This is a genomic window from Sphingomonas trueperi, from assembly GCF_040545665.1.
Classification (GTDB): domain Bacteria; phylum Pseudomonadota; class Alphaproteobacteria; order Sphingomonadales; family Sphingomonadaceae; genus Sphingomonas; species Sphingomonas trueperi_B.
In genome coordinates, this window is sequence record NZ_JBEPMH010000008.1 from 1 (window position 1) to 57,263 (window position 57,263).

The window sequence follows — 57,263 nt, forward strand, 5'->3', positions numbered from 1 at the left end:
CATCTAAACCAACAATGTCAAAGAGCGACAAAAATCGACGCTGCGCCTTTCCCCTTTTTCTCGGGGCGGCCGCTGCGCCTGAATTTCGGTGACCGAAGCGCCGTTCCGTTGAAGAGCACCGCGTCGGTGGAGTGGCTTCTATGCGGGAGGTTCCCACCCGTCAACACCGTTTTGCACTTTTGTGGCGGTTGACCTGTTTGAACTGCGAAAACCCTCGGAAAACCGCCACTTTCGGGCGTCGGAAAATCCGGCGGGCATGACCATTTGATGACCTTTGCGCGCCGAATCACCCCGAATCGCGGCCGAATCACGCCCCCCGATGCGAGAATCGGGGCTCAGGAGAGCCGGTCGATCGCCTTTTGCGGCTCGGTGAACCAGCGCGGCCCCGACTCCGCCATGTAGAAATGGTCCTCGAGGCGGATGCCGAAGCGATCGGGCATGACGATCATCGGTTCGTTCGAGAAGCACATGCCCGTGTCGAGCGGCGTCCTGTCCCCGCGCACCAGATAGGCGGGCTCGTGGATCGACAGACCGATGCCGTGGCCGGTGCGATGCGGCAGTCCCGGCAGGCGATAGTCCGGCCCCAGCCCTGCTTTCTCCAGTACCACCCGCGCGGCTGCGTCTACCTGCTCGCACGGTACCCCTGGTTGCGCGGCGGCGAAGGCGGCGGCCTGGGCTTCCTTCTCCAGCGACCAGATCGCCTGCTCCTCGTCCGACACCCGGCCGAAGGCATAGGTGCGGGTGATGTCGGAATGATAGCCTTCGACGGTGCAGCCGGTGTCGATCAGCACGAGCTGGCCCTCCTCCAGTGCCTGTTCGCCGGGCAGGCCGTGCGGGAAGGCGGTCGCGTGGCCGAACTGGACGATGCAGAAGCTCGAGCCCGCTGCACCGAGCGCACGATGCGCCTGGTCGATGAAGCGCTTGACCGCGCCGGTGGTGATGCCGGGCGCCAGGATGCGCGCAGCGGCGTGGTGGACCGCCAGCGTCATATTCTTCGCCTGCTGCATCAGCGCGATCTCGGCGGGCGACTTGCGCATGCGGCAGCCGTCGATCGCGGGCGCGCCGTCGACCAGGGTCACGCTCGGCGCGGCACGGCGGAGGCGTTCGGCCATCTGGAAGGGGAGCGCAGGATCGATCGCAAGCGTGGTGACGCCGCCCAGCGCATCCGCGACCAGCGCGAAGGGATCCTCGTCCTCCTCCCACAGCCGCATGTCCGCATCATATGCCATGTCGGCGGTGAGCGAGCCGAGTTCGAAGCGCGGGCAGATCATGATCGGCTCGCCGTGGAGCGGCAGCAGCATTGCGACGAGCCGCTCGGTGGCGCCCCAGGGGACGCCGGCGAAATAGCGCAGCGACATGCCGGCATTCACCAGCAGCGCCTGCGCGCCCATCGCTTCCATACGGTCGCGCACGCGCGCGAGGCGGTCGCGGCGCTCGGCAAGGGTGATGGCCGGCGCGCGATCGGCCCAGGGCGCGAGCGCGGCGAGTTCGTTTTCCGCGGTGGATCCGCCGATGGTCATGGAGAGACGTCCTTATACGTGGAAGCGGTGAAGATCGAAGGGGGCGAGGCCGGCCGCCCTGCCCTCTGCCAGCGCGGCGACGCGTTCGCCGGTGATCGCCGCCAGGGTGAGGCCGAGATGCTGATGGCCGAAGGCATAGAGCAGATTGCCCGCCTTGCGGCTGCGGCCGATCGCCGGGAGATAGTCGGGCAGGGTCGGACGCGCGCCGGTCCAGCGGGTGAAGGGCGGGCGCAGCGGCAGGCCGAGCGCGGCGATATGCGCCTCGAGCCGCGACCATTTCGCGGGGTCGGGGGGCGTGTCGATGCCGGCGAACTCGACGAAGCTCGCCGCCTGTACGCAACCGGCATAGCGGGTGACGATCATCGAGTGATCCTCGAACACGAGGGGCGGCAGATCGGCGGGCCAGTCATGGTCGGTCGCGCGGAGATGATAGCCGCGCTCGGCGATGATCGGCACGCGGTGGCCGAGCGGCGCCAGCACCCGGCCCGAGGCGACGCCGGCGGCGACCAGCAGCTGGTCCGCATCGGGTACGGGGGCACCGTCGATCGCCAGCCGCGCCTCGCCGCCCGCAAGGCTCAGCGTCGCCCTCCCCTGCAAGATCGTGCCGCCCGCGGCGGCCAGCGCCGCCCGCAACGCTCGGTCGAGCGCGTCGAGATCATTGATCTGCGCGGTGTTGGTGAAGCGAATCGCGCCCGCCATCGCCCTGCCCGGCAGCTGGAGCAGCTCGGCGGGGGTCGCGTCGCGAAAGGCAGCGGTGCCGATGTCCGCCGATGCCCAGGCGCGCCGCCCCGCCTCGACCGACGCGGGGCTGCTCCAGGCGACGATATGCCCCTGCTCGCGCAGCAGATCGGGGGTGTCGAGGCTCGCGCTCAGCCGCTGCCAGGCGGGCATCGCCTCGGCGAGCAACCCGCCCAGCGCCGCTTGCCCGCGCGCGAAGACGCTCGGCCGCGCCGCGCCGAGCAGCCGCAGCCCGAAGGGCAGCCAGTGTCGCCAGGCCGAGGGTGGCAAGGACACCGCCCCCCCTGCCCCGAAGCGCCGGCGCGGCAGGCTGCGCACCGTCGCCCAGGAGGCGAGCGGCGCGACCTGCTCGATCGCGATGTGGCCGGCATTGCCCCAGGAGGCCGCGCGGCGATCGGGATCGGCGTCGACCAGCCGCACCGACCAGCCCGCGTGCGCTAGAGCGATCGCGCTCGACAGCCCGACGACACCCCCACCGATCACTACGATATTGCGCTGCATCAACTTCGCCTTGCCGATTTTAGGGTAGAGGTATACCGTATTTGTGCGTTTCGCCTGCCACAAGCCGCGCCCTCAGGACGGGGAAATCCTGGTGTCGGCGGCAGGTATTCCAGGGAAAGACCGAAGACATGAGTATCGTCGTCCGCACGCTGTCGGAACAGATCTTCACGATCGTCCGTGAGCAGATCGTCTCCGGCAAGCTGCCGGTAGAGCAGGCGATCCGCCAGGATGCGCTGGCCAACCAGCTGGGCGTGAGCAAGATCCCTTTGCGCGAGGCGCTGGCCCGGCTGGAGCAGGAAGGACTGCTCGTCGGCCAGGCGAACCGCGGCTATTTCGTCCGCGCGATGTCGTCTGGCGAGGCGGAGGAGATCTTCGCGCTCCGCTTGGCGATCGAGCCCGATGCGGTCGCCGCCGGCGCGCTTTCCGCCACCGATGCCGATCGCGCCGCGGCGCGCGAGGCGCTGGCGGCGCTCGACGTGGCAGCGGCCGAGCATCTCGACGAGGTCGCCGCGCACAACCGTGAGTTCCACATCGCGATGGTCCGCCCCGGCGGGCGGCTGCTCACCACGCAGCTGGTCGAACGGCTCCAGATCCTCGCCGAGCGCTATGTCCACAAGCATCTCGAACCCGCCGGGCGCGAGGATCGCGCGCATCTCGAACATGCCGAGCTGATGACGGCGTGGGAGAGCGGCGATGCCGATCGCACCCGCGCGCTGGCCCGCGCGCATATCGAGGGCACGCTTACCGATCTCCGCCGCCAGCTGAACGGCTGAGCCTCAGCCGCGCGCCAGCACGCTGCGCGCGCGGCCGTAGAGGAAATAGACGGCGAGCCCGGCGACGTTCCAGATCAGGAAGCGCACCAGCGTCTTCTCGGGCAGCGAGAAGAGCAGGTAGAGGCAGCCCAGTACCGCCAGCGTGCCGACCAAATAGGGTTGCGGGCAACGGAAGATGCGCGGCGCATCGGGCGCGCGGCGGCGGAGCAGCATCATGCAGACGCCCACCGCGATGAACGCGATCAGCGTGCCGGCATTGGCCAGCTCGGCAATCTCGTCGAGCCGCAGGAAGCCCGCGACGGCCGCGACGAACAGCCCGGTGATGCCGGTCACCAGCACCGGCGCGCCGGTGCGCGGCGAAACCTTGGCGAGGCCGCGTGGCAGCAGCCCGTCGCGCGCCATCACGAAGAAGATGCGGCTCTGCCCGTACATCATCACCAGGATCACCGACGGGAGCGCGATCAGCGCCGCGGCGGCGATCGCCCAGGCGGCGAAGGGATGGCCGAGCGTGCGCAGCACCAGCGCCAGCGGCTCGGGTGAATTGCCGAGCGTGGTGTAGGACATCGCGCCGACCGCCGCGACCGCGACGAGGATGTAGATGGTGGTGCACAAGGCCATCGACCCGACGATGCCGATGGTCAGATCGCGACCCGGGTTCTTGGCTTCCTCGGCCGAGGTGGCGACGGCGTCGAAGCCGTAAAAGGCGAAGAACACGATCGCGGCGGCCGCCATCACGCCGCGGGTGCTGCTGCCGTCTGCGTGGCTTGCGAAGCCATAGGGCATGAAGGGATGGAAGTTGGCCGCATCGAAGCCGGGCAGCGCCAAGGCCACGAACACCGCGAGCGCCACCAGCTTGATCACCACCAGCACGATGTTGAGCGTCGCGCTCTCGCGGGTGCCGAGCATCAGCATGCCGGCGATCGCGAAGGACACGAGCACCGCCGGCAGGTTGACGATGCCTCCAGCATGCGGTCCCTGGAGCAGCACTGCGGGCAGATGGATGCCCGCCGATTGCAGCCAGCCGACCAGATAGCCCGACCAGCCCACCGCCACCGCCGAGCAGGCAAGCGAATATTCGAGGATCAGGCTCCAGCCGACCACCCAGGCGATCGTCTCGCCCAGCACCGAATAGCTGTAGGTATAGGCGCTGCCCGCCGCCGGGATCATCGTCGCGAGTTCGGCATAGGCGAGCGCGGCGCAGGCGCACACCGCGCCGGCGATGACGAAGGCGAGGATCACCGCGGGCCCTGCCCGCTCGGCGCCGACGCCGGTCAACGTATAGATGCCGGTGCCGACGATCGCGCCGACCCCGAGTGCGATCAGGTGCGGCCAGGAAAGCGTGGGGCGCAGCCGATGCGCGCTAGGAGCCGTGCTGCGTTCGATCGGCTTGATCGGTCCCCAAAATCCCATGCAACCCCCGATGCTTTCGTATTGTGTTCAGACGACCGAGAAGCCGGCCCAGAACGGGTCCTCGCGGTCGATCCAGATGGTGTTGAAGCCGGTGGCGATCGCCGAGCCTTCGATCGAGGGGATGATGCCGGGGCGATCGCCCACCATCACCGCTTCCTCGACCCGACCGATGAACCGGCTGCCGATATAGCTTTCATGGACGAAGCGGTCGCCGACGCTCAAGCGGCCCTGCTGCTCCAGATGCGCGAGCCGCGCCGAGGTGCCGGTGCCGCACGGGCTGCGATCGATCGCGCGCTCGCCGTAGAACACGGCGTTGCGGCCGTCGGCCCCCTCCCCCTTGGGCTTGTCCGCCCAAAGGACGTGGCTGACGCCGCGGATGCGATCGTCGAGCGGGTGGACCGGCTCTACTTGCGCGCGCACCAGCTCGCGGATCGTGCGGCTCAGTTCGACGATGCGCGAGGCGCCGAGATCGTCGAGGCCGGTGTACGGCCCCTGCGGTTCGATGATCGCATAGTAATTGCCGCCATAGGAGACATCGATGCGGAGCGGGCCGAAGCCCGGCACCTCGATCTCGATGCCGCGCGCGGCGACATAGGCGGGCACGTTGCGGATGCGCACCCAGCGCACCCGGTCGCCCGTCATCTCATAGGTGATGTCGATCACCCCCGCCGGCACTTCGATGCGCAGCTGCCCCGGCATGCGCGGGGTGATCAGGCCATGTTCGAGCCCGAAGGTCACCATGCCGATCGTGCCGTGCCCGCACATCGGCAGGCAGCCCGAGGTCTCGATGAACAGGATGCCGCAATCACTATCGTCGCGGGTGGGCGGGTAGAGGAACCCGCCCGACATCATGTCGTGCCCGCGCGGCTCGAAGCAGAGGCCGGTGCGGATCCAGTCGAACCGCTCGAGAAAGTCCGCGCGCCGCGCCAGCATGTCGCCGCCGCGGAGCAGCGGTGCGCCGCCCGCGACCAGCCGCACCGGGTTTCCCGCGGTGTGGCCGTCGATGCAGAAGAAGGTGTGGCGCATGGGTTTTCCTCAGGCTGCCTTGACGGCGCGCTGGCTCGGGCGGGTCGCGGCGGCTTCCTCGACCCAGGCGATCACCTGGGCGCGGCGGGCACCCGAGAGCGGCAGGCGCGGCATGCGGACGCGCTCGCTGCCGCGGCCCATGATCTGCTCGGCGAGCTTGATCGACTGGACCAGGTCATGCTCGGCATCGAGATGGAGCAGCGGCATGAACCAGCGATAGATCTCGCGGGCCTCGTCGTAGCGACCTTCGTTGAACGCCGCGATCAGCCGCACCGACTCCTCCGGGAAGGCGCTGGTCAGGCCCGAGACCCAGCCCGAGGCGCCGAGGAACATGCCTTCCAGCGCGACATCGTCCAGGCCCGCCATCAGTGTGTAGCGATCGCCATAGCGGTTGAAGAGATCGGTGAAGCGGCGCGGATCGGGCGCGCTTTCCTTGACCGCCACGATGTTCTTCACATCCGTGAGGCGATCCAGCGTCGCGGTGTCGATCGACACGCGATAGGCTGGCGGGTTGTTGTAGAGCATGATCGGCAGCGAGGTCGCCTCGGCCACCGCGCGAAAATGGGCCTCGAGCTCCTCGGCGGTCGGCACATAGACCATCGCCGGCAGCAGCATCAGCGCGTCGACGCCGACCTTCTCGGCATCACGGGCGTACTGGATCGCGCGCGCGGTGGTGAATTCGGACACGCCGGCGACCAGCGGCACGCGGCCGCCCACCGCCTCGACGCCGGCCTGGAGCACGACGCGCTTCTCGTCCGCCTCGAGCGAATTGTTCTCGCCGCAGGTGCCGAGCAGGATAAGGCCGTCGACGCCGTCATCGACCAGCGCGGTCTGGGTGCGCTGGGTGGCGTCGAGATCGATCGAGAGATCCTCGGCGAACTGGGTCGTCGCCGCGGGATAGACGCCGGTCCAGAGCGTCTTGGCTGCAGTCATAAGAACACGATCCTCCACTGGGTTGGTCGATTTCGTATACCGTATGCGGCGGATGCGCAAGGCTGCCATGCACCAACGCATAATTTCGCGATTCCCGAAAGGGGTAACCGCGCGCCGAAACGAAGCGTTACGATATCGTATAATTTATTTGACTGAATCATGCTTCTCATGTTGCATATGTGCGACTCAAAAAACGGGGTGCGCGGCGCATGCGTAATTTTCTTACAATTCGGACGGGGGCGGCGCTTGGTGCGCTTGCCATGGCATTGGTTTCCAGCGCGGCATATGCGCAGGAGACGGAAGGCGGTACGGCGGGGGGCGACAGCGATCGTACGGAAATCACCGTCACCGGCACGCGCATCCGGCGCCCCGACCTGGAGAGCAACAGCCCGCTGACCAGCGTCGATGCGCAGGAAGTGCGCTACCAAGGCGCGGTCAATGCCGAGACGATGCTCGCGCGGCTGCCGCAATTCACCGCCGACGGCAACGAGAATGTCTCCAACGGATCGGACGGATCGGCGCAGATCAACCTGCGCAACCTCGGCTCGAACCGGGTGCTGACGCTGATCAACGGCCAGCGCATCCTCTCCTCGCAGGCGACCGACATCAACTTCGTGCCGACCGCGCTGATCGAGCGCGTCGACGTCGTCACCGGCGGCGCCTCTGCGGTCTATGGCTCGGATGCAATGTCGGGCGTGGTCAACTTCATCCTGCGCGACCATCTCGACGGGCTGCGGCTCGATGCGCAGACCAGCGTCGCGCAGCACACCAACGACAATGCCTATGTCCGCGGCCTCGTCTCGGACAAGGGCTACCAGCTCGCCCCGCGCAACGTGTTCGACGGCGCCAAGCAGGACATCAACGGCGCGTTCGGCAAGAATTTCGCGGACGGCCGCGGCAACGTCACCGTCTATGGCGGCTATCGCCACACCGACCCGGTGCTGCAGGCGACGCGCGACTATTCGTCCTGCGCGCTCAATGCCAACGGTGCCAGCGCGCTGGTATGCGGCGGATCGTCCAACACCACCTATGGCACCTTCGCGCCGCTGGACGGCCCGAGCAAGGACCTGGGCTACCTCACCAACGCGCGCGACGGCTCCAAGAGCTGGGTGCCCTACGACGCCAGCTACGCGTACAACTATTCGCCGACCAACTACATCCAGCGCTCTGACGAGCGCTATACCGGCGGCGGCACCGCCTCGTTCGAGATCGCGCCGGCGGCGAAGCTCTATGGCAGCTTCATGTGGATGAAGGACCACACCTTCTCGCAGGTCGCGCCCTCCGCGCTGTTCCTCGGCACCACCTTCACCCTGCCCTGCAACAACCCGCTGATGAGCGCGGGCCAGCAGGCGGCGCTCTGCGGCCCGGCCGCCGGCACGTCCGCGACGATCGATTCGCTGATCGGCTACCGCCTCAACGGCGCCTATTCGCGCCGCGACGATCTGCGCCATCAGGATTATCGCTATAACGGCGGCGTGAAGGGCGATCTCGGCCACGGCTTCAGCTACGACGTGGGCTATCTCTATTCGCTGTCGCGCTACAACGAGACCTATCTCAACAACGTCGACAATGTGAAGGCGCAGCGCGCGCTCGACGTCGTGTCGGTGAACGGCACGCCGACCTGCCGCTCGAAGATCGATGGCAACGATCCGGCCTGCGTGCCGATCGACATCTTCCGCGCCGACGGCATCACCACCGATCAGGCGCGCTACCTGTTCAGCCCGTCGAGCACCGCCTCGCGCAACACGCTCGAGGTGTTTTCGGGCTCGGTCAACGGCGACCTCGGCACCTTCGGCATCCAGAGCCCCTGGGCGACGCGCGGTGCGGGCCTAGCCGTCGGCGTCGAACGCCGCCGCGAGACGCTCAACTTCACCGCCGACGACGTCGCCAAGCAGGGCGGCAGCGCCGATGCCGACGGCTCGATCACCGTCAACGAAGCGTACGGCGAGCTGGAACTGCCGCTGGTCGAGAACGTGCCCTTCATCCACGACCTGACGGTGAACGGCGGCCTGCGCTATTCGGACTATACCAACCGCCAGGGATCGACGGCGACCGAATCGCACTACAAGGCCTGGACCTACAAGGCGGAGCTGACCTGGTCGCCGATCGACGGCGCCCGCTTCCGCGCCAGCTACAACCGCGCGATCCGCGCCCCCAACATCAGCGAGCTGTTCGGCGCGCGCGGCATCGGCAACGTCTCGCTGACCGACCCTTGCGCCGGCGCCACGCCCGACGCTTCTCTCGCTGCCTGCAAGCTGACCGGCGTCAGCGACGCGCAATACGGCCACATCATCCAGTGCCCGGCGGATACCTGCTCGCAATCCTATGGCGGCAATCCGGCGGTGAAGCCCGAGGTGGGCGATACCTACACCTTCGGCGTGGTGCTGACGCCCAAGCAGCTGCGCGGCTTCTCGCTCTCTGTCGATTACTACCACATCAAGGTGAAGGGCTATATCAGCTCGATCGACCCGTCGCTCGTGGTCAGCCAGTGCACCAGCACCGGCGATCCCTATTATTGCGGGTTGTTCCACCGCGATCCGCGCTCGGGCGCGCTGTTCGGCACCAACGGCTATGTCGTCGGCAGTACGCTCAACACCGGCTATCTGCTCACCGCAGGTATCGACGTCGCCGCGGCGTATGCGACGCGGATCGGCCAGCTGGGCAAGCTCGACGCCAACATCGTCGGGACCTGGCTCGAAAAGCAGGTCAAGGAGCCGTTGCCCGGCCTGGGCAGCTACGATTGCAAGGGCTATTACGGCTATAGCTGCGGCCAGCCCAACCCGACCTGGCGCCATGTCGCGCGCCTGACCTGGACCGTCCCCAGCGAGAAGGCGACACTGTCGCTCGCCTGGCGCCACTTCGCCAAGACCGCGCTGTCGACCTCGTCGTCGAACGCCTTCCTGTCGCAGGCAGGCCCGATCAGCATCATCAACGCGACGATCCCGGCCTATGAGTATTTCGACCTTGCCGCGACCGTGGTGCCCGCCAAGCAGCTGCAGTTCCGCATGGGCATCAACAACCTGACCGACAAGTCGCCGCCGGCGATCGCCTCGGGCGTGCTGGCGAGCTTCGGCAACGGCAATACCTATCCGGGCGTGTACGATCCGATGGGCCGCACCCTGTTCATGGGCGCGACGCTGACCTTCTGAGCTCTCCCCGGGGCCGGCGTTCCTCCACCGGCCCCACCCCTGCCTTCTGGAACGGCGGCGTTGCCTGCTCGTTAGCGGTAGCTCGCTCGTTCCAAAGGCTTTTCCCGCATGGCTTCTTCCCGCGATCCCGTTGCCCGCGCGATCGCGCCCAGCAAGGCCGCCCCTGCCCTCGCGACCGGCGAGACCGCCGCGCTGCTGGCGGAGGCCCTCGCCTCGGCCGACCTGTTCTTCGCCGCCGCCGACGAACCCCGCGCCATCGCGGTCGCACATGCGCTGGCCGCGCTGGCGCCCGAGGCGTGCGTGGTCTTCTGCCCCGGCAGCGACGCGCTGCCCGGTGATGCCGCCCCCGCCTCCCCCGCCAATGTCGGCGAGCGCGTCGCTGCGCTCCGCCGCCTGCGCCTCGCCCAGGCCGAGCCCGAGCGACCGCGGATCGCCTGCATCACCACCGGCGAGGCGCTGGCCCGCCTCTACCCCCCGCCGCAGGCCTTCGAAGCCGCCCCGCCGCGAATCGCGACCGGCGCGCCAATCGATCTGGCCGCGTTGTTCGAAACGCTGGTCGAGGCAGGCTATGTCGAGGATGAGCGCGTCGACGAGCCGGGCGAAGTCGCGCTGCGCGGCCAGGTACTCGACGTCTATCCCGCCGATGCAGAGGAACCGCGCCGGATCGAAGTCGCCGACGGCGTGGTCCTGTCGCTGCGCAGCTATGATCCCGGCACCCAGCGCACCACCGGCGACTGCGCGGCGCAGGAACTGGGCCGCGTTTCCGAGCCGCCGCTCGGCAAGGATGCCGTGCCGCTCACCGCGCATCTTCCGCACGCGCTGCTGGCGATCGAGCCCGCGGCGGAGGACCGGCGCAAGCGCTTCCTCGCGCTCGCCGCGGACTCGCAGCGCCGCCGGCCGAGCCGCGCGCTGCGCGACGTGCTGGACGACAAGCCGTGGCGTGCCGCGGCGAAGGAGCATCCGCCGCTGGCGCTCGCCGCCGTCGGCGATCCCCCGCCCCGCTTCATCGAGGGCCGCGCGCCGCTCCGCGCCTTCGCCCGTGCCGCGCGCGATTGCATTGCGGCGGAGGACCGGCTGGTCGTGCTCGGCAGCGCCCGCGATCTGCGCTTCCTGCGCAGCCGCATCGCGGGCGTGCTGAAGACCGCGTTGCAGGACGTCCCGAGCTGGGCAGCGCTGCAAGGTGCGCCAGCGGGCACCATCGCGCTGCTGGAAGCGCCCGTCGACCGCGGGTTCCGGCGCGAGGGCATCCTCGCCGTCGCCGCCGCCGACCTGCTCGGCAGCCGTGCCGAGCGCGAAACCGCGCAGACCGGCGCGACCGATCCCACGCTGTTCGGCCAGACCGAGATCCGGCTCGGCGACCTCGTCGTCCACGAGGATCATGGCATCGCCGAAGTCACCGGCCTCGCGCCGATGCCGGGAGAAGCCGAGGCGGGCGGCGATGCGATCGCGCTCACCTATGCCAATGGCGGCGTGCGGCTGGTGCCCGTTGCCGAGGCCGATCGGCTGTGGCGCTATGGCGGCGATGCCGATGCGGTGGCGCTCGACAAGCTCGACGGCTCCAGCTGGCAGAAGCGGCGCGGCGCGATCGACCTCGCCATCGCAGAGACCGCGCGGGGGATGATCGCCCTCGCCGAAGAACGGATGGCGCGAACCGCTCCGGTTCTTTCTCCCGATATATCGACATATGAGCGGTTCGTCGCAGGATTTGCCTATACCGAAACGCGCGATCAGGCGCGTGCGATCGAGGCGGTACGCAGCGACCTTGCGGCCGGCGCGCCGATGGATCGGCTCGTGATCGGCGATGTCGGCTTCGGGAAGACCGAAGTCGCGCTGCGGGCCGCCGCCCTGGCGGCGCTCGCCGGCCATCAGGTCGCGGTCGCCGCCCCCACGACCGTCCTCGCCCGCCAGCATCTCGAGACCTTCACCGAACGCTTCGAGGGCACCGGCATCGCAGTCGCCGGACTTTCGCGGCTGTCGAGCGCGGCCGAGAAGAAGCGGGTCAAGGCGGGCCTCGCCGACGGATCGATCCAGGTGGTGATCGGCACTGGCGCGGTGGCCGGCAAGGGCGTGGCGTACGACAAGCTCGCGCTCGTCATCATCGACGAGGAGCAGCGCTTCGGCGCCGCGGACAAGGCGAAGCTGCGTGCGCTCGGCGCGGGGCATGTGCTGACCCTGAGCGCGACGCCGATCCCCCGCACGCTGCAGGCCGCGCTGGTCGGCATCCAGCACCTCTCGGTGATCGCGACGCCCCCTGCCCGCCGCCAGCCGATCCGCACCGCCGTCGGCATGTTCGACGAGGCCATGGTGCGCGCGGCGCTGCTCCGCGAGCGCAGCCGGGGCGGCCAGAGCTTCGTCGTCGTGCCGCGGATCGAGGACATGGGCCCGCTCGCTGCCAGGATCGCGCGGCTGGTGCCCGAGCTGGAGCTGCTCCAGGCGCATGGCAAGATGCCCGCCGCCGAGATCGACGAGGCGATGGTGCGCTTCGGCCGCGGCGACGGCGACGTGCTGCTCGCGACCAACATCATCGAGGCCGGGCTCGACGTGCCGCGCGCCAACACCATGATACTCTACCGCGCCGACCGTTTCGGCCTCAGCCAGCTCCACCAGCTGCGCGGCCGGGTGGGGCGCGGCAGCCGGCGCGGGCAGGTGCTGCTGCTCACCGAATCCGACAAGCCGATCGGCGCGCGTACCCTGAAGAGGCTCCGCACGCTGGAGGCGTTCGACCGGCTCGGCGCGGGCTTCGCGATCAGCGCGCAGGATCTCGACATGCGGGGTGCCGGCGACCTGCTCGGCGAGGCGCAGGCGGGGCATATGAAGCTGATCGGCGTCGATCTCTACCAGCATCTGCTCGAGGGCGCGCTGCGCACTGCACGCGGCGAAATGGTCGAACGCTGGACGCCCGAGCTGCATCTGGGGCTGCAGGGCTGTCTCCCCGAGGCGTGGATTCCCGACGAGGAACTGCGGGTCGGCTTCTACGTCCGTCTCGCCCGTGCCGAGGATGGCGGCATCGTCGACGCACTGGAGGCCGAGCTGGAAGATCGGTTCGGCGCCCTGCCCGACGCTGCCACCACCTTGCTCGCGGTCGCCCGCGTGCGCGCCCAGGCATTGGCGCTGGGCATTGCCCGGATCGACGCCGGTCCTGCCGCGATCGCGTTCACCCCGCGCCCCGATTTCACCGGGGATGCGGACGTGGCGGGCCTCACCGCGAAGGGCGACCGGCTGCTGCTCGCCGAACGGATCGACGATCCCGCCGCGCGGCTGGCCCGGATCGAAACGCTGCTGGAGACGATGGCGGGCGATTGACGCATTGTGCTGTCCCCTCCCCCGGCCTAGGCTCGCCGAAGAAAACAAAACCCGGAGAGGAATGGCGCCATGATTCTGCCCATCCTGCTGATGATGCTCCAGACCAGCCCGGCGTTCAACGCCGAGGAGGAGATCATCGTCGTCTCGCGCCAACTGCGCATGATCAAGGTCGACCTGAAGACCGACAAGCGCGAGGGTGGCCTGCATCTGCGCAGTTGCCGTATTCTCCGCGGCTCGGGGCATAGCGATCTCGATGCGATCCCCTGCGGCGTCGCCGAGCAGTGCGTCGCGGACGGGGTGCCCTCGCGGCGCGTGCTGAAGGACTGCGTCGAGGATCGCTCGACGAGTCGGATCAACCTGGTGCTGGCGTCGCGGCGGATGGCTCGGGCCGATTGACCCGGCTCAGCGCTGCTCGCCGAGCCCCGTCGCCGCCCAATATATGCCGCCCAGCAGATGCTGGAGATAGCGGTCGTCGCGGTACATCTCCGCCTCGTGGCCGAGCAGGGTGACGAACACCCGCCCTTTCTCGTAGCGGTGGAACCAGGCCTCGGGATGGTCCTTGCCCATCCGGTGCCCAACCTGCCCCGGCCAGATGCGGGTGGGATCGTAGCTCGCCTCGTCGACGCCGAGCACGCGGTGGATCGCGATGTCGAATGGGTTGCTGGTGACGTAGAACTCGTCGCTCCACAGCCAATGGTCCGGCAGCCCGAACGCCGCCGGAAAGCCCTTGTCGAGCACGTTCACGACGGCGGTCTGGATCATCGGGTGGTTGATGAAGGTCCGTCCGACCAGCTTCTCATACCAAGGCCAAACCCCCGTCGGTAGGATCGCCGCGCGATGCACCACCACCGCATTGCCGCCGCCCTGCAGATAGTGCTCCAGCCCGACGCGCTGGGTGGGGGAGAAGTCGTCGGCAGGCGTGTTGAGCAGCAGGATCGCCGCATAGCGCGCGAGGTCGCCGTCGAGCGGCGCGCCGTCCTTGTGCCAGTCGACGGCAAAGGCGTGGAGACGGCCGAGCTTTTCGAGGCTCTCGCGCGCGACGGGGATATACTCGTAATGATATTTGCTGGGCGCTGCGATCACCAGCAGCGTAAACTGCGGATCGGCCCGGCCCACCGCCGGCAGCAGCAGCGCAGCAAGCGCCAGCAGGGCCCGCAGCAGGCGGTTCATCGTGCGGATCGCTCCGCGCTCAGCCGCGACATCAGGAGCGCCGCGCGCTTGGCCTGGCGGCGGATGCTGGCGAGGTCCACCGTCTCGCCGGGTGCATGGTCGCCGGTGCTGTAGGCGCCCAGCCCCGCCAGGCTGTCGACATCGGCCGCGACGAAGGAGATGTCCCCTGCCCCGCGCTTAAGCGGATCGAGCGCCGGCATCTCCGGCAGCCCAAGGTCGCGATTGACGGAGTTGAGCGCGGCGAGCAGCGCGCGGTTGCCCTCGGTCGGCGCCATCGCCGGATAGCCCTCGCCGAAGCTGATCGTGGCATCGGTGCCCGGCGCATGCGTGGCGACGATCGCTTCCATCTTGGCCTTCACCCGCGCGGTCTGCTCGGGGCTTAGCGTGCGGAAGTCGCCGGTGGCGATCGCGGTGGCGGGGATGATGTTGGTCTTGCCCGCCGCGGTCGCATTGCCGCTTTCGTCGATCGTGGCGCGGGCGCCGCCGGCGATCACCCCCGTGTTGAAGGTGAGATTGGGTTCGGGCAGTTCCTTGCGGAACGCAGCGAGGATGCGCGACAGTTCGTTGATCGCCCCGTCGCCGAAGTCAGCGCCGAAGATCAGCGAGCTGTGCCCGGTCTTGCCGGTGGCGGTGATCCGCCAGTCGATTGCCGAGCGCCGCGCGATCGAGCCCATGTCGCGCCCGCCGTCGATCACTAGCCCCTCGAAATCGAGCGCGACATCGGCGCGCTTGCCGGCGGCAATCAGGTCGGCGCGGGCGATGCTGTGCGGGCTGCCCGACTTTTCCTCGTCGCCGGTCAGGACGATCTCGATATTGGCGGCCCGGAGCGTGCCCGCTGCCTGCATCGCCCGCAGCGCCGCCAGCATCACCACCATGCCGCCCTTGTCGTCCCCTGCCCCGGGCCCTTCCGCCCGATCGCCCTTGCGAACGAATTTCTGGAAGAGCGAGTCGGGCTCGAAGACCGTATCGAGATGCCCGATCAGCAGCAGGCGCTTGGTCCCCGGCTTGCCACGATGGACCGCGATGAGGTGACCGGCACGCTCGACCGCGTTCATCGGCTTCCAACTGACCGCGAAGCCCAGCGGCGCCAGCTCGGCCCGCATCATCTCCCCAACCTTGGCGACGCCGGCGAGGTTGAGGGTGCCGCTGTTCTGGTTGACCAGGGTTTCCAGCAGCGCGACCGAGCGATCATATTCGGCATCGACGGTGCGCGTCATTGCCGTTTCCGCAGTCGAGAGACGCTGGGCGGCGGCGGGCAGGATTGCGGCCGTGGTCAGCAGAAGCGCAGCGGCAACACGCGAGAAGCAAGACAGATCGGTCACGGGAACCCCTTTCCTGAGGGGTTCTTCAACCACGCCCGCATGGGTCGGGCAAGGCGATCCGTTCGATTTAGGAAAGCTGCCGGGCCAGATCCGCCAGCAGGATGCGTGCGACGGGCTGGTCGCCGTCGTCCTCGATGTCGAGGCTACCGCGAACCGGGGTGGGGCCCTTGCGGTGCCGAAGCAAGGCGCGGGCGAGGCTGTGACCGGCGATCAATGCCTGGCGCAGATCGGGCAGTTCGCGACGTTCAGGGACGTGGGGGTGGTGATCCGGCGTGCACAGGCGGAAGCGATAGGCGGGCATGCGGGGATAATGCGTGTGCCTTCAACAAGTTGCTGACGGTTGATGTATATTATTGTTGCGTGCGGGCCGCGGTGGCTTCGAGCGCGATGTCGCTCCTAGCTGCAGGACGGGTATCGCCAGTCCCTTTTCTCTCTAGCTCTTTCAAAAGAAGAGAACTCACCTGGGGTTAGAGGGTTTCTTGAATTGTTACGGAGTTAAGCGTCCCGCTCGCTGGCGCGAATCGCGGAGGTTCCACGATTCGCGTCGGCGCCCGTGTTCCCATTGTGTCGAGGATCGGTTCCCGAAAGATCGATAAGGCCGTTCCCGAAAGGTCGACAGATGGTTCCGGAAGGGTCGAAGGGCGTTCCTGAAGGGTCGAGGCCTTGCGCGAAATGCGGGAATTTCGGCGCATTTGTGGAAGCCGGGCCGCGAAGTTGAATCAGTTGTGGGAACTCGGGGTGTAAAGAGGTTCAAACCGGCATGCCGAACGGGACCATTGTTGTTGAACCGCCCTATGCGCCCGACACTTCGGGAACGGCCCGCAACCTCCCGCCCGTCACCGTAGCTGATGCTTGTTGCGCGCATGCCATTGGCGCGCAAAGCCGAGAAACGCGTTCTGATAGTTGGCGGGCGTCCGCGCCGGATCGGCTTCCACCCATTCGCGGAACTGGCGGTGCAGGTCCTGATAGTCCCAGCCGGGGCATTCGCGCCGTACCTGCTCCAGCGTCGCATCGGTGAGCATGCCGCTGGTGCCGCGCGTGGCCAGGCTGGTCACCGTCCGCCGCAGCAGCGCGCGTGCCTCGGCGCCGAGCGGCGGCGTCTCCTCGGCGACCGGCTGCTTCGCCGGGCGGGGGGCCGGGCGCGGGTCCGGCGCGGAGGGATCGGCAGGGGCGAGCGGTGGCGCGGATCGCATCTCGCCCTCGCCACGCCGCCGCATCCGCAGGCTCGGCTCGCGCTTGCCTGCCGGCGTCTCGAGCGAGAGCGTGTATCCCGGCAGCTCGTCGCGCTCGACGATCTTGGCGATCTCGAACTTGAAGCGGCGATACTGGCCCTCGGCGCCCGATTTCTCGAACAGCGTCGGCATCGAGATCGCGAAACCCGCCTCCCCTGCCCCGCCGGCATGCTTGCGCGCGACCTTGTAGAGCCAGCGCTCGCGGCCGCCGGTCAGATCGAAATAGGCGCGGTCGATCGACAGCACGCCGCCGGTCATCAGCACGCCTTCGTAGAACCAGCTCGACAGTTCGATCGTCATGCCGCGCGAGCGTTCGGTGCGTTCGTCGACCAGCTGGGTCCAGCCGTCGAGCCAGCTGAACGTTGCCTCGCGGCGGTTCTCGGCGCGGATGTTGGTCTTGATCGTGGTCGCCACCAGCCGGTCGAGCGACTGGCCGAGCAGCTCATAGGCGCGCCCCGTGGTCGGGCGGCCGATCGCGCGGAGCAGGTCATAGGGCATCAGATGGAGCTTGCGTGGGATGTCGTTGCGACCGCGCCGCGCCATGTCGGCAAGCACGCTGGCGCAGTAGATCAGGATGTCGGCATCCCAGATCGTCGCCATGCCGTAGTCGGGGTTGGCCGAGACATGGACCCACAGCTTGCCGTCCGGACTCTTGTAGTCGATCGGCTTCATCCGCTTGGTCTTGGCCAGGCTGAAGAAGGGTCGCTCCATCATCTCGCGCTGATCGCGCAGCGGCATGTCCGCGAGATAGGGGAGGAACAAGTCGAACTGTTCGGGGATCGACTGGCGATCGGCCTGGGTCATGAAGCCTCTGGGAGCAGGGTAGGGGAGGGGCGTTTCCCCGGGGAAACGGAAGGCGATTCCGGAATCGCGAACGGGCGCGGACGCCAGGCGGCGTGAAGCGGGGAGGGTGTTTCCCCGGGGAAACGGCCGCCGGGTCCGGCGCCGTCGTTTCCCCGGGGAAACGCGCTCATGGCTGCAACCCGCGGCCTTCGCGCTCGAGCTGGTCGAGCGCGTCGCGGAAGGCGTTGACGAGATGGTCGCGGCTGGCGCCCGACCCGGCATGGAGGCGCACAGTCACGCCTTGGCGGTTCACCGACAGCACGCTTAGCGCGGTGCGTCCGCTGGGCATCGCCCAAGCGTAGAGTTCGTCGGGCGCCTGCGGACCAGACGGTGCCGAGAGCAACCGGCGCAGCACATCGGCGGCGGCGATCGGCGCATGTCCGCTCGCGCGGCGGTCGCCCTGCTCGCGGGAAAGCGCCTTTGCCTCCGCAAGGATCGCCTTGGCCGCGGCCTTGTCATCCAGCGCCTGGGCGAGCGGATAGGCGGGTTTGAGCAGCACGTCGGCCGGGGAGGCGAAGGCGGCGATCACGGCGTCGGGGATGCCCGCCACCTTGACCATCTTCGACAGCCAGCCCTTGGAGAGCTTGAGCCGCTCGGCCATGCGGGTGAGGTGGTTGCCGTAATGCGCCTTGAGCGCCTCGGCATAGTTGCGCGCGCGCTCGAGGTCGGACACGTCCTTGCGCGCGCGGTTCTCGAGATCGGCAAGGCGGAAGGCGGCCTCGTCGTCCAGCTGGGCGACCTGGGCCACGAACTGCATGTCCGGATAGCTGTGCGCGCGCAGCCACGAGATCGCGAAGTGCCGCCGCGTGCCGGCGATCACCTCATAGTCATGCTCGGGATCGCCCTCGATCCGCCGCACCACGGCAGGGACCTTCTGGCCGTTCTCGGCGACGATCGAATCGATCAGCTCGCGGACATTCTCCTCGTTGAGATCGGCATAGACGCGCGCATTGCCCGGCCAGATCCGCACGCGCGCGGGATCGAGCAGCAACTGGGTGACCTGGCGCACCTCGCCCGACGCGACCCGCGCCAGCGCGGACTCGCGCCCGAGCAGCGTGGTGCCGCGCGTGCGGGCGAGCCGGGGCGGCAGCTCGGGCTCGGCTGCCGGGGAGGGGAGGGGGGCAGGGGCCGAGGGCGCGGGGGGCGCCGTTTCCGCGGCGGCTTCCTCGGCGAGCAGATCGGCGAGATAGTCTTTCTGGGTACGTGCCACGGTTCAGCCCTTCTGCCCGGTTGCAGCGGTGCGCTCAGGCCGCTTCATTGACGACATCCTCTTCGCTGGCGGGGGTGACCCGGCCCCAGTTGCGGCGGACCAGCGCCTCGACCTGGCCGAGCGCCTCGTCGAGATTGGCCTTGCAGCGCTTGTGGGTGCGCGCGGTGCCGATCGGGCGATCCAGCTCGTAGATCGTCATCATCCGCATCGCCGCATGGCTGATCTCGGCGGATTCGAGGATCGGCACCGGCAGCAGCGCCGGCCCGAAGGCCTGTTCCATGATCTGGCGGACCATTGCATGGCTGGGATCGTTGCCGTCGAACTTCGAGCAGATCAGCCGGACAAAATCATAACGGACGTCGATGCCCGCCTCGGTCAGCTGGTGGAGCACCTGGTCCATCATCGAGAGGAACTGGACGGTGGAGCAGAAGTCCGGGGTGGTCGCCGCCAGCGGCACCAGCAGCGCGTTCGCCGCCTGCATCACCGCCAGGCTGATCGTGCCGAGCGCCGGCGGGGGATCGAGGATCACCACGTCATAGTCGCGGGCGAGATCGTTCAAGCCCGCCTTGAGCTTGCGGAAGCGCGTCGCGAGGATCGAGCCGCCATCGGCACCAGCCGCGGCGAGCTCATACTCGACGTCGAACAGCTCGAGATTGGACGGGATCAGGTCGACGTTTGGCCACGGCGTTTTCTTGACTGCGTAGAGCAGGTCGGCTTGGGTCGGGTCGATCGAGAGATAGGGGTAGAGCGTCTCTTCGCGGGTGATGTTGAAATGCGGGTTGAAGCCGAACAGCGTGGTGGTGGTCGCTTGGCTGTCGCAATCGACCACGAGCACGCGGTAGCCTTCCACCGCGAAATAATGGGCGAGATGGGTGGTGACCGTCGACTTGCCGACGCCGCCCTTGAAGTTCTGCACCGCGATGATCGCCGGCACGTCGAGCGGCGCGCGGGCAGGGGAGGCGCCGAGCACCTGCCGCATGTTGAGCAGCTCCTCGACGGTATAGCCCGGCCGGCGTCCGTTCTCGCTCGGCGGGGGCGGGGGGAGGCGGCCATCGTCCTCCGCCATCCGAATGCGGTTGGTGGAGCAGCCCAGCAGCTGTGCTGCCTCGGCAATGCCGAAACGGACATGGAGTCCCTTGCGGCTTTCCGGTAGAAAGGCCTTGCGGCGCAATCGTTCGATCATGCGTTCGCCGGCATCGGCAAGCTCGCTGATCCGCTCAATGTCTGAATGCATTCCTGCCTCGCCCCGCGCGGTTGAATGAGAGTTATAAGAGATATCTCATATTTCGTTCAAACCGACAAGCTTGGCACCAGAACGGCGCAACTATAGGGTCACGCGATTGTTATCGCCTGGTATGAAGACTATATTCGGACCGATAATGGTCTGAAATCATACGAATAAGGGTCGGAGACCGAGATGCGCTACACCGAACAGGTCAAGCCTGTCAGCTACTTGAAAGCCAATGCTGCCGACGTGTTGCGCGGGCTGGCGGAAGGCGGGGCGCCGTTGGTGATCACCCAGAATGGCGAGGCGCGCGCCGTGCTGCAGGACGTGGCAAGCTATCAGGCGACGCAGGAAACGCTGGCGATGCTCAAGCTGATGGCGCTGGGCACCCGGGATGTGGAAGCAGGCCGCTTCACGCCTGCGCGCGATGCCATCGCCCGCCTGCGCAAGGGCAAGGCCGACAGCGCCGCATGAGCGGACGCTATACGGTCTACCTCACCGATGGCGCGGAAACCGATCTGGCGGAGATCCATGGCTGGATCGCCGCCAACCGTTCGCCCGAACAGGCTGAGGCGTTTCTCGATGCGATGTTGGCGAAGGTGGACAGCCTCGAAGCCTTCCCCGATCGCGGCAGCGTGCCGGTCGAACTCGATGCGCTGGGCATCCGCGAGTTCCGGCAGCTCGTGGCGCCGCCCTATCGACTGATCTACCGCGTGATCGTCGACCACGTGTTCGTGTTCCTGATCGCCGACGGGCGCCGTGACTTCCAGGCGCTGCTGGAGCGCCGCCTGCTCTCGGCCTGAGCCGCGCTCAGCCGTGCGACCAGCCGAACTGGCCCGCGGCGATCGCGGCCTGGGTGCGGTTGCGGACGTTGAGCTTGCGCATCACTGCGGTCATGTGGACCTTCACCGTCGCCTCGGCCATGCCGAGTTCATAGGCAATCTGCTTGTTGAGCAGCCCCGAATGGACGCAGCGCAGCACCTGCATCTGCGTGGGCGTGAGGCGCGGGGGTGCCAAAGGCTCGGCGCCGATGCGTTCAACCTGCTGTGCTTGAGTCGCGGCTTGCATGCCCATCCTCCCAACCGATCCGTTTTACGAGGCCAGGCCTCCAGATTCGTTAACGTTAACGTAGGCGAACTTGTAGGACAGGTTCAAGTGGAAATTTGCGCGAGAGCACGCAATCGATCGTTTCGGCTGGCAATTTCGCCCGGCTATGCGTAGAACCTGTCCGATAAGTTACCGCTGACATCCAGCGGCCCATGGGGAGGGGCATGGCAGCAGCAGCAGCCCGGCGCGCGGAGCGGTGAACCAGCCGCGACTATCCGATCACGCCTATGCGGCGATCGTCGAACTCATCAAGGCGGAGGATCTCGAGGTCGGCGCACGGCTGCCCTCTGAGGCGCGGCTGGCCGAGATGTGCGGCGTCTCGCGCGCGATCGTCCGCGAGGCGCTGGTGCGGCTCGGCTCGGACGGGATCACCGAGGTGCGGCGCGGCGCCGGCTCGTTCGTGAAGGGGCGGCCGTCGGAGCGGCTGGCGGCGTTCATGCCGCTGGCCGAATTGCCCGCCACGCTGGGCAGCTACGAGGTCCGCTTCGTGCTGGAGACCGAAGCCGCGCGGCTCGCGGCCGTCCGGCGCACCGCCGATCAGATGGCGGTGCTGGACGCTGCGCTCGACGCGCTGCGCACCGCGCTCCTGTCCAGCGCGCCCGCCCATGTCGAGGACCGCGAACTCCACCGCGCGATCGCGGATGCGACCGGCAATCTCGCCTTCCAGCAGGCGTTCGACGCGCTCTGGCCGGACGTGGAGAAGGTGATGCAGGCGGGCGTCGACATCTCGCGGTCGCGCTCGGCCGACGTGATCGCGGTGATGCTCCACGAACATGAGGTGATCGTCGATTCGATCCGCGCCCAGGATCCCGAGCGCGCCGCGCTGGCGATGCGCTGGCACCTGGGGGAGGGGCGCAGGCGGCTCATGCCCTGAGCGCGGGCTGCTCCAGATAGGCGAGGACGCGGTCGCGCAGCACCGCAGGCGGCAGATTCGCGGGCAGGATCAGCACGCCTTCGTCGGGCTGGGGGCGCTCCAGCGTCGCCAGCTGGCTGTCGAGCAGGCTCGTCGGCATGAAATGCCCCGGCCGCGACGACATGCGGGTGAGGAGCTGCGCGCGGTCCGCTTCCAGCAGCACGAACTGCACCGCACCGGGGATCTCGGCGCGCAGCCGGTCGCGATAGGCCCGCCGCAGCGCCGAGCAGGCGGCGACCGCAACCCCGCAGGTGTCGATCGATGCCGCCGCCGCCGCGGCGATCCGATCGAGCCAGGGCCAGCGATCGGCATCGGTCAGCGGGGTGCCGTCGCGCATCTTCACCACCGCTTCGGCCGAGTGAAAGGCGTCGCCCTCCAGGAACACGCAGCCCCGCGCCTCGGCGAGCAGTGCACCGAGCGTCGACTTGCCGGAGCCGCTGACCCCCATCACGATCACGGCCGCAGCGGCAGGCGATCGGGCAGGCAGGTCGGACATGGGCAGGCTCCGGAAAGAAGGCAGCCTCGCTTGTGAAAGGCTGCAGCGATGCTGAAAACTACGACCTTGGTCGCAGATGCCGCTCGCCCTTCAACGGGTTAGCCCATGCAATCAAGAACTAAGCTGAGAATGGGGATGGATATGCGCTGCTTTCTGGCCGGTCTGCTCGTCGCGACCTCGCTCACCGCGCCGGCGGTGGCGCAACATACCTCGGTGTTCCCCACCGCCCCGGACGAACCGCGCGCGGTGACGGTGAAGGCGCGCGGCAACGGCAAGGCCGATGATACGGCGGCGATCCAGAAGGCGCTCGACGAGGCGCGCGACGCCAGCCGCCACGGCATCGTCTTCCTGCCCTCGGGCCGCTACCGGATCAGCCGCACGCTGGTCGTGCCCGCCGGGGTGCGCGTCTACGGCGTGGGACGCACGCGGCCGACCATCCTGCTCGGCGCGAGCACGCCGGGGTTCCAGCAGGGCGTCTCGACGATGATCGTGTTCGGTGGCGACGACCAATATGCGGTCGGCAAGGTGCCGGTGCCGGTCCCCAACGTCGTGCCGCGCGACAAGATCGTCCGCGATGCCAATTCGGGGACCTTCTATTCGTCGATGAGCAATGTCGACATCGAGATCGCGGAAGGGAATCCCGGCGCGGCGGGCGTGCGCTTCCGCATGGCGCAGCACGCGTTCCTCAGCCACATGGAGTTTCGCCTCGGCAGCGCCTTTGCCGGGGTCTACCAGGCCGGCAACGTGATTGAGAAGGTGGCGTTCAAGGGCGGGCGCTACGGCATCGTCACCGAAAAGACCTCGCCCGCCTGGCAGTTCACGCTGATCGATTCGCAGTTCGACGGCCAGCGCGAGGCGGCGATCCGCGAGCATGAGGTGGACCTGACGCTGGTCAACGTCGCGATCCGCGACACGCCGGTGGGGATCGAGATCGATCGCGGCTATTCGGATTCGCTCTACGGCAAGGACGTGCGGTTCGAGCGCGTCTCCAGGGCGGGCGTGGTGATCTCCAACGAGGACAGCGCCTTCACCCAGATCGGCTTCGACAATGCGGTGGCGATCGACAGCCCGGTCTTCGCCCGCTTCCGCGACAGCGGCAAGACGGTGGCGGGGAAGGGCAGGGCGTACCGCGTCGGCGCCTTCTCCTATGGCCTCAAGGTGCCCAAGCTCGGCGAGATGGGGAAGACCGACCTGCAGGCGGAAATCCAGCCGCTGGCGAGCGTGCCGGCGCGCCGGGAACTTGCGGTCCGCGCGCTGCCGCCGATGTCTGAATGGGTCAATGTCCGCAAGCTGGGGGTGAAGGGCGACGGCACCACCGACGACACCACCGCGCTGCAAAAGGCGATCGACGGCAACCGCGTGCTGTATCTGCCGATCGGCTTCTACAAGGTGACCGACCGGCTGAAGCTGCGCCCCGACAGCGTGCTGATCGGGCTGCATCCGGCCACCACGCAGCTCTACATCCCCGACGACAATCCCGCGCATCGCGGGCTCGGCACCGTCATCCCGATCCTGGAAACGCCGCAGGGCGGCGACAACATCCTCTCGGGCCTGGGCCTGTTCACCGGGCGGGTCAATCCGCGCGCCTCGGCGGTGCTGTGGCGCTCGGGGGCGAACAGCCTGATGCAGGACGTCAAGATCATGGGCGGGGGCGGCACCCCCACCGCCGACGGCAAGCCGCTCGGCAGCCTGCAGGGCCGCACCGGCGATCCCGTCGCCGAAGGCCGATGGGACGCGCAATATCCGAGCATCTGGGTGACCGACAATGGCGGCGGCACCTTCACCGATGTTTGGAGCCCCAACACCTTCGCCCAGGCCGGCTTCTACGTCACCAACACCAGCACGCCGGGCCATGTCTACGAGATGTCGGTCGAGCATCATGTCCGCAACGAGTTCGTGCTCGATAACGTGGCCAACTGGGAATTTCTCGCGCCGCAGACCGAGCAGGAGGTGGGCGACGGGCCCGATGCGGTCTCCCTGGAGATCCGCAACTCGCGCAACCTGCTGTTCGCCAACTATCACGGCTATCGCGTCACCCGCAGCTACCATCCGGCGAAGAGCGCGGTGAAGCTGTTCAATTCCTCGGATATCCGCTTCCGCAACGTCCATGTGAACGCCGAGAGCGGCTTCGCGGCGTGCGACGACGAGGGCTGCGGCACCTTCCTGCGCGTCAGCAAATATCCGTTCGACAATGCGATCGAGGACGTGACTGGAAAGAAACTGGTCCGCGAGCGCGAGTTCGCCCGGCTCGATGTGGGCGCGACCGAGCGACAGGTGGCGGAGAAGCCGCTGACGGGCAAGGTCGAGAAGCTGGAGGACGGCTTCTACTCGATCTCGGGCGCGACCGTAGATGGGCAAGGCCGGCTCTACTTCATCGATCGCCGCTTCCAGCGAATCCAGCGCTGGACCGAGGCCAAGGGGCTGGAGATCCTCCGCGACCATGCGCTCGATCCGGTAAACCTCGCGGTGGATGCCTCGGGGCATCTGCTGGTGCTGTCGTCGCTGGGGCCTAAGGGTGCGGTCTATTCGATCGATCCGGACGGCCCGCGCGACCAGCTCACCCGCATCGAGCCGACGCCGATCGCCGCGGGGCCGAGCGCGAAGACGCTGCTGCCGGTCAACTGGTGGGCGAACGGCGAATTCCGCGACCAGCTGAACCAGCAGACCTACCAGTTCACCACCATGGCCGAGCTGTTCGCCAAGGAGGCGATGGAGCCCAAGACCCAGGCCTATGTCTCGCCCGATGGCAGCGTCGCGCTGCCCGCCTTCCGGGTGTGGCAGCAGGGACCGATCGACCATGTCGGCTGGCGCTGGTCGCACGCGCTCAACGCCAACGGCCTGATCGGCGGCAAGCAGGGTGAGCGGCTGTTCGTCACCAACGGATCGGAGAATATCACCTATACCGGCACCGTGGGGCCGGCGGGCACCCTCACCAACCTCAAACCCTTCGCCAATCGCGGCGGCGAGAGCGTCGCGGTGGCCCCGGACGGGCGCGTCTATGTCGCGAACGGGCAGGTGTTCGTCTACGGCGCCGACGGCAAGGAAGTCGGACGGATCGACGTGCCCGAGCGGCCGCTGCAGATCCTGTTCGGCGGGGCGGACAAGCGCACGCTGTTCATCCTCACCCACCACGCGCTGTACGCCACCCGGCCCTGAGCGGCCGGCCCGCGGCGTCTACCACCTATGTCGTAGATGCCTGCGGGCCCCGGCAGGTCTAGCGTTGAAACAGTATCGCCACGGGTCGGATAACGCCCGGAAAACATTGGAGGGGTTCGTCGCATGAAAGCCATTCTCACGTCGCAGCTGCGCCTTGGCGGCGCGAGCCTGATCGCGCTCGCGGCCATGGGATGGGCGAGTGCGGCGCATGCCCAGACCAGCACGACCGAGCCGGTACCCGCAGCCGAACTGCCGCAGGCGGACACCGCCGCGCAGACGGACCAGAACGACCAGATCGTCGTCACCGGTTCGCGCATCATCGCCAGCGGCTTCACCGCGCCCACGCCTACCACGGTAATCGGTGCCGAGCAGATCGCCGCCAATGCGCAGCCCAACCTGTTCAACACCATCGCCCAGCTGCCTTCGCTCCAGGGCTCGACGGGTGCGGCGACCGGCACCTTCAGCACCTCGAGCGGCACCCAGGGGCTCAGCTCCTTCTCGCTGCGCGGCCTGCAGCCGATCCGCACGCTGACCCTGCTCGACGGCCAGCGCGTCGCCGCCGCGAACGTCAGCGGCGTGCCGGACATCAGCCTGTTCCCGCAGCTGCTGGTCCAGCGCGTCGACGTGGTCAATGGCGGCGCCTCGGCGACCTATGGCTCGGATGCGGTCGGCGGCGTGGTCAACTTCATCACCAACACCCGCTTCACCGGCTTCAAGGCCAATGTGCAGGGCGGCATCACCACGTACGGCGACAACAAGCAGATCCTCGCGCAGGGTGCCTGGGGCGGCTCGTTCGCGGGTGACAAGCTGCACCTGATCGTCAGCGGCGAATATGCCCATGACGGCGGCGTCGGCCCCGGCGACTTCGGCACCGATCTCGCCCGCAGCCGCGACTGGTACAAGGCGACGACGCTGCTCAACACCGGCGTCACCACCGGCGGATCGCCGCAGTTCGTCTACAGCGATTATGCCCAGCCCTATCAATATGCGCGCTACGGCCTGATCAACAACGGCCCGCTCCAGGGCATCGCGTTCGACGTCAACGGCAACCCGTACAATTTCCAATATGGCTCGAACGGCCAGCCGCTCGGCAATGGCCGGGTGAGCAACTGCTATCCGGGCAACAGTTTCTGCGTCGGCGGCGACCTCACCGGCGCGCCGGGTTCGGGCGCGTCGCTGGTCTCCAAGCTGCAGCGCGTCGTCGGCTATACGCGGATCGGCTATGATTTCGCGCCGGGCAACGAATTCTACGGCACGCTCAACATCGGCCAGGTCAAGACCAACAACCAGCCGAGCCCGGGCTATAACCGCCCGAACCTGACCGTGCAGTGTTCCAACCCCTATCTGCCGCAGCTGGTGCGCGATCGCTGCGCGACGGCAGGGATCACCTCGTTCAACTTCGGCACCAGCAACGGTGCCTTCCCCGATCCCCAGGTCTATACCGATCGTCGCCAGTATCGCGGCGTGCTCGGCGCCAAGGGCAAGTTCTCGGCGGCCGGAGGCGAGTGGAACTATGACGCCTATTACGAGCATGGCGTCACCATCGCGGACATCAACGTCCAGGACATCGTGCTGCAGAACCGCTATGTCGCCGCGACCAACGCGATTGCGCTCAACGGCGCGATCGTCTGCGCCGATCCGGTGGCGCGCGCGGCGGGCTGCCAGCCGATCAATATCTTCGGCGGTTTCGCGCCCTCGGCCTCGGCGCTGGCCTATGTCACCCCGGCCAACGGCCCGTTCCAGCACACCAAGCTGACCCAGGACGTGGTGAGCGCCAATATCTCGGGCAATCTGTTCGACCTCTGGGCAGGCCCGCTCAGCCTGGCGATCGGCGGCGAATATCGCCGCGAATTCTACCGGGTGAACGCCGATCCCTACGGCGCCGGCGCGACCAGCCCGAACAGCGCCGCCTATCCCGTGGACCCGCTGCTCAACCAGACGCTGGGCAGCAATTGGGCGGCGGGCAACTACAAGAACGGCGGCGGCAAGTACAATGTCTACGAGTTCTCGGCGGAAACCAACCTGCCGCTGCTCGACAGCGAGAGACTCGGCCGCGCCAACCTGAACGCCGCCGCGCGCTACACTCATTACAGCACCTCGGGCTCGGTCTGGGCGTGGAAGGTCGGCGGCACCTGGTCGACCCCGATCGACGGCATCCGCCTGCGCGCGGTCACCTCCCGCGACGTGCGCGCGCCGAACCTCTCCGAGCTGTTCGCCGCCCCTACCGTCACCACGCTGCCCAACTTCAACGATCCGTTCCGCAACGTCGCGGTGCAGGCGTTCCAGAACACGGTGGGCAACCCCAACCTCAAGCCCGAAATCGCGCGCAACACCGAAGTCGGCATCACGCTGGCCAACCCGACCTGGCTGCCGGGCCTCAGCCTGTCGTTCGACTATTACACGATCAAGCTGAGCGGGGTCGTGTCGACGCTGTCGCCCGACCAGATCGTCCGCTTCTGCTTCGAGGGCAACCAGACCTTCTGCGGCGGCTTCGTGCTCAACAGCCCGGTCCAGGGCGGCAATTTCATCAACGTCCAGCCGTTCAACCTGGCGAGCTGGAAGACCAGCGGCTTCGACATCGAGGCGAGCTATCGCTGGCAGCGCCCGCTGGGCCTGCCGGGCAACTTCACCGTCCGCGCGCTGGGCACGCATGTGCAGGAGTTCCTCGTCCGCGCCGGCATCGCCGGGGTGGCGACGGTGGACAATGCCGGCGCCAACAACGGCGCGACGCCCGACTGGAAGTGGCTGGCGATCCAGACCTACGACACCGACAAGTTCAGCCTGCTGGTGCAGGAGCGCTGGTTCTCCGACGGCAATTTCGGCAACCAGTATGTCGAATGCCAGAGCGGCTGCCCGGTCTCGACCGGCAACAACCCGACGATCAGCCGCAACTTCATGCCTGGCGCCTTCTATGTGGACGTCGGCGGCTCCTACAAGGTCACCCGCGGGCTGGAGGGCTATTTCAAGGTCGACAATCTGTTCAACGTCGATCCCGTCCCCGCGCCGCAGACCAATACCGGTCTCGACGTGAACCCGGCGCTCTACGACACGATCGGCCGCACCTATCGCATCGGCGTGCGCCTGAACTTCTGATCCTTTCGTCCCCCCGACGATCTCCTGGTCCCGGTCGCAAGACCGGGACCTTTGTTTTGTGCGGAAACCCCGGCGGTGGTGGGCGTTGACGGCGGGTGCGCAACGCTGCGCCCCGAGCAACGGAGACGAAGCATGACCGAAGCCACCCAGGAAGCCGCCAAGACCGTGTCGAACGGCAAGACCGCTCTCACCGACGACATCCGCGCCCATTTCTCGGGCGATGCTCCCATCACCGAAAAGGCCAAGAGCTTCGCCAAGGCACGTCCCTGGACCAGCGCCGCGTTCCTCGGCATCGCCGCGCTGGCGGTGCTGAACGGCGTACGCGGCGTTCGCCCGTAACCCAATGCCGGATGGCGGCGAATGTGCCGCCATCCGGGGCTTGCACGCATCGCGCCGTGCGGAAATACGCGTACTGGCAATCCGCCGGCGCAGGGGTTATATACCGCTCGTTATGAAAACCGCTGCCTGTACCGTAGCCAAGGGTCGCCCCCGTGAGTTCGACGTCGAAGAGGCGTTGACGGCGGCGCTCCGCATCTTCTGGACCAAGGGCTATGAAGGTGCCTCGCTGACCGACCTGACCGAGGCGATGGGCATCACCCGCCCCAGCCTCTACGCGGCATTCGGCAACAAGGAATCCTTGTTCTGCAAGGCGCTGGAGCTCTACGAGCGCGAGAAGATGTGCTATATCGGCCGAGCGCTGGAAGCGCCGACCGCGCGCGGCGTGGCGGAAGCGCTGCTGCGGGGCGCACTGGAGCGGCAGCGTGACACCAGCGATCCCAAGGGCTGCATGGGCGTGATCAATTCGGTGGCGTGCGGTGCCGAGGCCGAGTCGATCCGCGAGGAAGTGCTCAAGCGCGGCGAGGCGGCCAAACGGGCGATCGTCGAGCGGTTCGAGCGCGCCAAGGCCGAAGACGATCTTCCGCCGCACGCCGATCCGGAGGGGCTGACCTCCTATCTCATCGCGCTGATCCAGGGCATCGCGCTGCAGGGCGGGGCGGGCACCAGCTGCGCCGATCTCGAGCGGCTCGTCCAGACCAGCCTGTCGATGTGGCCGGCGCGCTGAGGCCGGACCTTCGCTAGCGCGGCCCGCGCTCAGTCATTGGGAACGGTCAGCACGATCCCGGTCTTGTCTTCCTGCTTCGAGACCATCACCGACACCTGCTTGCCGTCCTTCTCGCCGGTGATCATCGCCGCGTCCGCCATCAGCATAGACTGGGGCAGCTTCCATCCCTGCTTGGCGAGCGCGGCCTTATAGAAATCGCCAACCTTGGCGACCGGATCCTGGGTCGCGAGCGTCACCATCTTGGTCTTGCGGCCGCCCGACTCGGTTTCCATCACCCCGTCGACGGTCGCGCCCGGATAGACCGGCGCATAGGCGGGCATCGCCACCGCGGCCGCGGCGGCACCCTGGGTCGTCTTGATGCTGCCGTTCGCCGTGGTGATCGAGGACGTTCCGGCGCTCTCGTCGGTCTTGTAGGTGGTGCCGGCGATCGTCGTGGACTTTTCCTTGGATCCGCAAGCGGCGAGCAGAACGGCGGCAACGAGAACGGCACGGCGCATCGGGCAAGTCTCCTGGGTACGACGATGCAGACGTTTGGAACGCCTGGGCAATGGCCGTGTAGCCGCCGTCCCAAGGGATGGCAAACCGAGCGGTAGCCGCGGCGGCAGCGGTTTGAAAAGAAAACGTTTCGCACCCGCAAAACGGACTTGCGAAGAAAAATACCGGCCGGTATAAAAAGCCTGTTGACGCACCGCAGCGCGACTTATATACCGACTGGTATAGAAAGTGATCCGCCGCCCCCACGGGGTTGCGGGGCAGACGGAGACGCGGACATGCGCCAGCTTGCACGCAAGAAACGGGGTGAGCCCTAGGCTCTATCCACTCATACCCACGTAGTAACGGGCGCTGCCTCACGGCAGATGGACGGGGTGCACTATCGCTGCGATCCATGGCGCACGACCAGAAGAATTCAACCCGGCACCCGGAGCGGCAAGAGGCGCTTTTCGGGAGGGCGGAGCCTTGCTCCCCGCCGGCGCAACCGAGGGAGAATGACATGGCATATCTCGATCTCACCGACATGGCTGGCAACGCCGCCGTGCTCCCCGCCTTCCTCGCCACCCCGCGCGAGGAAACCAAGCTGAGCGCGCTCGAATGGCAGGTCGTCGCGATCGCCCAGCGCGATCGCATGTCCTCGCTGGAGGCGCCGAGCCGCCTCTCGATCGCGTTCGGCGTCATCTTCGGCGGCGAGCGGGGCAATCCGCGGCTGGCCGATCCCAAGCTCGAGGCGCTGCGCCGCATCGCCGTCCTCTCGTGGCACCGCGGCTTCCGCGTGCCCCAGTCCGAAATCCAGCGCTTCCACGAAGCCGGCTACACGCCCGGTCAGCTGGAGACGCTGCTCACCAGCATCAGCCGTGGTCGCGCGGCGATGAATCAGGGGAACCATCATGAACATGCACGCGCCCATTGAGGGCGAAGCGGTGGCAGAACGCCGCCCCAAGCGTCTGCGCACCTGGCAGAAGGCGGCCTTGGTCGTCGTGCCGGTGGGCGTGGTCGCCGCCGGCTTCAGCCTGAGCGGGCGCAATGCGCCTGCCGTGGCTGCGCCGGCCGCACCCGTCGTCACCGTCGCGACGCCGCTGTCGCGCGAAGTCAACGAGTGGGACGAATATGTCGGCCGCTTCGAGGCTAGCCGCACCGTCGAGGTGCGGCCGCGCGTCTCGGGCGCCGTCACCGCGATCCACTTCAAGGACGGCATGGTGGTGCAGCAGGGTCAGCTCCTCTTCACCATCGATCCGCGCCCGTTCGCCGCCGCCCTGGCCGAGGCCAAGGCCGGCGTAGCGAGCGCGCAGAGCGATCTGGCACTCGCCCGCTCCGACCTCGACCGCGCCCAGCGGCTGGTCAGCGTCGAGGCCGTGTCGAAGAGCGATGTCGAACGTCTCCAGGCCCGCGTCCGCGCGGCCACTGCCGCTGTCGCCGCGGCGGAGGCCCGGGTCCGTGCTCGCGCGCTCGACGTCGAGTTCACCCAGGTGCGTGCGCCGATTTCGGGCCGCATCTCCGATCGCAAGGTCGATCCCGGCAATTTGGTAGCCGCCGGGGAAGGGCAGGGGGGTACGCTCCTCACCACGATCAACGCGCTGGATCCGATCTACTTCACCTTCGACGGTTCGGAGGCCCTGTTCCTCAAGGCCAAGCGCGCCGCGGGCTCGTCCGCCAGCCCGGTCGAGATCCGGTTGCAGGACGAGGGCGATTATCGCTGGAAGGGCCAGATCGACTTCACCGACAACGGGCTCGATCCCAAGTCCGGCACGATCCGCGGTCGCGCGGTGCTGTCGAACAAGGACATGTTCCTGACGCCGGGCATGTTCGGCAACATGCGCCTCGCCGCGGGCGGCAAGGCGCAGGCGCTGCTGGTGCCCGACGCCGCGATCCAGACCGACCAGGCGCGCAAGCTGGTGCTCACCGTCGGCGCCGACGGCACCGTGGTGCCCAAGCCGGTGGTGCTCGGCCCGGTGGTCGACGGCCTCCGCATCGTCCGTTCGGGCCTCGCGCCCCGGGACAAGGTGGTGATCGCCGGCACCCAGTTCGCCCAGCCCGGCGGCAAGGTGCAGCCCAAGGCCGGCACCATCGCGCCGGCGGCCGCGACCGACGCGTCCGTCGTCCCCGCTCCGGTCACGGGCCAGGCGACCTTCGCCCGCTGACCGAACTGCCGCCGGGCACACCCCAGATGCCCGGCGGCAGGTAGTTTCCGCATGCCCGTCCGCGTGATCGCACGCGGGCGCGAGCACGCGCGTCCGCTAGGAAAAGGAGAAGGCCATGCGCCTCTCACGCTTCTTCATCACCCGCCCGATCTTCGCGGCGGTGATCGCGATCATCATCACGATCCTGGGCGGCATCGCCTATTTCGCGCTGCCCATCTCGCAATATCCCGACATCGTGCCGCCGACGGTCACGGTGACGGCCAGCTATCCCGGCGCTTCTGCCGAGACCGTGGCGGAAACCGTCGCCGCGCCGATCGAGCAGGAAATCAACGGCGTCGACGACATGCTCTACCAGTCGTCGCAGTCGACCGGCGACGGCAACGTGACCATTACCGTCACCTTCAAGACCGGCACCAACCTCGATGCCGCGCAGGTGCTGGTGCAGAACCGCGTCGCGGTCGCGATCCCGCGCCTACCCGAGGAGGTGCAGCGGCTCGGCGTCGTCACCCGCAAGACCAGCCCCGACTTCCTGATGGTCGTCAACCTGATCTCGCCCGACAACTCGATCGATCGCAGCTACATTTCCAACTATGCGCTGACCCAGGTGAAGGACCGCCTCGCGCGGCTCGAAGGCGTGGGCGACGTGCGCATGTTCGGTGCGCGCGACTATGCGATGCGGGTGTGGATCGATCCCGGCCGGGCCGCCGCGCTGAACCTCACCGCGGGCGACATCGTCCAGGCGCTGCGCGGGCAGAACATCCAGGTCGCGGCGGGCTCGCTCGGCCAGCCGGGCTCGCAGCGCAGCGGCAACGCCTTCCAGCTCAATGTCGAGACGCAGGGCCGCTTGAAGACCCCGGCCGAATTCGGCCGCGTCGTCATCCGCACCGATAGCGAGGGCCGCCAGGTCCGCGTGAGCGACGTCGCCCGCGTCGAGCTCGGTGCCGCCGACTATTCCTCCAACACCTACCTCTCGAACCAGCCGACCGTGATCCTGGCCGCCTTCCAGCGCCCGGGCTCCAACGCGCTCGCCGCCGCGCTGCGGATCAAGGCGGAGATGGACACGATCTCGAAGACCTTCCCCAAGGGTCTCGAATATCGCGTGATCTACAACCCCACCGAGTTCATCGCCCAGTCGATCGACGCGGTGTACCATACGCTCGGCGAAGCGGTGATCCTCGTCGTCCTCGTCGTGATCGTGTTCCTCCAGAAGTGGCGGGCGGCGATCATCCCGGTGGTGGCGATTCCCGTCTCGCTGATCGGCACCATGGCGGTGCTGCTGCCGCTCGGCTATTCGCTCAACAACCTCTCGCTGTTCGGACTGGTGCTCGCCATCGGCATCGTTGTCGACGACGCGATCGTCGTGGTCGAGAATGTCGAGCGCAACCTGGCGCAGGGCATGACCCCGCTCCAGGCGGCGCGTACCTCGATGGACGAAGTGTCGGGCGCGCTGGTCGCCATCGTGCTGGTGCTGTTCGCGGTGTTCCTGCCGACGCTGTTCTTGAATGGGCTTTCGGGCGCTTTCTACAAGCAGTTCGCCGTCACGATCTCGGTCGCCACCGCCATCTCGCTGCTCGTCTCGCTGACGCTCTCCCCGGCGCTCGCCGCGGTGCTGCTCAAGCATCACGAGGGCGAGGCCAAGGGCCGGATCGGCCGCGTGTTCGGCCGCGCGGCGGATGCCTTCAACCGCGGCTTCGAGCGGATGAGCAACGGCTATGCCCGCCTCACCCACAAGCTGGTCACCCGGCCCAAGCGGATGATGGTCGCCTATCTCGGCCTGATCGCCGCGACGGTCGCGACCTTCTGGGTGACGCCGGTCGGCTTCATCCCGGCGCAGGACCAGGGATACTTCCTCACGGTCATCCAGCTGCCGCCGGGCTCGTCGCTCGAGCGCACCGATGAAGTGATGCGCAAGGTCGTCGCGCGCATCCTGCCGATCCCGGGGGTGAAGGGCTCCGTCATGCTCGCGGGCTTCGACGGACCTTCGCAGACGCTCGCCCCGAACAGCGCCGCCGCGTACGTGCCGCTCCAGAGCTTCGAGGAGCGCAAGAAGCTCGGCGTCAACATCGCCGGCATCATGGCCGAGGCACGCAAGCGCACCGCGGACATCAACGAGGCGATGCTGCTCGTGGTCCCACCGCCGCTCATCCAGGGCATCGGTTCGGCCGGCGGCTACCGCCTGATGGTCGAGGACCGCGCGGAACATGGCTATCAGGCATTGGGCAACACCGCCTTCGGCCTGATCGGCCAGGCCAACAAGACGCCGGGGCTCGCTCAGATCTACACCTTCTACAACACCGCGACGCCGCGCGTCTTTGCCGATATCGACCGCCGCAAGGCCGAGATCCTCGGCGTGCCGCCGGAGCGGGTGTTCGAAGCGCTCAACGTCTATCTCGGCTCTGCCTTCGTCAACGACTTCAACATGCTCGGCCGCACCTACCGCGTGACCGCGCAGGCCGACGCGCCCTTCCGGGCGACCGAGGCCGACATCGCCAATCTCAAGACGCGCTCGGATGCCGGCGGCATGGTGCCGATCGGATCGGTCGCGACCTTCGAGAACAAGACGGGCCCGTATCGCGTGACGCGCTACAACCTGTTCCCGGCGGTGGAAGTCGATGGCGATACCGCGCCGGGCTACAGCTCGGGCGCCTCGCTCGACGCGATGGAGAAGCTCTCGGCCGAGCTGCCTGCGGGCTATGCGGGCGAGTGGACCGGCATCGCCTATCAGCAGAAGATGGCGGGCAGCACGGCGGGCCTGGTGTTCGCGCTGGCGGTGCTGTTCGTCTTCCTGGTGCTGGCGGCGCAATATGAGAGCCTGACGCTGCCGCTGGCGATCATCCTGATCGTGCCGATGTGTCTGCTGGCGGCGATGGCGGGCGTGAACCTGCGCGGCATGGACAATAATGTGCTGACGCAGATCGGGCTCGTCGTGCTGATCGCGCTCGCCGCCAAGAACGCGATCCTCGTGGTCGAGTTCGCCCACCAGGCGGAAGTCCGCGACGGCCTGTCGCCGGTGGAAGCCGCGGTACGGGCGGCGCAGGACCGGTTGCGGCCGATCCTGATGACCAGCTTCGCCTTCATCCTCGGCGCGGTGCCGCTGCTGATCGCGAGCGGTGCGGGCTCCGAGCTCCGCCAGGCGCTGGGTACCGCGGTGTTCTTCGGGATGATGGGCGTCACCGGCTTCGGCCTGCTGTTCACGCCGACCTTCTACGTGGTGTGCCGCGCGCTGGGTGCGCGGCTCGCCCGGCGGCGCGGGCAGGGTGGCGATCACCAGCAGCTCCAGCCGGCCGAGTAAAGGCAAGTGGTTGCCACCCCTCCCGGCCGTCATTCCGGCGAAAGCCGGAATCCATTGGGGTCGCCGGTCCGGCTCGCGCCGATGCCGAGTGGCGAATGGATCCCGGCTTCGGCCGGGATGACGGATCAGGGGGGCGGTGGGCCTTCTACACGAACCCGGTTCGAGTGAACCAACCGGCGGGCTCACCGCGAGTTCGCCCAGGAGATTTCGCATGCAACGCATGGCTTCGATCATGGCCGCAGTCTCGGCGCTGGCGCTTTCCGCCTGCGCCGCCGGCCCGAACTACAAGGCACCCGCCCGGCCGCAGAGCGCCGCGGGCGCGTTCCTATCCACCACTCCGGCGGTCTCGACCGCGCCGGTGCAGGAGGGCTGGTGGCGGCTCTACAACGATCCGGTGCTCGACCGGCTGGTGACGGAGGCGCTCGCGGCCAACACCGACATCCGCGTCGCGGTCGCCCGGATCGAGCGCGCCCGCGCCACGTTGCGCGGCGCAACTTCGGACCGACTGCCCCAGGCGACCGCGAGCGCCAGCGCCAACTACGGCCGCCTCTCGCAAGCGCAGCGACCGATCGGCTTCGGCCAGGAAGACTGGCAGGTCGATGTCGGCCTCAACGTTTCCTACGAGGTCGACCTGTTCGGCCGCATCTCGCGCAATGTCGAGGCGGCGCGGGGCGATGTCGCCGCGGCGGAAGCGAACGCCGACGCCGTTCGCGTGATCGTCGCCGCGGATACCGCGCGCGCCTATGCCGACGCGGTCTCCTCGGCCGAGCGGCTGGCGGTGGCGGAGCGCATCGTCGCGCTGCTCGACCAGTCGATCGATCTGACCCAGCGCCGCCGCAATGTCGGGCTGGCGACCCGGCTCGACGTCGCCCGCATCGCCGCGCTGCGCAACCAGCGCCAGGCGGACGTCCCCGCACTCGCCGCGCAGCGCGACGCGGCGTTGTTCCGCCTCGCCACGTTGATCGGCAAGACCCCCGCCGAGCTGCCCGCCGAGGCGCGCGAGCGCCACACCACGCTGCGGCTCGACCAGCCGATCCCGGTCGGCGACGGCGCGGCGCTGCTCGCTCGGCGGCCGGACGTGCGCGCAGCCGAGCGCCGACTTGCCGCGTCGACGGCGCGGATCGGTGTCGCCACCGCCGACCTCTATCCGCGCATCTCGCTGGGCGGGTCGGGCGGATCCACCGGCAACGACTTCGGCAACATCTTCGGGGCGGGGCCGCTGCGCTGGCTGGTCGGCGGACTGATCAACTGGACGGTGAACCCGGCCCCGGCGCGCGCGCGAATCGCCGCGGCGGAGGCCGACAGCCGCGCCGCGCTCGCGACCTTCGACGGCACGGTACTCACCGCGCTGCAGGAGACCGAGACCGCACTGTCCAACTATGGCCGCGCGCTCGAACGGCGCACCGCGCTGCAGGCGGCGCTCAACGAAGCCGAGGCAGCGGTGCGCATCGCCCGCGCGCGCCAGACCGAGGGCGACATCAACTCGCTCGACCTGCTGGATGCCGAACGCACTTTCGCCGACGCCCAGGCATCGCTGGCGACCGCGGATGCGGCGATCGCCGAGGCGCAGGTCAACCTGTTCCGCGCGCTCGGCGGCGGCTGGCAGCAGCAGGCCTGAAGACCCGCACGCTGGCGCCGCTGCCACGAGGGTGGCGGCGCCGGGGCAATCCTCAGAGGGCGATCTCGCCCTCGTCGCTACCGTTCCAATAATGCAGCCGGCGCGCGCGGACGTGGATCATCACCACGCCCGGCGTGTCGATGCCCTGCTCGAACCAGCGGTCGAGATCCTTGGTCCAGTGCGCGGCGAACTGCGTCTTGTCACGCACCAGATCGGCATCGCCCTCGACCGCGATGAACAGCGGCGGTCCGCCGAGCAGGCCGGCCGCGCCGGTGAAGGTGAGGCCCACCTTCGGTTCGGCCTCGATGTCGGCGATGGTCCGCGCGCTGTCATAGCTGAAGAAATAGCTGTCGCCGCGATATTCGACCTCGCCATTGTTGCTCATCGGGCGGCTCGCGATGGCGCCCCCGTCGGTCCGGGTGGAGAGCATGCCGAAGTCGATCTTGCCCATCTTCTTCGAAAGGTCTTCCAACGTCATTTCCGCCATGATGCATCCTTCCACACGACCGGGCCTTCCGGTCGAAGGCATCAACCATGGCGGATGGCGTACGTTGCATCGGCTGCGGCATCGGGCAGCCGCAAAAAACTTAATCCGCTTTGAACCATTCCCGCCGCGCCCGGCACTGACGGAGGCGAACGCTTCCGGCCGCGGCGTTCCCCCTGTGTGCGGCCGAGGCCGACGTGCGTGTCCGATCCGGTGTCCGCCCCTGTGCACCGGATCGGACCAATCAAGGGAGAACCAATCGATGCGTATCTTGTTGGGCGCCGCCGCGCTCGTCTCGCTCGCCGCCGCACCCGCGCTGGCCCAGACCCAGACCGTTACCGACGCGACCGGGGATTTCCTCGCGGGCTATACCGGCCCGAAGCTCGCCGATCTCGACGTCACCAGCTTCTCGGTGAGCTATGATTCCGCCGACAAGCTGTTCACGCTCGGCACCACCTTTGCCGGCGCGATCACCCCGGGCACCGCCGGCTTCTATGTGTTCGGCGTCAACACCGGCAAGGGCGCGATCCGGCCGTTCGGCGGGATCGGCCAGGGCAATGTGATCTTCGACCAGGCGATCGTGGTGCAGAAGGACGGCACCGGCGCGATCGGCGGCACCGCGCTCGATTCGAACTGGATCGCGATCGCCGGCAACATCCTGACGGTGAAGGTGCCGCTGTCGCTGCTGCCGAGCACCGGCTTCGCGCCGGGCAAGTACGGCTTCAACCTGTGGCCGCGCACCGGCTTCGGCGGCAATGCCCAGATCAGCGACTTCGCGCCCGAGAACGCGACGCTTGCCGCCGCGGTCCCCGAGCCCGCGAGCTGGGCAATGCTGATGCTCGGCGCCGGCGCCGCGGGCGGCATGCTCCGCTATCGCCGCCGCCGCCACGCGACCCCGGCGCTCGCCTGACCTCCCGACGCCGGCCGGGCCCGGAAAACCACCCGGCCGGCGAAAATTTGCACCTCGGGTCGCACCGATTGAACCTTCGCTCCCCGCAACGCCACTACAGTGGGAGCGAAGGCAGGTGCGTGACAGAGAACGACCATCAGGCGCGGCAATCGACCGCACGGCAGGACGACGAGGAAATGGGCCTCGTCGCGGCGGTGCGCGCGCGCGACCTGCGGGCGTTCGAGCAGCTCTACCGCCGCTACCAGCCGCGGCTCACCCGCTTCGTTGGCACGCTGCTCCGCTCTCCGGGGCTGGTCGAGGAAGTGGTCAACGACACGCTGATGGTGCTGTGGCAGAAGGCGAGCGACTTCACCGGCGCCAGCCGGCTGTCGACCTGGCTGTTCGCCATTGCCTATCGCAAGGCGGTGCGCGCCCGGGCCCGCGAGCCGCTCGCCGCGGCAGAGGATGCGGTGGTGCTTGCCGAGGTCGCGGATGACAGCAGCGCGGATGCGGGCCTGTCGCGCGATCGTACCCGCCAGGCGCTGCAACGGGCGATGGGAGTGCTCTCGGCCGAGCACCGCGCGGTGGTGGACCTCACCTATTTTCACGAGATCGGCTATCGCGAGATTGCCGAGATTCTGGGATGTCCGGTCGATACGGTGAAGACGCGGATGTTCCATGCCCGCCGCCAGCTGCGGCGTGCGATGGCGGGCGAATTGGCGGACTGGATCTAGACGATGGGCGACCTACTCCATTTGCGCGGCGATCCGCACGAGGCGACGATGCTGCTGCTGCCCTGGTATGTGACCGGGGCGATCGAACCGTGCGACCGGCTGCTGGTCGACGCGCATCTCGCCGACTGCGCCGAGTGCCGTGACGAGCTCGCCGCCGAGCGCCGGTTGCGCGGCGCCGTGGCGGACCTGCCCGCACCCAGCGCCGCCGGCTGGGATCGCATGGTCGCCGAGCTTGCCCAGCCTGAGGCCCCAACGCAGCTGCCACGAAGCTTCCTCCGCCGCGCCGGCTGGATGCTGGCGGCACAGGCGGCGGTGCTGGTGCTCGGCGTCGGCGTGGTGCTGCACCTCCAGCGCCAGGCGCCGTCGGTCGCTGGCCCGCAATCCTATCATGCGCTGGGGTCGCCGGAGCAGGGGCAGGCGGGCAACATCCTGGTGATGTTCGCGCCCGATACGCGCGAGCCGGCGCTGCGCAAGGCGATCGAGGCCTCGGGCGCACGGCTGGTCGACGGACCGACCGCGGCGGGTGCCTATCTGCTCGCTATTGCGCCCGGCGAGCGTGCGGCGGCGCTGGCCCGGCTGCGCGCACAGCCGGGCGTGACGCTGGCCCAGCCGGTCGACGCCGCGCCATGACCCGGCTCTGCACGGCGCTGTTGTTCCTGCTGCTCGCCGCCGCGCCGGTGCGGGCGCATGCCGCCGAGGACGACGCGCCGCGCATCCTGATGATGCTCCGCCTCGCACCCGCGCATTTCCGCGCGGGCAGCGGTTATGGCGGCGGATACGGCGAGGACCAGTCGGCGGCGGCGCGGCGACGGATCGCGGCGGCAGTGGCCAAGCGCAACGGCCTGCGCCTCGCAGGCAACTGGCCGATGCCGATCATCGGGATCGACTGTTTCATCCTGACCGTCCCCAAGGGCCGCGCCCCGGCCGAGGCGGCCGCGCAGGTCGCACGCGATGCAGCGGTCGAATGGTCGGAGCCGATCGAGACGTTCGAGGCGAAGGGCGATCCGACGCCCAATGATCCGCTCTACCCGGCCCAGCCCGTCGCGCGCGCCTGGCATCTCGCGATGCTCCACCGTACCGCCACCGGCCACGGCGCGCGGATCGCGGTGATCGACAGCCAGGTCGACGCGCGGCACCCGGATCTGGCGGGGCAGGTCGCGATCGAGCGCAACTTCGTCGACGGTGCGGGCGTCGCGGCGGAGCGCCACGGCACCGGTATCGCCGGGGTGATCGCGGCGCGGCCGGACAATGGCGTGGGCATCGTCGGGATCGCGCCGGGCGCTCGGCTGCTCGCGCTGCGCGCCTGTGCGGAGCAGGGGGGCGGCGCCGGCGCCGCGACGCTGTGCGACAGCCTCAGCCTCGCCCGTGCGGTGAGCTTCGCGGTCGAGCAGCGCGCCGACGTGATCAACCTCAGCCTCGCCGGACCGCCGAGTCGACTGATCGAGACGCTGCTGCGGATCGGCGTCACGCGCGGCGCGACGGTGGTCGCGGCCTATGATCCCAAGCTGCCCGGCGGCGGCTTTCCGGCCTCGATGCCCGGTGTAGTTGCGGTTGCGGAAACGGCGGTGGGGCAGGCGGGCGGCCCCTATGCCGCGCCCGGTCGCGACATTCCTACGACGCAGCCCGGCGGCCGCTGGTATCTGGCAAGCGGTTCCTCCTATGCTGCCGCCGAGGTGAGCGGGCTGGTCGCGCTGATCCGCGAGGCGCATGCGACACCCGGCAGACGAACCGCGCTCGTTTCTGCTAGACCCGGCGGCGGAGAGATCGATGCCTGTGCGAGCGTGGTGGGGAAGGCGAAATGCGCGGGTCTGCGTCCCTGAGGCGCTGCTGGCGCTCGGCTTGCTGAGCGCGGTGCCGGCGCGGGCGCAGTGGAGCGGGCAGGTTTCGGTCACCAACGACGAACGCTGGCGCGGGCGCAGCATCAGCGCGGGGCGGCCCGCCGCGACGCTGTCGCTCGGCTATGACGACCGCTCGGGCGTCTATGCCGATGCGTCGGCCACCGCGGCGGCGTTGCCCGAGGGGGCTGCCCTGGTCTCGGCGGGGGTGGATGCCGGCTATGCCTGGCGCTTGCCCGGCGGGCGCGTGCTCGACCTCGGCGTGACGCGGCGCGAGTTCCGCAGCGGCGCCACCATGCCGCGCGGGGCGGGCTATACCGAAGCCTATCTCGGCATCGGCGGCCGCAGCCTTTCGGTGCGGCTCCATTATTCCCCCGACTATCTGTGGCGCGACACCTCGACGCTCTACGCCACGCTCGACGGCGTCGTGCGCCCGGCCCCCGGCTGGCGGCTGCTTGCCCATGGCGGCGCGATGCAGTTCCTGGGGACGGTGCCGCGCTACAGTTCGGATCGGACGCAGTTCGATTACAGCCTGGGCGTGGCCAAGCGCTTCGGGCGGATCGACGCCCAGCTCGCCTGGAGCGGGGGCGCGCCGGGCACCGATTTCTACCGCGGCGCCGAGCATGCGCGCCGGGCGGTCACGCTAGCGCTATCGCTGGGTTTCTGACGCGGGGGCGGGGCCGGTGCTGTCGCGCAGCGTCAGCGTATAGGGCAGGCGCAGCGACGGTGTTGCCTTCTGCTCCCCCGCCGGTCGGGTGAGCAGCTCCACCGCCGCTGCCGCCATCTCGACATGCGGCTGGTGGACGGTGCTGAGCGGCGGCCAGGCCATGCGGGCGATCGTGGCATCGTCGAAGCCGGCGATCGAGAGCTGGTCGGGCACCGCGATCCCGGCGCGCATCGCCGCGACCAGGACGCCCAGCGCCATCTCGTCATTGGCGGCGAAGATCGCGCTCGGCCGGTCCCGGCCCGACAGCAACCGTTCACCCGCGGCGAGCCCTGCGCGGAAGGTGAAGTCGCCCGGCAGCGTCCGCTCGGGGTGCAGCGCCAGGCCCGCCGCCGCCATCGCCGCCTCGAAGCCTTCCTGCCGGCGGGCTGCGGCATGGTGTTCGGGATTGCCCTGGATGAAGCCGATGTCGCGGTGGCCGAGCGCGATCAGCGCCTCGGTCAGTTCGCGCGCGGCGCCGCGCTCGTCCATCTCGACCGCGGCGGCGCGCGCGTCCACGTCGCCCGGCGAGATCCGCACCACGGCGACGTCCATCCGCGCGAACAGATCGAGCAGTTCGGGCCAGTCGCACAAGGGGGGCGTGAGGATCGCACCGCCCAGCCGCATCGACCGCAGCGACGCTTCGCACTCCTCCAGCCAACCGGTACGATCGCGCGTAACCTGCTCGACGACGAGGTGGTAGCCGAGCGCCCGGCAGCGGGCGAGCGCACCGCGTTGGACGTCGGCGGCATAGGCCGAGGCGGGGTCATCGAAATAGAGGCCGAGCAGGAAGGAACGGGCGCTGGATAGCTCGCGCGCGAAGGCGTTGGGACGATAGCCGAGCGCGTCGACCACCTTCTGCACCGCCGCGCGCACCTCGGGCCGGACATAGGCCTCGCCGTTGATCACGCGCGAGACGGTCTTGGGCGAAACGCCCGCCTGCCGGGCGACGTCCTTGAGAGTGAGCGGCTTCATGCGTGCACGGTCTTATCGTTTCGCGGGCGATAGCGCTATCATGCATGCGAAGGCCGCGATCCCCAGATAGCACAGCAGCGGCAGCCCCAGCGCGGCGGCGAGCCCGACCTGGTCGGCCAGCGCGCCGGTGGCGAGCGGCACCACCGCGCCGCCGACCACCGCCATGCACAGGATCATCGAGGCATAGGCGGCGAGGCCGCGATCCTCGGGCAGCGCCAGCGCGAAGATCGTCGGATACATGATGGCGTTGCACAGCCCCACCGCGATCAGCGCAGCCGCGCCGATGATGCCATGCGCCCCGCTCGCGATGCCGACCAGCAGCACCGCTCCCAGCGCCACGATCGCGAGCAGCCGCGCCGGGGCGATCCGCGCCAGCCCGAGCGCGCCGGCGAAGCGGCCGAGCATCGCCCCGCCCCAATAGAGGCTGACCAGCCGCCCCGCGCTCGCCGGATCGATGGCGAGGATCGTCGGCAGCGCGAGATAATTGGCGAGCAGGCTGCCGATCGTCACTTCCGCACCGACATAGCCGAACATCGCGAGACTCCCCCAGGCCAGCCGCCGTTCGCGCAGCACCCGGCCCAGCGCCGCCAGCGGCAGCCGCTCCGGGGCGGGGTGGGAAGCCAGCAGGTCGCGCGCGCGCCAGAAGACGAGGCACAGCCCACCCAGCACCGCCGCGCAGGCGAGGAACGGCAGCGCCAGCGGCACCCGGCCCATCGCGCCGAGCTGGAGCAGGAAGCCCGCGCCGATCAGCGGCGCCAGCACGGTGCCGACCGAGTTGAACCCCTGGAGCAGGGTCAGCCGCGCCGCGCCGCCGCCTTCGGTCGCGACCAAGGGCTGCACGACATTGGCGGCGATCTGGAGAAAGGTGATGCCGGTCGACAGGCTCAGCAGCGCCAGCAGCAGCAGGGGATAGCTGCCGATCCACGCCGCGCCGCCCAGCGCCACGCAGGCGCAGGCCATCACCGCTAGTCCCGCGGCGATGGCGCGCATATAGCCGATGCGGACCAGCAGCGCGGTGATCGGCAGCGCGAACAGCAGGTAGCTCGAATGGAAGGCGAACTGCACGAGTGCCGCGCGGGTATAGTCGAGCCGGTCGATCAGCGTCAGCCGCGGCACCAAGAGGCCGACCAGCGCGGTGACGAAGCCGCCCATGAAGAAGATGCCGATCGACCGGCGAAACAGCCGCGCGACCATGTCCGATGCCGAGGAGGGGAGGGGAGTGGATGCCACGCCCGGACCTTAGCGCCCGCCGCGCGCCAGGCAATGCGGATCGGCTTTGCGCTTGACATCGATGTCAGATGTCTCCAGACATCGCTGTCAGAAAATATCCCGCAATAATGCGGGTCGAAATGGGGGAGAGGACATGCCGGGCATTGCTGCCGTTCGCCGCGCGACTGCGCCGACGCGCCTCTCCACCGCTATGCGCTTTCCGGTTCCGGCCCCCTCCTCAAGGGCGGATTACCTGCGGCCGTCGTCCGCCCCGATGGACGGCGGCCGCATTTTTCGGACCGCACCCCTCCCTCAGCATCAGGAACTCCCGCGCCGATGAACGCTGCCCGCGCCCTTGCCTTGCTTCTCCTGGCCGGCACCGCGCCTGCGGTATCCTGTGCGCAGAGCGCGCCGCCGGCCTGGCAGGACAGCACGCTCGCGCCCGAAGCCCGCGCCGCCGCGCTGGTCCGCGCGATGACGCATGCCGAGAAGCTGCAGCTGATCCACGGGCTGTTCCCGCCGCGCGCGCAGCCCGCGCCGGCGGACATGATTCCCTCGGCCGGCTATGTGCCGGGCATCCCCCGGCTCGGCATCCCGACGCTGCGCGAGAGCGACGCCAGCCTCGGCGTCGCCAACCAGGTTGAGCAGCGCAAGGGCGATGTCGCGACGGCGTTGCCCTCGGGCCTTGCTACCGCGGCGACCTTCGACGCCGAGCTTGCCCGCGCGGGCGGCGCGATGATCGGCGCCGAGGCGCGCGCCAAGACCTTCAACGTCCTGCTCGCCGGCGGGGTGAACCTGACTCGGGACGCGTGGAACGGCCGCAACTTCGAATATCTCGGCGAAGACCCGATCCTTGCCGGCACGCTGGCGGGCGCCGCGATCGACGGCGTTCAGTCGAACCACATCGTCTCGACGATCAAGCATTTCATCCTGAACGCGCAGGAGACCGGCCGCACCGTGCTCAACGCGCGGATCGACGAGGCGGCGTTGCGCGAGAGCGACCTGCTCGCCTTCGAGATCGCGATTGCGGCCGGCAAGCCCGGCTCGGTGATGTGCGCCTATAACCGCATCGAGGGCGATTATGCCTGCGAAAGCGCGCGCATGCTCACCGACGTGCTGCGCCGCGACTGGGGCTATACCGGCTGGGTGATGAGCGACTGGGGTGCGGTGCACTCCACCGTCAAGGCGGCGATGTCGGGGCTCGACCAGGAATCGGGCCAGGAACTCGACCACGCAATCTACTTCGCGCCTGAGACGATCGACGCGGCGATCAAGGCCGGCCAGATCACCGAGGCGCGGATCGACCAGATGGTCACGCGCATCCTCACCGGGGTGATCGCCAGCGGCCTCTATGACCATCCGACGCCGACCACCGCCCAGCCGATCGACTATGCCGCGCATGCCCATGTCGCGCAGCGCGTCGCCGAGGCAGGCATGGTGCTGCTGCGCAACCAGGGCGACCTGCTGCCGCTGGCAAAGTCGGCCAAGAAGATCGTGCTGATCGGCGGCCATGCCGATGTCGGCGTGCTGTCGGGCGGTGGATCGAGCCAGGTGCGCTCGGTCGGCGGTGCACCGGTCGAGATTCCCCTGACCAGCGGGGCTGCCGCCTCGTTCGCGCGCATCACCTGGCATGCCTCGTCGCCGCTCCAGGCGATCCGCGCCAAGGCCCCGCAGGCGCAGGTGACCTATGTCGACGGTAGCGATCCCGCCGCCGCCGCGGCCGCGGCGCGTACGGCCGACATGGTCGTGCTGTTCGCGACGCAGTGGGCGACCGAGGCGCAGGACGTCGACTCGCTCGCGCTCCCTGACAATCAGGATTCCCTGATCGCCGCGGTCGCCAAGGCGAACCCGAAGACGGTGGTGGTGCTCGAGACCGGCGGGCCGGTGCTGATGCCGTGGCTGGAGCAGGTGCCTGCGGTGCTCCAGGCCTGGTATCCCGGCCAGCGCGGCGGCGAGGCGATCGCCGGCATCCTGTTCGGCGACGTCAATCCCTCGGGCCGCCTGCCGATCAGCTTCCCGAAGCGCGCCGACCAGTTGCCCCGGCCGAAGCCCGTCGTGCCCGAGGGGCTCAACTCCAACGCCGCGAGCGATGCCGGCGCCGGCGACGGCAGCGCGCTGCCGAGCTGGGACGTGACCTACACCGAAGGCGCCAATGTCGGCTATCGCTGGTATGCTGCCAAGGGCACGCAGCCGCTGTTCCCGTTCGGCTATGGCCTCAGCTACACCCGCTTCGCCCTCACCGATGCGCGCTTCACCGGCGGTCCGACGCCTTCGGTTACGGTTACCGTCCGCAACCAGGGGTCGCGCGCAGGTGCCGTGGTCCCGCAGCTCTACGTCACCGGACCCGAGGGCGGCGCGCCCCGGCTGGCGGCGTGGAAGCGCCAGATGCTCAAGCCGGGCGAGGCCGCGCAGGTGACGCTCGCCGCCGACCCGCATGCACTCGCGCGCTGGAGGGACGGGCACTGGGTAATCCCGGCCGGCAAGTATCGGCTGGCAGTGGGGCAGGATTCCGCTTCCGCGACGATGATTCGCGAAGTAGAGGTGCCCGCCGGTGCGATTCGTAAATGAAAACATAACGAAAGGGGAAAGTGTGAAGAAAAGTAAGACAACGTTGTCGCCGACCATTGTCGGTACTCAGCGGACCATCAGGGCCTAACGGCCCGTTCAGGAGGGGAAGAAACCCAATGCGTATTCGTTCGTCATCGCGCGTCCGCGCGGTATCCATGCTCGCCGTCGCGACGGCACTCGCCATGCCCGGCATCGCCGCGGCCCAGACCAGCAGCGCGACGGACTCGGCCGCCGCCGACACCAGCGCAGCGCAGGATGCAGGCCAGGACAATGGCGAAATCGTCGTCACCGGCATCCGCGCCTCGCTGGAGCGCTCGATCGCGCTGAAGCGCGATTCGACCGGCATCGTCGACGCGATCTCCGCTGAAGACATTGGCAAGTTCGCCAACACCAACCTCGCTGAATCGCTGCAGCGCATCACCGGCGTGTCGATCGACCGCGTCAACGGCGAAGGCTCGACCGTGACGGTCCGCGGCTTCGGCGCGCAGTACAACATGGTGACGCTGAACGGCCGCCAGCTCGCGGCCTCGAACATCGTCGCGGTGGGCGGCGACCAGGGCGGTGACGGCGCCGGCGGTTTCGGCCGTTCGTTCGACTTCGCCAACCTCGCCTCGGAAGGCGTCAAGACGCTGGAGGTCTACAAGACCGGCCGCGCCGCGATCCCGTCGGGCGGCATCGGTGCCACCATCAACATCGTCGGCGTGCGTCCGCTCGACGGCAAGGCCGGCTTTACCGGCTCGGTCGGCGCCAAGGCGAGCTACGACACCTCGGCCGACGACTGCATCAGCTGCGGCAGCCATGTGACGCCGGAATTCTCGGGCATCGCCAGCTGGAGCGACCAGGAGCAGCGCTTCGGCGTCAGCCTGTTCGGCAGCTACCAGAAGCGCAACTTCAGCTTCCCGAGCCAGGCGAACAATTATTGGAACATGCCGCGCCTGTCGGACTTCCTTGATCCGTCGAAGGGCTACATCACCGCCGGCACCAAGATCAACAATCGCCCGACCGACCCCAACACGCTGGTCGCGGTGCCCGACGATTATCGCCACCACTTCTCGGAAGCGAGCCGCGAGCGCATCAACGGCCAGGCCGTGGTGCAGTATCGTCCGACGGACAGCATGACCTTCACGGTCGACGGCCTGTTCGCGCAGCTGCGTTCGTCCGAGCGCCGCTCGTCGCAGTCCAACTGGTTCAGCAAGCCGTTCGATGAAGTCACCTTCGACGATTCGAGCAATGGCATCGCGACGACCAAGTATCTTCACGAGACGCTCAACGGCGTGAAGGACGAGGGCTTCGAGAACGCGTATCGTGCGCAGAAGAACCGGCTGTGGGATATCGGCGGCAACCTGAAGTGGGAGCTGGCCGACAATTTCACGCTGAACTTCGACGGGCATATCGGCAAGGCGGAGAGCCTGCCCGACAACCCCAACGGCCAGACCTCGACCACCGTCGCCTTCAACGGCAACATCGTCACGTCGCACGGCCTTAACTGGGATAATGAAGGCTTCCCGACCCAGACGCTGACGATCAACGACTGCTATTCGCAACAGACGCCGAACAAGGTTCCGTTCAAGAACGGCAACTGCAACGGCGTGTTCGATGCCGGCGATCTGTCGGCGGCGGTGCAGCGCCAGTTCGCGTCCACTCAGTCGCAGAAGATCAAGGAAGCGCGGATCGACGCGGGCTGGGATCTCGGCGGCGGCAGCCGCTTCGATTTCGGCGGCGACTTCCGTACCACCGACACCCGCCAGACCCAGTACAACACCCGCCAGGTGCTGGGTGACTGGAACAACGCGCTGCCGCCCGACGTCGCGGCCTTCGCGCCCGGCACGGTGCAGCAATATTGCCTGGTCTGCCAGTTCCACCACAACAACGCGACCGCCGACGCTGTGGGCAAGGTTGCGTGGCGTGCCGAGGATCCGACCAAGCTCTACAACGCGCTGTACAACCACTATGTCGGCATCACCAACGATGGCATCAACCATCAGAACATCATCGATGCCAACAACAACAATCGCGTCAAGGAAGACATCTGGGCAGCCTATGGCCAGCTGACCTGGAAGGGCGAAGTGGGCGGCCGCAACGCGACCCTGGTCGCGGGCATCCGCTACGAGCATACCAAGGTGAAGGCGACGTCGCTCCAGACGATCCCGCTCGCGGTGGTGTGGGAAGCCGACAACGACTTCTCGGTGCTCAACTCGGTGGACCAGCAGGCGGTGACCGGCCGCGGCAGCTACGACAATCTGCTGCCGCAGGTCGATTTCCAGATCGAAGCCGCGAAGAACCTGATCGGCCGCGTTTCGTACAGCAAGACGATCTCGCGGGCACCGTACGGCAACCTCTTCGCCTCGACCGGCGCCGGCGCCCTCAACAACCCGACCTCGCTGGGCGGCGTTGCGACCGGCAACCAGAACAACCCGGCGCTGAAGCCGCTGGATTCGGATAACTTCGACGTGTCGCTCGAATGGTATCCGCGCCGCGACGTGTATCTCTCGGTCGGATTCTTCGACAAGCGGGTGCACAACTTCATCGGCAACTCGGTGGTGCAGCGTAACCTGTTCGGCCTGCGCGACCCAACCGCGGGTCCGCTGGCGCAGGCGGGGCGCGCGATCGTCACCGGTCTCGGCGGCGACATCAGCAACGTCAACCTGTTCACCAGCACCGCGATCCTGCAGAAGTACGGCGGCAACGTCGCTGCGGCAACCGCCGAGCTGCAGGCCAACTATGTGCCGTCGACGCGGACCTTCGATTCCGGCTATATCAGCAACACGCTGGCCGCGATCGACGTGAAGCCGACCTCGGCCGATCCGCTGCTCAACTTCGCGGTGAACACGCCGATCAACAACAAGGACGCCGAGATCTACGGCGTCGAAATCGCCGGCCAGTATTTCCTCGGCAATACCGGCCTCGGTATCGCCGCGAGCTACACGCTGGTGCGCGGTAACATCGGCTTCAACATCACGGCGGATCCGACGGCCGACCAGTTCGCGCTGGTGGGTCTGAGCGACACGGCCAACGCCACGCTGATCTATGACAAGCACGGCATCTCCGCCCGCCTGTCGTACAACTGGCGCGGCAAGTTCCTCGCCGAAACCAACCGCGGCGCGGCGCACAACCCGGCGTTCAACGATCCGTACGGCCAGGTCGATCTCAGCATCAACTACGACCTGACCAAGAACATCTCGCTCAGCTTCGAAGGCATCAACCTCCTCGAGGAAGGCGTTCGCAGCTACAGCCGCGATTACATCAACACCTGGTACGAGTCCGAAGGCTCGGCCCGGTATCTGGCCGGCGCGCGCTTCCGCTTCTGAAGCCCGCCTGTACAACTCAAGGAAAGGCCGCTCGCTTCGGGCGGCCTTTCTCGTTTAAGGTTCGCACATCATGCCCCGCGCCGTGCTCAACAATATCGACCATGCCGATCTGCGGATCCGGCTGAACCGTGGCGCCGCGCTCGGTGACGCGGTGAACCAGATGACGGTGTTCCCCACCGAATTCGAAGCGCTCCAGCGCGAGTACGTGCTGATCTTTCGTCGCGACGACGACGGCAGCTGGCGCTCGACGGTGTTGCTCGGCCTCGATGTCGACGAGAATCTCTACCTCGACGGCGACCGATGGGATGCCGACCAAGTCCCTGCGCTGATGGAGATCGGCCCCTTCTCGATCGGCCTGCCGCGGCCCGGCGAGGCTGGCGAGCCGATGATCCATATCGACACCGATCACCCGCGCGTCTCGACCAGCGAGGGCGCGCCGTTGTTCCTCGAGCAGGGCGGCAACGCGCCCTATCTCGACCGGATCGCGGCGACGCTGCAGGCCATCTATGTCGGCGACCAGCTCTCGGCGCCGATGTTCGCCGCGTTCGAGGCGGCCGGGCTGCTCGAACCCGTCACCTTCGACATCGAACTCACCAGCGGCCGGCGCTACAAGGTGCCCGATTGCTGGGTGATCGAGGGCAGCCGATTCGCCGCGCTCGGAGCAGAGACATTGGCAGCGCTCCACGCCCAGGACTTCCTGCGCTGCGCGGTGTGGCAGCTTTCCTCGCTCGGCAACCTGCCGCGTCTGATCGCGCGCAAGGAACGCCGCGAAGGCTGAGGGCAGAACGACAGAAATTGGGGAGGGGATCGGCAATGGACGGACAGAAGTTTCGGGTGGTGATTGCCGGCGGCGGCACGGCGGGCTGGGTCGCGGCGGCGGCGCTGGTGCGGCATCTCGGGCCGAACCTCGACATCACGCTGGTCGAATCCGATGCGATCGGCACGGTGGGCGTGGGCGAGTCCACCATTCCCACCGCCTGGACCTTCCACAAGCTGCTCGGCATCAACGAGCAGGTCTTCCTCCGCGAGACCAACGCGACCTTCAAGCTCGGCATCTCGTTCGAGAACTGGCTGCGCGAGGGCGAGCGCTATTTCCATCCTTTCGGCTCGGTCGGACGGGCGCTGCCCTTGTGCGACTTCCAGCATTTCTGGCTGGAGGCGCAAGCCCGTGGCTTCGGCGGTGCGCTCGGCGATTATTCCCTGGAGACCCAGGCCGCGCTCTCAGAGAAGTTCGCCACCGGCGATCCGATGCCGCTGGCCTATGCCTATCATCTCGATGCGACCGCCTATGCTGCCTTCCTGCGCGGCCTGGCCGAACCCGCCGGGGTTCGCCGCGTCGAGGGGCGCATCACCGAGGTCGAGCAGGGGGCGGACGGCGACATCGCCGCGCTGGTGCTGGAAGGCGGACTGCGCATTGAGGGCGACTTCTTCATCGACTGCACCGGCTTCCGCGCGCTGCTGATCGAGGAGACGCTCAAGACCGGCTTTGACGACTGGAGCCATTGGCTGCCGACCAACCGCGCCTTCGCGGTGCAGTCCGAGACGACCGAGGCGCCGGTCCCCTATACCCGCGCGATCGCGCACGGAGCCGGCTGGCGCTGGCGGATTCCGCTGCAGCACCGGATGGGCAACGGCTTCGTCTATGCGAGCGACTATCTGTCGGACGAGGAGGCCAAGGCGCAGCTGCTGGCGGCGGTGCCGGGGCGGGCGCTGTTCGATCCTCGGCTGATCCGCTTCACTACCGGCATGCGGAAGCAGGCGTGGAACCGCAATTGCGTGGCGCTGGGCCTGTCGAGCGGGTTCATCGAGCCGCTGGAATCGACCAGTATCCATCTGGTGATGATCGCGGTGACGCGACTGCTGCAGAATTTCCCGTTTCGTCGCGACATGGCGGCGCTATCGGCGCGGTTCAACGCCCAGTCGCGCGCGGAATCGGAGCATATCCGCGACTTCATCATCCTCCACTACAAGCTCAACGACCGCCCCGAACCCTTCTGGCGGGACCATGCCGCGCGTGCGGTGCCGGACAGCCTGGCGGCGCGGATCGCCTTGTTCGAGGAAGGCGCGTCGACCTATCAGGAAGGCACCGACCTGTTCCGCATCGACAGCTGGAACGCGGTGATGCTGGGGCAGGGGGTGCGCCCGCGCGACCACCACCATATGCCCGCGCAGATCCCGACCGAGGACCTGGCGCGCGCGCTGGGCGACCTGCGCGCCGGAATCGCGGCGCAGCTCGCCAAGCTGCCGGGCCATGCCGAGTTCATTGCCCGCTACGCGGCGGCAAAGGTGCCGGCGGCCGCCTGACGCTGCTGCCTAGCGGCGGCTGCCGATCAGCGCGAGTTCGGCGACACGCAGGCTCAGCTGGTCGGCGGCGGAGGCATCGGCGTCGCCCCAGGCAAAGGCGGGGCGAGCATTGCCCAGATCGGCGCGCACGCGCCGGGCCACGCGCTCCAGCTCGTGCGGGGTCGGCTGGCGCCCTTCGGCGATACAGGCGATCACTTCCGGTGCGATCGTACTTGGCATTGCGAACATCCTCACCCCTCCCGGTACTGGCGGAAGCTGGGGACGAATGAACGCGGAAAAAGGTCCATAACGGCGCGCTTGCGACGAACCGCGCGGCCGCTAGGATCGGCGCCGATGTCCTCTCCCGCGCTCCGCATCGCCGGCCTGCAAAAGTCTTTCGGCAAGCCCGTCATCACTGGCCTCGACCTTACTGTCGGGGCGGGCCAGCTTTACGCCTTGCTCGGGCCCAACGGCGCCGGCAAGACGACGACGCTGCGCATGGCGGTGGGGCTCACCGAGCCCGATGCCGGCAGCATCGAGATCTTCGGCGTCGATGCGCGGCGCGATCCGCAGGCGGCCAAGGCGATCACCGCCTGGCTGCCCGACGAGCCGATGCTCTATGACAAGCTGACCCCGGCCGAATATCTCGGCTTCGTCGCCGGCCTCTGGCGGATCCCGCCCGATCGCGCCGCGCCAGAGGCCGAGCGGCTGCTGCGCTGGCTGGAGCTGTGGGAGGTGCGCGACACCCGCTGCGAGGGCTTCTCGCGCGGCATGCAGCAGAAGGTGGCGCTCGCCGGCGCGCTGATCCACGATCCCCAGCTGCTCATCCTCGACGAGCCGCTGACCGGGCTCGACGCGGCGATGGCGCGATCGGTGAAGGACGCGCTGCGCGCCGCGGTCGACCAAGGCAAGACGGTGATCGTGACCACCCATATCCTCGAAGTCGCCGAACGGCTGGCCGATAGGATCGGGATCATCGCCGGCGGCAAGCTGCTCGCCGAGGGTACGCTGGAGGAATTGCGCGCGCTCGCAGGATCGGATGAGGCGACGCTCGAAGACACGTTCATCCGCCTGACGAGCCGCCCGTGATCGGCTGGGCAATGCGGCGATTGCCGCCCGGCAGCCTCGCCTGGCTGACGCTGCACGAGCTGCGCGGCAACCTCCGCGCCACCGGCCGCAGCAGGCTGGGGCAGGTGGTGCTCGCGCTGGTGCTGCTCGGCTATACCGGTCTGGGCGTCGGCCTCGGGCTGCTGCTGGCCGACGAGCATTGGCAGGCGGGGCCGCTCGCCTGGCTGATCGCGCTGATCGCTTCGATCCTGCTCTTCACCTTCATGACCACCCAGGCGCTGCTCGCCAGCCAGCGGACCCTGTACGAGGCGGGCGATCTCGACCTGCTCTTCTCCGCCCCGCTGGATCCGCGCACCGTGGTCTTGGCCAAGCTGCTCGGCATCGCCGGCGGGGTGATGCTCACCTTCTCGATCTTCCTGCTGCCGATCCTGCTACCGGTGGCGCTGCTCGGCCATCCCGAGCTGCTCGGTGCACTGGCGCTGCTGGTGGCGCTCGCCCTGACGGCGGCGTGCCTCGGGCTGGGGGTGACGCTGCTGCTCGCGCGCACCGTCGGGCCGCGGGCGGCGCGGACACTCGGGCAGATTCTGGCGGCGCTGACCGGCGCGAGCGTGTTCCTCGCCAGCCAGCTCCTCAACCAGCACGACGATCGCCGCGAGTCCGGCACGGTGCTGCTGTTCGATGCGCTGCGCAAGCACGGCTTCGGCAAAAGCGGGCTGAGCAGCCTGCCCGGCCGCGCTGCGTTCGGCGAGCCGCTGGCGATGGCGTTGCTGCTCGGGGCCGCGCTGGCGTTGTTCGCGCTGGCGGGTTGGGGAATGCGGCACGCGTTCCTGCGCAGCTACCGCGCGGGCGGCGCGCGACCGGCAGCGAAGCGCGCGGCCAAGGGCGGGATCGCCCGCCAGTTCCACCGCGGGCTTTTCGCGACGATCTTCGCCAAGGAGCTGCGGCTGCTGCTGCGCGATCCCGCGCTGATCTTCCAGGTGCTGCTGCGCATCGTCTATCTCGCGCCGATCCTGCTGGTCGCCTTTCGCGACAGCGGTTCGCTGCCGATGGCGCCGACGCTCGCCTTCACCAGCGTGGTGATCGCCGGGCAGCTGGTGTCGAGCCTCGCCTGGCTCGCCGCTTCGGCCGAGGATGCGCCAGACCTGCTCAAGGTGGCGCCGGTCGAGAAGGACGATCTCGATGTCGCCAAGCTGCTCGCGGCAATGGCGCTGGCGGCGCCGCTCGGCATGCTGCTGCCGGTGGCGATCGCGATGGAGACCGTGCCCGGTGCGCTGGTCACGTTGCTCTTCACCGCAGGCGCGGGCGGCGCGGTCGGCTATCTCGAGGTGGCCCATGCCCAGCCGGCGCCGCGCTCGACCTTCCAGCGGCGGCAGAAGGGCGGGGGGATCGTCCGCAACCTAGTCGAGTTCGTGATCGCGCTGCTGCTCGGGCTTGCGGCGGGCGTGATCGTCTATTTCCTCTGACTTCAGCCGCCGGGGTGGAGCGCCCGGCGGGCTTCGTCGGTCACCGCATAGACCGCGTGGCGCTGGGCGCCGCGATTATGGTGGTCCACCCGGAAGCCCTGATAGTGCCGCCGCACGAGCCCGGCGCGGACCAGTTCGGACACCGCCCGGCTTACATTTGTGCGGCCCGAGAGGCGGATGCGATGCTGCACCTCCGCCTCGATCGCCGCCTGCGCGGCTTCGGGATCGGCGGGAAGGGTGCCCGCCTTCTCCAGCTCGGCCCTGGCCCGCGCGGTCAGCCCGAGCCGGCGCGGATCGCGGCGGGCGACCGGCGACAGCGCCTCGCTCAGCCAGTCGCGCACCGAGAGGCGGCGGCCGTCGCGTTCGATCCACGGGCCGGCCCAGCCGGTGCGGTCGCTTGCCTGGGCGATCAGCTGGAGCACCATGAAGCTGTAGCGGGGCCGCTCGCAGGTGGCGCTCAGCCGGTCGAGCACCGCGGGCAGGTCCATGGCGGTGGGGGAGGCCGCGTCCGGCCGAACGCGGGGGGCGGCGGCGAAGAGATCGGGCTGGAACATAGCAGGAATCTAAGCACATCGCGATTCGCCTGTGAATCCCTTCCGTGCACCCGCCTGCACTTGGACCAGCCATGGCACTTTGCCGCGCGCGGGAAACCGCCGGCCGTGGCACTTTACCCGGCGGTAAAGTGCCACCCGCGACAGGCGCCCAAGGGCTAGGCGCAGGCGCATCGGCGCGATAGGGTCGGCCACGACGCGCGGACAGCAATGGCAGGCGGGTCGCTCCGCCCTCCCGACGAGCTATGCCCTTGAACGATCCGCATCCCGCCTCCGCCCTTCTCGTCACCACCACGGTGCTTCTGACGCCTTTGACCGATCCGCGGGCGAGCATCGGCTTTTCGGGCGGTCAGGTAGTTGGCGCGATGATCGCTGCGGTGGCCGCGTGCACGGCGTTGCTTTGGGCGGCGGGGCTTCACATCGACCCATTCGCGCGCAGCAACATCCCCTATTATGCGATTCTCGCCACCGCGCCCCTGCTGCGGCTGTGGTGCCTGCGCGACGGCCGCCGCTGGAGCGTGGTGCTTGCCCAGGTGATCGAATATTACGCGCTGTTCATGGCACTCGCGCTGATCGGGGCGGTGAGCTCCTACCCGATTGCGGCGATGAGCCAGGGCTTTGCCGATGCCGGATTGCAGCGCGTCGACGAGCTGCTCCAGTTCGACTGGCTCGCCTGGTACCGTCTGGTTGCGGCGCACCGCGCGCTCCAGCTGCTCGGCATCGCCGCCTATCAGAGCATCTTCCTCACGCCGGCGCTGCTGCTCGGCTGGTTCGCGCTGATGGGGCAGCGGCGGGAGGCACACCGATTTCTCGCCGCCTTCGCGATCGCCGCGGTGCTGACGCTGACGATCTACAGCCAGATGCCGGCGGTGGGGCCCTTCTCGTACCTGTGGCACGGGCCGATCCCTTACATGCCGGTGAGCGAGCTTTGGCAGCCGGACCTGATCCCGGCGCTGCGCGACCATAGCCTGACCTTGGTGGATGTCGGCCAGCTGCGCGGGCTGGTCTCGGCGCCAAGCTTCCATGCGGCATCCGCCACGCTCTACATCGCCGCTGCCCAGCGCTGCGGGCCGTTGCGCTGGTGGCTGACCGCGATCCCCTGCGCGATGCTGCTGTCGACCCCGGTGGAGGGCACGCATTATTTGATCGACCTGATCCTCGGCGCCGGCGTCGCGCTGGTCGCCTGGTTCTTCGCGACGCTGCTGGTGCGCTGGCGGGTGCGGACTGCGCCCGGTGGTGCCCGCTGAGGCTGGAGCGCATTATCCTGCTTAGGCGGACGGTTGAACACTGTCCCTCTTACATCGGTAGGTATCCCCGCCCCATCCCATCCGCTCCTCGGCTCTATAATGACCTACGTATAGGTACGGGGGTCGAACATGACGGTGGTTTGCGACGCGCCTGTGGTGGCGCAGGCTGGTTTCTCCTCGGAAGAATATCAGCGGATCATCGACATCCTAATTGAGGACC

46 protein-coding genes are annotated in these 57,263 nt (G+C 68.3%); 27 read left to right on the forward strand and 19 right to left on the reverse strand.

The window, feature by feature from the left end; translation table 11 throughout:
- Positions 1-335: 335 nt before the first annotated feature.
- Both ABIC65_RS20405 and ABIC65_RS20410 read right to left on the reverse strand, forming a co-directional pair.
- Positions 336-1,520, reverse strand: a complete 1,185-nt coding sequence (locus ABIC65_RS20405) for a M24 family metallopeptidase (protein ID WP_354311202.1) — start codon at positions 1,518-1,520, stop codon at positions 336-338.
- A gap of 12 nt (positions 1,521-1,532) precedes the next feature.
- Entirely contained in the window at positions 1,533-2,759 is a 1,227-nt protein-coding gene (locus tag ABIC65_RS20410) for an NAD(P)/FAD-dependent oxidoreductase (RefSeq protein WP_354311204.1), read from the reverse strand.
- A 128-nt stretch (positions 2,760-2,887) separates the two neighbouring features.
- Here ABIC65_RS20410 and ABIC65_RS20415 point away from each other — a divergent pair, with 128 nt between their 5' ends.
- Entirely contained in the window at positions 2,888-3,532 is a 645-nt protein-coding gene (locus tag ABIC65_RS20415) for a GntR family transcriptional regulator (protein WP_354311205.1), read from the forward strand.
- 3 nt (positions 3,533-3,535) lie between these two features.
- Here the strand turns inward: ABIC65_RS20415 and ABIC65_RS20420 are convergent, their stop codons facing one another.
- Genes ABIC65_RS20420 through ABIC65_RS20430 form a run of 3 tightly spaced genes read right to left on the reverse strand, consistent with a single transcriptional unit; the run spans position 3,536 to position 6,901 of the window.
- On the reverse strand, positions 3,536-4,942 hold the full coding sequence (locus tag ABIC65_RS20420) for an amino acid permease (protein ID WP_354311207.1): 1,407 nt from the start codon (positions 4,940-4,942) through the stop codon (positions 3,536-3,538).
- 27 nt (positions 4,943-4,969) lie between these two features.
- Positions 4,970-5,968, reverse strand: coding sequence for a 4-hydroxyproline epimerase (locus ABIC65_RS20425; protein WP_354311208.1), 999 nt, complete (start codon positions 5,966-5,968; stop codon positions 4,970-4,972).
- Positions 5,969-5,977: 9 nt separating this feature from the next.
- Entirely contained in the window at positions 5,978-6,901 is a 924-nt protein-coding gene (locus ABIC65_RS20430) for a dihydrodipicolinate synthase family protein (RefSeq protein ID WP_354311209.1), read from the reverse strand.
- A gap of 260 nt (positions 6,902-7,161) precedes the next feature.
- On the opposite strand from ABIC65_RS20430, the gene ABIC65_RS20435 reads away from it, so the two are divergent.
- The 3 genes from ABIC65_RS20435 to ABIC65_RS20445 all read left to right on the forward strand — a co-directional run bounded on the left by ABIC65_RS20435 (position 7,162) and on the right by ABIC65_RS20445 (position 13,749).
- The gene (locus tag ABIC65_RS20435) at positions 7,162-10,050 is read left to right on the forward strand and encodes a TonB-dependent receptor domain-containing protein (protein ID WP_354311211.1); all 2,889 of its coding nucleotides are present in this window, start codon (positions 7,162-7,164) and stop codon (positions 10,048-10,050) included.
- A 108-nt stretch (positions 10,051-10,158) separates the two neighbouring features.
- Positions 10,159-13,353 (forward strand): helicase-related protein, encoded by a 3,195-nt coding sequence (locus tag ABIC65_RS20440; protein ID WP_354311213.1) that lies wholly within the window; start codon positions 10,159-10,161, stop codon positions 13,351-13,353.
- Positions 13,354-13,422: 69 nt separating this feature from the next.
- Complete coding sequence (locus ABIC65_RS20445) at positions 13,423-13,749, forward strand: hypothetical protein (protein WP_354311215.1); 327 nt, start codon at positions 13,423-13,425, stop codon at positions 13,747-13,749.
- Positions 13,750-13,755: 6 nt separating this feature from the next.
- Here the strand turns inward: ABIC65_RS20445 and ABIC65_RS20450 are convergent, their stop codons facing one another.
- The 6 genes from ABIC65_RS20450 to ABIC65_RS20475 all read right to left on the reverse strand — a co-directional run bounded on the left by ABIC65_RS20450 (position 13,756) and on the right by ABIC65_RS20475 (position 20,364).
- Positions 13,756-14,523 carry a ThuA domain-containing protein gene (locus ABIC65_RS20450; RefSeq protein WP_354311216.1) on the reverse strand — a complete coding sequence of 256 codons (768 nt, stop codon included), beginning with the start codon at positions 14,521-14,523 and terminating at the stop codon, positions 13,756-13,758.
- Positions 14,520-15,740 carry a M20/M25/M40 family metallo-hydrolase gene (locus tag ABIC65_RS20455; RefSeq protein WP_436286757.1) on the reverse strand — a complete coding sequence of 407 codons (1,221 nt, stop codon included), beginning with the start codon at positions 15,738-15,740 and terminating at the stop codon, positions 14,520-14,522. Before ABIC65_RS20455 ends, ABIC65_RS20450 begins: the two co-directional genes overlap by 4 nt.
- Before the next feature lie 172 nt (positions 15,741-15,912).
- Positions 15,913-16,146, reverse strand: coding sequence for a DUF6894 family protein (locus ABIC65_RS20460; RefSeq protein WP_354311217.1), 234 nt, complete (start codon positions 16,144-16,146; stop codon positions 15,913-15,915).
- A gap of 535 nt (positions 16,147-16,681) precedes the next feature.
- A complete protein-coding gene (locus tag ABIC65_RS20465; RefSeq protein ID WP_354311219.1) occupies positions 16,682-17,881 on the reverse strand; it encodes a replication initiator protein A in 1,200 nt (399 codons plus the stop codon).
- A gap of 166 nt (positions 17,882-18,047) precedes the next feature.
- The gene (locus ABIC65_RS20470; RefSeq protein ID WP_354311220.1) at positions 18,048-19,130 is read right to left on the reverse strand and encodes a ParB/RepB/Spo0J family partition protein; all 1,083 of its coding nucleotides are present in this window, start codon (positions 19,128-19,130) and stop codon (positions 18,048-18,050) included.
- 34 nt (positions 19,131-19,164) lie between these two features.
- Positions 19,165-20,364: an AAA family ATPase gene (locus ABIC65_RS20475; protein ID WP_354311221.1), complete on the reverse strand. Its 1,200-nt coding sequence runs from the start codon at positions 20,362-20,364 to the stop codon at positions 19,165-19,167.
- A 183-nt stretch (positions 20,365-20,547) separates the two neighbouring features.
- Here ABIC65_RS20475 and ABIC65_RS20480 point away from each other — a divergent pair, with 183 nt between their 5' ends.
- Positions 20,548-20,829: a type II toxin-antitoxin system Phd/YefM family antitoxin gene (locus tag ABIC65_RS20480; protein ID WP_354311222.1), complete on the forward strand. Its 282-nt coding sequence runs from the start codon at positions 20,548-20,550 to the stop codon at positions 20,827-20,829.
- Complete coding sequence (locus ABIC65_RS20485; protein ID WP_354311223.1) at positions 20,826-21,158, forward strand: type II toxin-antitoxin system RelE/ParE family toxin; 333 nt, start codon at positions 20,826-20,828, stop codon at positions 21,156-21,158. The genes ABIC65_RS20480 and ABIC65_RS20485 overlap by 4 nt, the downstream gene beginning before the upstream one ends.
- Before the next feature lie 7 nt (positions 21,159-21,165).
- On the opposite strand, the gene ABIC65_RS20490 is transcribed toward ABIC65_RS20485, so the two are convergent.
- Complete coding sequence (locus ABIC65_RS20490) at positions 21,166-21,423, reverse strand: helix-turn-helix domain-containing protein (RefSeq protein WP_354311224.1); 258 nt, start codon at positions 21,421-21,423, stop codon at positions 21,166-21,168.
- Positions 21,424-21,658: 235 nt separating this feature from the next.
- On the opposite strand from ABIC65_RS20490, the gene ABIC65_RS20495 reads away from it, so the two are divergent.
- A complete protein-coding gene (locus ABIC65_RS20495; protein WP_354311226.1) occupies positions 21,659-22,336 on the forward strand; it encodes a FadR/GntR family transcriptional regulator in 678 nt (225 codons plus the stop codon).
- On the opposite strand, the gene ABIC65_RS20500 is transcribed toward ABIC65_RS20495, so the two are convergent.
- Entirely contained in the window at positions 22,326-22,871 is a 546-nt protein-coding gene (locus ABIC65_RS20500) for a gluconokinase (RefSeq protein WP_354311227.1), read from the reverse strand. The two genes, ABIC65_RS20495 and ABIC65_RS20500, sit on opposite strands and share 11 nt — an antisense overlap.
- Before the next feature lie 135 nt (positions 22,872-23,006).
- Between ABIC65_RS20500 and ABIC65_RS20505 the strand changes: the two genes are divergently transcribed.
- The 4 genes from ABIC65_RS20505 (at position 23,007) to ABIC65_RS20520 (ending at position 30,183) form a co-directional block, all read left to right on the forward strand.
- Positions 23,007-26,027: a glycosyl hydrolase family 28-related protein gene (locus tag ABIC65_RS20505; protein WP_354311384.1), complete on the forward strand. Its 3,021-nt coding sequence runs from the start codon at positions 23,007-23,009 to the stop codon at positions 26,025-26,027.
- 123 nt (positions 26,028-26,150) lie between these two features.
- Positions 26,151-29,120 carry a TonB-dependent receptor plug domain-containing protein gene (locus ABIC65_RS20510; protein WP_354311229.1) on the forward strand — a complete coding sequence of 990 codons (2,970 nt, stop codon included), beginning with the start codon at positions 26,151-26,153 and terminating at the stop codon, positions 29,118-29,120.
- Positions 29,121-29,252: 132 nt separating this feature from the next.
- Complete coding sequence (locus ABIC65_RS20515; RefSeq protein ID WP_354311230.1) at positions 29,253-29,459, forward strand: hypothetical protein; 207 nt, start codon at positions 29,253-29,255, stop codon at positions 29,457-29,459.
- Positions 29,460-29,571: 112 nt separating this feature from the next.
- On the forward strand, positions 29,572-30,183 hold the full coding sequence (locus ABIC65_RS20520) for a TetR/AcrR family transcriptional regulator (protein ID WP_354311231.1): 612 nt from the start codon (positions 29,572-29,574) through the stop codon (positions 30,181-30,183).
- 29 nt (positions 30,184-30,212) lie between these two features.
- Here ABIC65_RS20520 and ABIC65_RS20525 read toward each other — a convergent pair whose 3' ends face one another.
- On the reverse strand, positions 30,213-30,680 hold the full coding sequence (locus ABIC65_RS20525; RefSeq protein WP_354311232.1) for a hypothetical protein: 468 nt from the start codon (positions 30,678-30,680) through the stop codon (positions 30,213-30,215).
- A gap of 494 nt (positions 30,681-31,174) precedes the next feature.
- Here ABIC65_RS20525 and ABIC65_RS20530 point away from each other — a divergent pair, with 494 nt between their 5' ends.
- The 4 genes from ABIC65_RS20530 (at position 31,175) to ABIC65_RS20545 (ending at position 37,726) form a co-directional block, all read left to right on the forward strand.
- On the forward strand, positions 31,175-31,588 hold the full coding sequence (locus ABIC65_RS20530; RefSeq protein WP_354311233.1) for a hypothetical protein: 414 nt from the start codon (positions 31,175-31,177) through the stop codon (positions 31,586-31,588).
- On the forward strand, positions 31,566-32,816 hold the full coding sequence (locus ABIC65_RS20535) for an efflux RND transporter periplasmic adaptor subunit (RefSeq protein ID WP_354311234.1): 1,251 nt from the start codon (positions 31,566-31,568) through the stop codon (positions 32,814-32,816). Before ABIC65_RS20530 ends, ABIC65_RS20535 begins: the two co-directional genes overlap by 23 nt.
- A 115-nt stretch (positions 32,817-32,931) precedes the next feature.
- Entirely contained in the window at positions 32,932-36,108 is a 3,177-nt protein-coding gene (locus ABIC65_RS20540; protein WP_354311235.1) for an efflux RND transporter permease subunit, read from the forward strand.
- Positions 36,109-36,319: 211 nt separating this feature from the next.
- Positions 36,320-37,726, forward strand: coding sequence for an efflux transporter outer membrane subunit (locus tag ABIC65_RS20545; protein WP_354311237.1), 1,407 nt, complete (start codon positions 36,320-36,322; stop codon positions 37,724-37,726).
- 52 nt (positions 37,727-37,778) lie between these two features.
- On the opposite strand, the gene ABIC65_RS20550 is transcribed toward ABIC65_RS20545, so the two are convergent.
- On the reverse strand, positions 37,779-38,213 hold the full coding sequence (locus ABIC65_RS20550) for a pyridoxamine 5'-phosphate oxidase family protein (protein WP_354311239.1): 435 nt from the start codon (positions 38,211-38,213) through the stop codon (positions 37,779-37,781).
- Positions 38,214-38,472: 259 nt separating this feature from the next.
- On the opposite strand from ABIC65_RS20550, the gene ABIC65_RS20555 reads away from it, so the two are divergent.
- From ABIC65_RS20555 to ABIC65_RS20575, 5 genes are all read left to right on the forward strand, one after another.
- Positions 38,473-39,120, forward strand: coding sequence for a PEP-CTERM sorting domain-containing protein (locus ABIC65_RS20555; RefSeq protein ID WP_354311241.1), 648 nt, complete (start codon positions 38,473-38,475; stop codon positions 39,118-39,120).
- A 119-nt stretch (positions 39,121-39,239) separates the two neighbouring features.
- Positions 39,240-39,833, forward strand: coding sequence for an RNA polymerase sigma factor (locus ABIC65_RS20560; protein ID WP_354311242.1), 594 nt, complete (start codon positions 39,240-39,242; stop codon positions 39,831-39,833).
- A 3-nt stretch (positions 39,834-39,836) separates the two neighbouring features.
- Positions 39,837-40,463, forward strand: a complete 627-nt coding sequence (locus ABIC65_RS20565) for an anti-sigma factor family protein (RefSeq protein ID WP_354311243.1) — start codon at positions 39,837-39,839, stop codon at positions 40,461-40,463.
- Complete coding sequence (locus ABIC65_RS20570) at positions 40,460-41,653, forward strand: S8 family peptidase (protein WP_354311245.1); 1,194 nt, start codon at positions 40,460-40,462, stop codon at positions 41,651-41,653. Before ABIC65_RS20565 ends, ABIC65_RS20570 begins: the two co-directional genes overlap by 4 nt.
- 19 nt (positions 41,654-41,672) lie before the next feature.
- Entirely contained in the window at positions 41,673-42,335 is a 663-nt protein-coding gene (locus ABIC65_RS20575; RefSeq protein WP_354311247.1) for a TorF family putative porin, read from the forward strand.
- On the opposite strand, the gene ABIC65_RS20580 is transcribed toward ABIC65_RS20575, so the two are convergent.
- Both ABIC65_RS20580 and ABIC65_RS20585 read right to left on the reverse strand, forming a co-directional pair.
- Positions 42,318-43,346, reverse strand: a complete 1,029-nt coding sequence (locus ABIC65_RS20580) for a LacI family DNA-binding transcriptional regulator (protein WP_354311249.1) — start codon at positions 43,344-43,346, stop codon at positions 42,318-42,320. The genes ABIC65_RS20575 and ABIC65_RS20580 overlap by 18 nt on opposite strands.
- A 12-nt stretch (positions 43,347-43,358) precedes the next feature.
- Positions 43,359-44,576 (reverse strand): MFS transporter, encoded by a 1,218-nt coding sequence (locus tag ABIC65_RS20585; protein WP_354311250.1) that lies wholly within the window; start codon positions 44,574-44,576, stop codon positions 43,359-43,361.
- Between the two features lie 315 nt (positions 44,577-44,891).
- Here ABIC65_RS20585 and ABIC65_RS20590 point away from each other — a divergent pair, with 315 nt between their 5' ends.
- The 4 genes from ABIC65_RS20590 (at position 44,892) to ABIC65_RS20605 (ending at position 52,735) form a co-directional block, all read left to right on the forward strand.
- Positions 44,892-47,123 (forward strand): beta-glucosidase, encoded by a 2,232-nt coding sequence (locus tag ABIC65_RS20590; RefSeq protein ID WP_354311251.1) that lies wholly within the window; start codon positions 44,892-44,894, stop codon positions 47,121-47,123.
- Between the two features lie 116 nt (positions 47,124-47,239).
- Positions 47,240-50,431, forward strand: a complete 3,192-nt coding sequence (locus ABIC65_RS20595; RefSeq protein WP_354311253.1) for a TonB-dependent receptor — start codon at positions 47,240-47,242, stop codon at positions 50,429-50,431.
- A gap of 70 nt (positions 50,432-50,501) precedes the next feature.
- The gene (locus ABIC65_RS20600) at positions 50,502-51,209 is read left to right on the forward strand and encodes a SapC family protein (RefSeq protein ID WP_354311254.1); all 708 of its coding nucleotides are present in this window, start codon (positions 50,502-50,504) and stop codon (positions 51,207-51,209) included.
- A gap of 35 nt (positions 51,210-51,244) precedes the next feature.
- Complete coding sequence (locus tag ABIC65_RS20605) at positions 51,245-52,735, forward strand: tryptophan halogenase family protein (protein ID WP_354311255.1); 1,491 nt, start codon at positions 51,245-51,247, stop codon at positions 52,733-52,735.
- Positions 52,736-52,744: 9 nt separating this feature from the next.
- Here ABIC65_RS20605 and ABIC65_RS20610 read toward each other — a convergent pair whose 3' ends face one another.
- A complete protein-coding gene (locus tag ABIC65_RS20610) occupies positions 52,745-52,954 on the reverse strand; it encodes a hypothetical protein (RefSeq protein ID WP_354311256.1) in 210 nt (69 codons plus the stop codon).
- Between the two features lie 114 nt (positions 52,955-53,068).
- On the opposite strand from ABIC65_RS20610, the gene ABIC65_RS20615 reads away from it, so the two are divergent.
- Together ABIC65_RS20615 and ABIC65_RS20620 are read left to right on the forward strand one after the other, a co-directional pair.
- Positions 53,069-53,803 carry an ABC transporter ATP-binding protein gene (locus tag ABIC65_RS20615; protein WP_354311257.1) on the forward strand — a complete coding sequence of 245 codons (735 nt, stop codon included), beginning with the start codon at positions 53,069-53,071 and terminating at the stop codon, positions 53,801-53,803.
- A complete protein-coding gene (locus ABIC65_RS20620; protein ID WP_354311259.1) occupies positions 53,800-55,245 on the forward strand; it encodes a hypothetical protein in 1,446 nt (481 codons plus the stop codon). Before ABIC65_RS20615 ends, ABIC65_RS20620 begins: the two co-directional genes overlap by 4 nt.
- Before the next feature lie 2 nt (positions 55,246-55,247).
- Here the strand turns inward: ABIC65_RS20620 and ABIC65_RS20625 are convergent, their stop codons facing one another.
- Positions 55,248-55,799, reverse strand: coding sequence for a hypothetical protein (locus ABIC65_RS20625; RefSeq protein WP_354311260.1), 552 nt, complete (start codon positions 55,797-55,799; stop codon positions 55,248-55,250).
- 248 nt (positions 55,800-56,047) lie between these two features.
- Between ABIC65_RS20625 and ABIC65_RS20630 the strand changes: the two genes are divergently transcribed.
- Complete coding sequence (locus tag ABIC65_RS20630) at positions 56,048-57,043, forward strand: phosphatase PAP2 family protein (protein ID WP_354311262.1); 996 nt, start codon at positions 56,048-56,050, stop codon at positions 57,041-57,043.
- Positions 57,044-57,263 lie beyond the last annotated feature (220 nt).

What these genes read in the sequence shown, in the direction of transcription:
- ABIC65_RS20625 (WP_354311260.1), bottom strand. Translation starts at nt 55,799, where the DNA reads ATGTTCCAGCCCGATCTCTTCGCCGCCGCCCCCCGCGTTCGGCCGGAC.
- ABIC65_RS20540 (WP_354311235.1), top strand. Translation starts at nt 32,932, where the DNA reads ATGCGCCTCTCACGCTTCTTCATCACCCGCCCGATCTTCGCGGCGGTG.
- ABIC65_RS20590 (WP_354311251.1), top strand. Translation starts at nt 44,892, where the DNA reads ATGAACGCTGCCCGCGCCCTTGCCTTGCTTCTCCTGGCCGGCACCGCG.
- ABIC65_RS20475 (WP_354311221.1), bottom strand. Translation starts at nt 20,364, where the DNA reads ATGCATTCAGACATTGAGCGGATCAGCGAGCTTGCCGATGCCGGCGAA.
- ABIC65_RS20465 (WP_354311219.1), bottom strand. Translation starts at nt 17,881, where the DNA reads ATGACCCAGGCCGATCGCCAGTCGATCCCCGAACAGTTCGACTTGTTC.
- ABIC65_RS20500 (WP_354311227.1), bottom strand. Translation starts at nt 22,871, where the DNA reads ATGTCCGACCTGCCTGCCCGATCGCCTGCCGCTGCGGCCGTGATCGTG.
- ABIC65_RS20505 (WP_354311384.1), top strand. Translation starts at nt 23,007, where the DNA reads ATGGATATGCGCTGCTTTCTGGCCGGTCTGCTCGTCGCGACCTCGCTC.
- ABIC65_RS20460 (WP_354311217.1), bottom strand. Translation starts at nt 16,146, where the DNA reads ATGCCCGCCTATCGCTTCCGCCTGTGCACGCCGGATCACCACCCCCAC.
- ABIC65_RS20520 (WP_354311231.1), top strand. Translation starts at nt 29,572, where the DNA reads ATGAAAACCGCTGCCTGTACCGTAGCCAAGGGTCGCCCCCGTGAGTTC.
- ABIC65_RS20445 (WP_354311215.1), top strand. Translation starts at nt 13,423, where the DNA reads ATGATTCTGCCCATCCTGCTGATGATGCTCCAGACCAGCCCGGCGTTC.
- ABIC65_RS20535 (WP_354311234.1), top strand. Translation starts at nt 31,566, where the DNA reads ATGAACATGCACGCGCCCATTGAGGGCGAAGCGGTGGCAGAACGCCGC.
- ABIC65_RS20485 (WP_354311223.1), top strand. Translation starts at nt 20,826, where the DNA reads ATGAGCGGACGCTATACGGTCTACCTCACCGATGGCGCGGAAACCGAT.
- ABIC65_RS20550 (WP_354311239.1), bottom strand. Translation starts at nt 38,213, where the DNA reads ATGGCGGAAATGACGTTGGAAGACCTTTCGAAGAAGATGGGCAAGATC.
- ABIC65_RS20565 (WP_354311243.1), top strand. Translation starts at nt 39,837, where the DNA reads ATGGGCGACCTACTCCATTTGCGCGGCGATCCGCACGAGGCGACGATG.
- ABIC65_RS20425 (WP_354311208.1), bottom strand. Translation starts at nt 5,968, where the DNA reads ATGCGCCACACCTTCTTCTGCATCGACGGCCACACCGCGGGAAACCCG.
- ABIC65_RS20605 (WP_354311255.1), top strand. Translation starts at nt 51,245, where the DNA reads ATGGACGGACAGAAGTTTCGGGTGGTGATTGCCGGCGGCGGCACGGCG.
- ABIC65_RS20490 (WP_354311224.1), bottom strand. Translation starts at nt 21,423, where the DNA reads ATGCAAGCCGCGACTCAAGCACAGCAGGTTGAACGCATCGGCGCCGAG.
- ABIC65_RS20595 (WP_354311253.1), top strand. Translation starts at nt 47,240, where the DNA reads ATGCGTATTCGTTCGTCATCGCGCGTCCGCGCGGTATCCATGCTCGCC.
- ABIC65_RS20580 (WP_354311249.1), bottom strand. Translation starts at nt 43,346, where the DNA reads ATGAAGCCGCTCACTCTCAAGGACGTCGCCCGGCAGGCGGGCGTTTCG.
- ABIC65_RS20415 (WP_354311205.1), top strand. Translation starts at nt 2,888, where the DNA reads ATGAGTATCGTCGTCCGCACGCTGTCGGAACAGATCTTCACGATCGTC.
- ABIC65_RS20480 (WP_354311222.1), top strand. Translation starts at nt 20,548, where the DNA reads ATGCGCTACACCGAACAGGTCAAGCCTGTCAGCTACTTGAAAGCCAAT.
- ABIC65_RS20435 (WP_354311211.1), top strand. Translation starts at nt 7,162, where the DNA reads ATGGCATTGGTTTCCAGCGCGGCATATGCGCAGGAGACGGAAGGCGGT.
- ABIC65_RS20600 (WP_354311254.1), top strand. Translation starts at nt 50,502, where the DNA reads ATGCCCCGCGCCGTGCTCAACAATATCGACCATGCCGATCTGCGGATC.
- ABIC65_RS20610 (WP_354311256.1), bottom strand. Translation starts at nt 52,954, where the DNA reads ATGCCAAGTACGATCGCACCGGAAGTGATCGCCTGTATCGCCGAAGGG.
- ABIC65_RS20530 (WP_354311233.1), top strand. Translation starts at nt 31,175, where the DNA reads ATGGCATATCTCGATCTCACCGACATGGCTGGCAACGCCGCCGTGCTC.
- ABIC65_RS20455 (WP_436286757.1), bottom strand. Translation starts at nt 15,740, where the DNA reads ATGACGCGCACCGTCGATGCCGAATATGATCGCTCGGTCGCGCTGCTG.
- ABIC65_RS20440 (WP_354311213.1), top strand. Translation starts at nt 10,159, where the DNA reads ATGGCTTCTTCCCGCGATCCCGTTGCCCGCGCGATCGCGCCCAGCAAG.
- ABIC65_RS20410 (WP_354311204.1), bottom strand. Translation starts at nt 2,759, where the DNA reads ATGCAGCGCAATATCGTAGTGATCGGTGGGGGTGTCGTCGGGCTGTCG.
- ABIC65_RS20615 (WP_354311257.1), top strand. Translation starts at nt 53,069, where the DNA reads ATGTCCTCTCCCGCGCTCCGCATCGCCGGCCTGCAAAAGTCTTTCGGC.
- ABIC65_RS20525 (WP_354311232.1), bottom strand. Translation starts at nt 30,680, where the DNA reads ATGCGCCGTGCCGTTCTCGTTGCCGCCGTTCTGCTCGCCGCTTGCGGA.
- ABIC65_RS20510 (WP_354311229.1), top strand. Translation starts at nt 26,151, where the DNA reads ATGAAAGCCATTCTCACGTCGCAGCTGCGCCTTGGCGGCGCGAGCCTG.
- ABIC65_RS20555 (WP_354311241.1), top strand. Translation starts at nt 38,473, where the DNA reads ATGCGTATCTTGTTGGGCGCCGCCGCGCTCGTCTCGCTCGCCGCCGCA.
- ABIC65_RS20570 (WP_354311245.1), top strand. Translation starts at nt 40,460, where the DNA reads ATGACCCGGCTCTGCACGGCGCTGTTGTTCCTGCTGCTCGCCGCCGCG.
- ABIC65_RS20420 (WP_354311207.1), bottom strand. Translation starts at nt 4,942, where the DNA reads ATGGGATTTTGGGGACCGATCAAGCCGATCGAACGCAGCACGGCTCCT.
- ABIC65_RS20450 (WP_354311216.1), bottom strand. Translation starts at nt 14,523, where the DNA reads ATGAACCGCCTGCTGCGGGCCCTGCTGGCGCTTGCTGCGCTGCTGCTG.
- ABIC65_RS20405 (WP_354311202.1), bottom strand. Translation starts at nt 1,520, where the DNA reads ATGACCATCGGCGGATCCACCGCGGAAAACGAACTCGCCGCGCTCGCG.
- ABIC65_RS20430 (WP_354311209.1), bottom strand. Translation starts at nt 6,901, where the DNA reads ATGACTGCAGCCAAGACGCTCTGGACCGGCGTCTATCCCGCGGCGACG.
- ABIC65_RS20515 (WP_354311230.1), top strand. Translation starts at nt 29,253, where the DNA reads ATGACCGAAGCCACCCAGGAAGCCGCCAAGACCGTGTCGAACGGCAAG.
- ABIC65_RS20545 (WP_354311237.1), top strand. Translation starts at nt 36,320, where the DNA reads ATGCAACGCATGGCTTCGATCATGGCCGCAGTCTCGGCGCTGGCGCTT.